51 protein-coding genes (2 of these 51 running past the window's edge) are annotated in these 57,671 nt (G+C 46.8%); 15 read left to right on the top strand and 36 right to left on the bottom strand.

The features are described 5' to 3' along the window. Positions 1 to 270, bottom strand: the beginning of a protein-coding gene (gene purD, locus INR79_RS16925) for a phosphoribosylamine--glycine ligase (RefSeq protein ID WP_022597897.1). Its footprint begins 1,020 nt before the window's first position; the window shows 270 of its 1,290 coding nt (coding positions 1-270); its start codon is at positions 268 to 270; the stop codon falls past the left edge of the window. Positions 271 to 325: 55 nt separating this feature from the next. Beyond that, entirely contained in the window at positions 326 to 1,918 is a 1,593-nt protein-coding gene (purH, locus tag INR79_RS16920) for a bifunctional phosphoribosylaminoimidazolecarboxamide formyltransferase/IMP cyclohydrolase (RefSeq protein ID WP_223095230.1), read from the bottom strand. 334 nt (positions 1,919 to 2,252) lie between these two features. On the opposite strand from purH, the gene zntR reads away from it, so the two are divergent. Beyond that, a complete protein-coding gene (gene zntR, locus INR79_RS16915) occupies positions 2,253 to 2,693 on the top strand; it encodes a Zn(2+)-responsive transcriptional regulator (protein ID WP_004402049.1) in 441 nt (146 codons plus the stop codon). Between the two features lie 72 nt (positions 2,694 to 2,765). On the opposite strand, the gene adhP is transcribed toward zntR, so the two are convergent. The 12 genes from adhP to INR79_RS16855 all read right to left on the bottom strand — a co-directional run bounded on the left by adhP (position 2,766) and on the right by INR79_RS16855 (position 16,955). Then, positions 2,766 to 3,779: an alcohol dehydrogenase AdhP gene (gene adhP, locus INR79_RS16910; RefSeq protein WP_022551800.1), complete on the bottom strand. Its 1,014-nt coding sequence runs from the start codon at positions 3,777 to 3,779 to the stop codon at positions 2,766 to 2,768. 166 nt (positions 3,780 to 3,945) lie between these two features. Next, entirely contained in the window at positions 3,946 to 5,589 is a 1,644-nt protein-coding gene (locus INR79_RS16905) for a methyl-accepting chemotaxis protein (RefSeq protein ID WP_223095228.1), read from the bottom strand. A gap of 333 nt (positions 5,590 to 5,922) precedes the next feature. Continuing rightward, entirely contained in the window at positions 5,923 to 6,219 is a 297-nt protein-coding gene (gene fis / locus INR79_RS16900) for a DNA-binding transcriptional regulator Fis (RefSeq protein WP_002542007.1), read from the bottom strand. 24 nt (positions 6,220 to 6,243) lie between these two features. Continuing rightward, a complete protein-coding gene (gene dusB / locus INR79_RS16895) occupies positions 6,244 to 7,212 on the bottom strand; it encodes a tRNA dihydrouridine synthase DusB (protein ID WP_200766516.1) in 969 nt (322 codons plus the stop codon). A 150-nt stretch (positions 7,213 to 7,362) separates the two neighbouring features. Next, complete coding sequence (prmA, locus tag INR79_RS16890; RefSeq protein WP_223095225.1) at positions 7,363 to 8,250, bottom strand: 50S ribosomal protein L11 methyltransferase; 888 nt, start codon at positions 8,248 to 8,250, stop codon at positions 7,363 to 7,365. Between the two features lie 124 nt (positions 8,251 to 8,374). Continuing rightward, the gene (gene accC, locus INR79_RS16885) at positions 8,375 to 9,718 is read right to left on the bottom strand and encodes an acetyl-CoA carboxylase biotin carboxylase subunit (protein ID WP_004402024.1); all 1,344 of its coding nucleotides are present in this window, start codon (positions 9,716 to 9,718) and stop codon (positions 8,375 to 8,377) included. Between the two features lie 14 nt (positions 9,719 to 9,732). After that, positions 9,733 to 10,200 (bottom strand): acetyl-CoA carboxylase biotin carboxyl carrier protein, encoded by a 468-nt coding sequence (gene accB, locus INR79_RS16880; protein ID WP_223095223.1) that lies wholly within the window; start codon positions 10,198 to 10,200, stop codon positions 9,733 to 9,735. A gap of 313 nt (positions 10,201 to 10,513) precedes the next feature. After that, positions 10,514 to 10,975 carry a type II 3-dehydroquinate dehydratase gene (gene aroQ, locus INR79_RS16875; protein ID WP_022608005.1) on the bottom strand — a complete coding sequence of 154 codons (462 nt, stop codon included), beginning with the start codon at positions 10,973 to 10,975 and terminating at the stop codon, positions 10,514 to 10,516. A 255-nt stretch (positions 10,976 to 11,230) separates the two neighbouring features. Then, complete coding sequence (locus INR79_RS16870; protein WP_223095221.1) at positions 11,231 to 12,136, bottom strand: DMT family transporter; 906 nt, start codon at positions 12,134 to 12,136, stop codon at positions 11,231 to 11,233. Positions 12,137 to 12,344: 208 nt separating this feature from the next. Beyond that, complete coding sequence (acs, locus tag INR79_RS16865; RefSeq protein WP_223095219.1) at positions 12,345 to 14,294, bottom strand: acetate--CoA ligase; 1,950 nt, start codon at positions 14,292 to 14,294, stop codon at positions 12,345 to 12,347. A 191-nt stretch (positions 14,295 to 14,485) separates the two neighbouring features. Further along, positions 14,486 to 15,121 carry a 3'-5' exonuclease gene (locus INR79_RS16860; RefSeq protein ID WP_200766520.1) on the bottom strand — a complete coding sequence of 212 codons (636 nt, stop codon included), beginning with the start codon at positions 15,119 to 15,121 and terminating at the stop codon, positions 14,486 to 14,488. Between the two features lie 7 nt (positions 15,122 to 15,128). Further along, positions 15,129 to 16,955, bottom strand: a complete 1,827-nt coding sequence (locus INR79_RS16855; protein WP_223095217.1) for a DUF294 nucleotidyltransferase-like domain-containing protein — start codon at positions 16,953 to 16,955, stop codon at positions 15,129 to 15,131. Between the two features lie 256 nt (positions 16,956 to 17,211). Here INR79_RS16855 and INR79_RS16850 point away from each other — a divergent pair, with 256 nt between their 5' ends. Then, positions 17,212 to 18,378 (top strand): 3-phenylpropionate MFS transporter, encoded by a 1,167-nt coding sequence (locus tag INR79_RS16850; RefSeq protein ID WP_223095215.1) that lies wholly within the window; start codon positions 17,212 to 17,214, stop codon positions 18,376 to 18,378. Positions 18,379 to 18,460: 82 nt separating this feature from the next. Next, positions 18,461 to 21,892 (top strand): PAS domain-containing hybrid sensor histidine kinase/response regulator, encoded by a 3,432-nt coding sequence (locus INR79_RS16845; RefSeq protein WP_022613903.1) that lies wholly within the window; start codon positions 18,461 to 18,463, stop codon positions 21,890 to 21,892. Between the two features lie 32 nt (positions 21,893 to 21,924). Here INR79_RS16845 and INR79_RS16840 read toward each other — a convergent pair whose 3' ends face one another. The 14 genes from INR79_RS16840 to aspA all read right to left on the bottom strand — a co-directional run bounded on the left by INR79_RS16840 (position 21,925) and on the right by aspA (position 40,611). Then, a complete protein-coding gene (locus INR79_RS16840) occupies positions 21,925 to 22,518 on the bottom strand; it encodes an outer membrane beta-barrel protein (RefSeq protein ID WP_223095213.1) in 594 nt (197 codons plus the stop codon). A 339-nt stretch (positions 22,519 to 22,857) separates the two neighbouring features. Continuing rightward, positions 22,858 to 23,343 carry a hypothetical protein gene (locus INR79_RS16835; protein ID WP_004402004.1) on the bottom strand — a complete coding sequence of 162 codons (486 nt, stop codon included), beginning with the start codon at positions 23,341 to 23,343 and terminating at the stop codon, positions 22,858 to 22,860. 92 nt (positions 23,344 to 23,435) lie between these two features. Continuing rightward, a complete protein-coding gene (locus INR79_RS16830) occupies positions 23,436 to 25,163 on the bottom strand; it encodes a sodium:solute symporter family protein (RefSeq protein ID WP_004402002.1) in 1,728 nt (575 codons plus the stop codon). Positions 25,164 to 25,175: 12 nt separating this feature from the next. After that, positions 25,176 to 25,439 carry a DUF4212 domain-containing protein gene (locus tag INR79_RS16825; protein ID WP_004402000.1) on the bottom strand — a complete coding sequence of 88 codons (264 nt, stop codon included), beginning with the start codon at positions 25,437 to 25,439 and terminating at the stop codon, positions 25,176 to 25,178. Positions 25,440 to 25,651: 212 nt separating this feature from the next. Further along, positions 25,652 to 26,287, bottom strand: coding sequence for a response regulator (locus INR79_RS16820; RefSeq protein ID WP_022551786.1), 636 nt, complete (start codon positions 26,285 to 26,287; stop codon positions 25,652 to 25,654). A 161-nt stretch (positions 26,288 to 26,448) separates the two neighbouring features. Then, on the bottom strand, positions 26,449 to 27,525 hold the full coding sequence (locus INR79_RS16815; RefSeq protein ID WP_223095211.1) for an ABC transporter ATP-binding protein: 1,077 nt from the start codon (positions 27,523 to 27,525) through the stop codon (positions 26,449 to 26,451). Between the two features lie 15 nt (positions 27,526 to 27,540). Further along, on the bottom strand, positions 27,541 to 29,289 hold the full coding sequence (locus INR79_RS16810; RefSeq protein WP_004401997.1) for an ABC transporter permease: 1,749 nt from the start codon (positions 29,287 to 29,289) through the stop codon (positions 27,541 to 27,543). 132 nt (positions 29,290 to 29,421) lie between these two features. After that, positions 29,422 to 30,762 carry an ABC transporter substrate-binding protein gene (locus INR79_RS16805; RefSeq protein ID WP_022596213.1) on the bottom strand — a complete coding sequence of 447 codons (1,341 nt, stop codon included), beginning with the start codon at positions 30,760 to 30,762 and terminating at the stop codon, positions 29,422 to 29,424. Positions 30,763 to 30,981: 219 nt separating this feature from the next. Further along, positions 30,982 to 32,334 carry a sigma-54-dependent transcriptional regulator gene (locus tag INR79_RS16800; RefSeq protein WP_223095209.1) on the bottom strand — a complete coding sequence of 451 codons (1,353 nt, stop codon included), beginning with the start codon at positions 32,332 to 32,334 and terminating at the stop codon, positions 30,982 to 30,984. Next, a complete protein-coding gene (locus INR79_RS16795) occupies positions 32,316 to 34,331 on the bottom strand; it encodes an ATP-binding protein (RefSeq protein WP_223095207.1) in 2,016 nt (671 codons plus the stop codon). Before INR79_RS16795 ends, INR79_RS16800 begins: the two co-directional genes overlap by 19 nt. Beyond that, complete coding sequence (locus INR79_RS16790; RefSeq protein WP_262415358.1) at positions 34,328 to 35,545, bottom strand: ABC transporter substrate-binding protein; 1,218 nt, start codon at positions 35,543 to 35,545, stop codon at positions 34,328 to 34,330. The genes INR79_RS16795 and INR79_RS16790 overlap by 4 nt, the downstream gene beginning before the upstream one ends. Positions 35,546 to 35,663: 118 nt before the next feature. Beyond that, positions 35,664 to 37,442, bottom strand: a complete 1,779-nt coding sequence (locus INR79_RS16785) for a protein-disulfide reductase DsbD (protein ID WP_410482903.1) — start codon at positions 37,440 to 37,442, stop codon at positions 35,664 to 35,666. Positions 37,443 to 37,646: 204 nt separating this feature from the next. Continuing rightward, positions 37,647 to 38,948, bottom strand: coding sequence for an anaerobic C4-dicarboxylate transporter (locus tag INR79_RS16780; RefSeq protein WP_223095201.1), 1,302 nt, complete (start codon positions 38,946 to 38,948; stop codon positions 37,647 to 37,649). Positions 38,949 to 39,156: 208 nt separating this feature from the next. Further along, a complete protein-coding gene (gene aspA / locus INR79_RS16775; protein ID WP_004401990.1) occupies positions 39,157 to 40,611 on the bottom strand; it encodes an aspartate ammonia-lyase in 1,455 nt (484 codons plus the stop codon). 332 nt (positions 40,612 to 40,943) lie between these two features. Between aspA and INR79_RS16770 the strand changes: the two genes are divergently transcribed. Next, positions 40,944 to 41,465, top strand: coding sequence for an FxsA family protein (locus INR79_RS16770; protein WP_223097048.1), 522 nt, complete (start codon positions 40,944 to 40,946; stop codon positions 41,463 to 41,465). 20 nt (positions 41,466 to 41,485) lie between these two features. Here the strand turns inward: INR79_RS16770 and INR79_RS16765 are convergent, their stop codons facing one another. Beyond that, positions 41,486 to 42,466, bottom strand: coding sequence for an integron integrase (locus tag INR79_RS16765; RefSeq protein WP_223095199.1), 981 nt, complete (start codon positions 42,464 to 42,466; stop codon positions 41,486 to 41,488). Between the two features lie 249 nt (positions 42,467 to 42,715). Between INR79_RS16765 and INR79_RS16760 the strand changes: the two genes are divergently transcribed. The 4 genes from INR79_RS16760 to INR79_RS16735 all read left to right on the top strand — a co-directional run bounded on the left by INR79_RS16760 (position 42,716) and on the right by INR79_RS16735 (position 45,601). Next, positions 42,716 to 43,141: a hypothetical protein gene (locus INR79_RS16760; protein ID WP_223095197.1), complete on the top strand. Its 426-nt coding sequence runs from the start codon at positions 42,716 to 42,718 to the stop codon at positions 43,139 to 43,141. A 2-nt stretch (positions 43,142 to 43,143) separates the two neighbouring features. Then, the gene (locus tag INR79_RS16755) at positions 43,144 to 43,716 is read left to right on the top strand and encodes a hypothetical protein (RefSeq protein ID WP_223095195.1); all 573 of its coding nucleotides are present in this window, start codon (positions 43,144 to 43,146) and stop codon (positions 43,714 to 43,716) included. A gap of 148 nt (positions 43,717 to 43,864) precedes the next feature. Further along, positions 43,865 to 44,587, top strand: a complete 723-nt coding sequence (locus tag INR79_RS16745; RefSeq protein WP_223095193.1) for a hypothetical protein — start codon at positions 43,865 to 43,867, stop codon at positions 44,585 to 44,587. Positions 44,588 to 44,731: 144 nt separating this feature from the next. After that, on the top strand, positions 44,732 to 45,601 hold the full coding sequence (locus INR79_RS16735; protein ID WP_223095191.1) for a type I restriction enzyme HsdR N-terminal domain-containing protein: 870 nt from the start codon (positions 44,732 to 44,734) through the stop codon (positions 45,599 to 45,601). Positions 45,602 to 45,835: 234 nt separating this feature from the next. Here INR79_RS16735 and INR79_RS28140 read toward each other — a convergent pair whose 3' ends face one another. Beyond that, complete coding sequence (locus tag INR79_RS28140) at positions 45,836 to 45,961, bottom strand: hypothetical protein (RefSeq protein WP_262415357.1); 126 nt, start codon at positions 45,959 to 45,961, stop codon at positions 45,836 to 45,838. 277 nt (positions 45,962 to 46,238) lie between these two features. Then, positions 46,239 to 47,195 carry an IS110 family transposase gene (locus INR79_RS16730; protein ID WP_223095189.1) on the bottom strand — a complete coding sequence of 319 codons (957 nt, stop codon included), beginning with the start codon at positions 47,193 to 47,195 and terminating at the stop codon, positions 46,239 to 46,241. A gap of 364 nt (positions 47,196 to 47,559) precedes the next feature. On the opposite strand from INR79_RS16730, the gene INR79_RS16725 reads away from it, so the two are divergent. The 3 genes from INR79_RS16725 (at position 47,560) to INR79_RS16715 (ending at position 49,772) form a co-directional block, all read left to right on the top strand. Continuing rightward, complete coding sequence (locus INR79_RS16725) at positions 47,560 to 48,111, top strand: hypothetical protein (RefSeq protein WP_223095187.1); 552 nt, start codon at positions 47,560 to 47,562, stop codon at positions 48,109 to 48,111. A gap of 125 nt (positions 48,112 to 48,236) precedes the next feature. Continuing rightward, positions 48,237 to 48,947, top strand: a complete 711-nt coding sequence (locus tag INR79_RS16720) for a hypothetical protein (RefSeq protein WP_223095184.1) — start codon at positions 48,237 to 48,239, stop codon at positions 48,945 to 48,947. A 117-nt stretch (positions 48,948 to 49,064) separates the two neighbouring features. Continuing rightward, positions 49,065 to 49,772, top strand: coding sequence for a hypothetical protein (locus INR79_RS16715; protein WP_223095182.1), 708 nt, complete (start codon positions 49,065 to 49,067; stop codon positions 49,770 to 49,772). Between the two features lie 359 nt (positions 49,773 to 50,131). Here the strand turns inward: INR79_RS16715 and INR79_RS16710 are convergent, their stop codons facing one another. The 4 genes from INR79_RS16710 to INR79_RS16695 all read right to left on the bottom strand — a co-directional run bounded on the left by INR79_RS16710 (position 50,132) and on the right by INR79_RS16695 (position 53,546). After that, a complete protein-coding gene (locus INR79_RS16710; RefSeq protein WP_223095180.1) occupies positions 50,132 to 50,608 on the bottom strand; it encodes a tRNA (cytidine(34)-2'-O)-methyltransferase in 477 nt (158 codons plus the stop codon). A gap of 112 nt (positions 50,609 to 50,720) precedes the next feature. Beyond that, positions 50,721 to 51,332, bottom strand: a complete 612-nt coding sequence (locus INR79_RS16705) for a superoxide dismutase (protein WP_223095178.1) — start codon at positions 51,330 to 51,332, stop codon at positions 50,721 to 50,723. Positions 51,333 to 51,486: 154 nt separating this feature from the next. Beyond that, on the bottom strand, positions 51,487 to 52,854 hold the full coding sequence (gene cpxA / locus INR79_RS16700) for an envelope stress sensor histidine kinase CpxA (protein WP_223095176.1): 1,368 nt from the start codon (positions 52,852 to 52,854) through the stop codon (positions 51,487 to 51,489). Next, positions 52,854 to 53,546, bottom strand: a complete 693-nt coding sequence (locus INR79_RS16695; protein WP_004399825.1) for a response regulator — start codon at positions 53,544 to 53,546, stop codon at positions 52,854 to 52,856. Before INR79_RS16695 ends, cpxA begins: the two co-directional genes overlap by 1 nt. 181 nt (positions 53,547 to 53,727) lie before the next feature. On the opposite strand from INR79_RS16695, the gene INR79_RS16690 reads away from it, so the two are divergent. After that, positions 53,728 to 54,228, top strand: a complete 501-nt coding sequence (locus INR79_RS16690; protein WP_004399826.1) for a CpxP family protein — start codon at positions 53,728 to 53,730, stop codon at positions 54,226 to 54,228. A 173-nt stretch (positions 54,229 to 54,401) separates the two neighbouring features. Continuing rightward, the gene (locus tag INR79_RS16685) at positions 54,402 to 55,184 is read left to right on the top strand and encodes a substrate-binding periplasmic protein (RefSeq protein ID WP_262415356.1); all 783 of its coding nucleotides are present in this window, start codon (positions 54,402 to 54,404) and stop codon (positions 55,182 to 55,184) included. Between the two features lie 40 nt (positions 55,185 to 55,224). Here the strand turns inward: INR79_RS16685 and INR79_RS16680 are convergent, their stop codons facing one another. Next, a complete protein-coding gene (locus INR79_RS16680; RefSeq protein ID WP_022551759.1) occupies positions 55,225 to 55,575 on the bottom strand; it encodes a hypothetical protein in 351 nt (116 codons plus the stop codon). Between the two features lie 307 nt (positions 55,576 to 55,882). Here INR79_RS16680 and fieF point away from each other — a divergent pair, with 307 nt between their 5' ends. After that, on the top strand, positions 55,883 to 56,767 hold the full coding sequence (fieF, locus tag INR79_RS16675) for a CDF family cation-efflux transporter FieF (protein ID WP_223097044.1): 885 nt from the start codon (positions 55,883 to 55,885) through the stop codon (positions 56,765 to 56,767). Positions 56,768 to 57,060: 293 nt separating this feature from the next. Then, positions 57,061 to 57,671, top strand: partial view of a 6-phosphofructokinase gene (gene pfkA / locus INR79_RS16670; RefSeq protein WP_004399830.1) — the 5' portion only. Its footprint extends 352 nt past the window's final position; 611 of the gene's 963 nt are visible here — the first part of the coding sequence; its start codon is at positions 57,061 to 57,063; its stop codon lies off the right edge, out of view.

Below are 57,671 nucleotides of genomic sequence, written 5' to 3'. Positions count from 1 at the left end.
AGGCAAGCCTGCTGCGCGGAATGCATCCACCACACCAATAACTAAAGGAGCTTCAGGACCAACAATCGTCAGCTCGATCGCTTTTTCTTTCGCGAAGGCAACCAGCGCTGCGATGTCTTCTACACCGATCGCTACGTTTTCTAGCTTAGGTTCAAGAGCTGTACCCGCATTACCAGGTGCAACGAAAACCGTCTCAACATTTGGGTTCTGAGCCGCTTTCCATGCCAACGCGTGTTCACGACCGCCAGCACCGATTACTAATACATTCATCTTATAATCCTTAAATCATGTAGAAAGAGGCACTCTGGAGTGCCTCTTAGCGAAATTAGTGACGGAAGTGACGCATGCCCGTAAAGATCATCGCCATGCCGTGTTCGTCAGCGGCGGCGATAACTTCGTCATCACGCATTGAGCCACCTGGTTGAATCACACACTTAATGCCCGCTTCTGCAGCCGCATCGATGCCATCGCGGAATGGGAAGAATGCGTCAGATGCCATAACACTGCCAGCGACTTCCAAACCTTCGTCTGCTGCTTTGATGCCCGCAATCTTCGCTGAGTAAACGCGGCTCATTTGACCTGCGCCCACACCAATCGTCATGTCGCCTTTTGCGTATACGATAGCGTTGGATTTAACGAACTTAGCCACTTTCCAGCAGAACAGTGCGTCTTTTAGTTCTTCATCGGTTGGCTGACGCTTGGAGACAACTTTCAAATCATCCAGCGTTACCATACCTTGGTCACGGTCTTGAACCAGAAGACCGCCATTGACGCGTTTCACGTCGAAGCCCGTTGTCTTAGCTGTCCACTCACCACACTCAAGAAGGCGAACGTTTTTCTTCGCTGCAACCACTTCAACTGCTGCTGCAGAAACTTTTGGAGCGATGATCACTTCAACAAACTGACGCTCAACAATGGCAGATGCCGTTTCTGCGTCCAGTTCTTTGTTGAATGCGATGATACCGCCGAATGCAGATGTTGGGTCAGTCTGGTATGCGCGGTTGTACGCTTCTAAGATGTTTTCGCCTAGCGCTACACCACACGGGTTAGCGTGCTTAACAATCACACATGCTGGCTCGTCGAACTCTTTCACACACTCAAGTGCTGCGTCAGTGTCTGCGATGTTGTTGTAAGAAAGCGCTTTACCTTGAATTTGGCGAGCAGTAGAAACAGACGCTTCTTCTGGGTTCGCTTCAACGTAGAAAGCTGCCGCTTGGTGGCTGTTCTCACCATAGCGCATGTCTTGTTTCTTCTCGAACTGCTGATTGAAAGTACGAGGGAATTTGCTCTCTTCGTCACCTTCTTTGTTCTCACCGTAAGATGGAACCATAGTGCCGAAGTAGTTAGCGATCATGCCGTCGTAAGAAGCTGTGTGTTCGAATGCTGCGATAGCGAGATCAAAACGCGTTTCCAGAGTCAGAGACTTGTCGTTCGCGTCCATTTCTGCAATTACGCGGTCATAATCGCCAGCGTTAACAACGATAGTGACGTCTTTGTGGTTTTTCGCCGCAGAACGCACCATAGTTGGACCACCGATATCGATGTTTTCTACTGCATCTTCCAGCGTACAACCTTCTTTTGCTACGGTTTCAGCAAATGGGTATAGGTTCACTACTACCATATCGATTGGGTTGATGCCGTGTGTTGCCATGATGTCGTCATCTTGACCGCGACGACCAAGCACACCACCGTGAACTTTTGGATGAAGAGTTTTTACGCGACCGTCCATCATCTCAGGGAAGCCAGTGTAGTCTGATACTTCAGTTACAGAGATGCCTTGTTCGGCAAGCAGGCGAGCAGTACCGCCAGTAGAAAGGATATCGACACCACGGTCGGCAAGGGATTTTGCAAACTCAACGATACCAGTTTTGTCTGATACGCTGATAAGAGCGCGGCGAATTGGACGAGCGTTATTCATTGCTTCCATCTTCCTCAAATTCACAGAGTTAATGTGTAAAAAATAAACTAAAGATATTTGCCAAAAATGAACAGGTTTGTACGCTCAATCCAGAAAAATAATCGTATCATCCAAGATGCTATCCCCTTACTATGAAAGGGAAGCAGAGCGACAAATTTGGCCAGTTTTGGTAAAGACCTTTGGCTGGTCAGTGCTTTAATTTCAACTCGAAATTTGATGGCGCGTATTCTAACTAAATTATTACAAAAAAGCTCGCGCAATCGTTTGGCGTCACAAAAATAATTGTGAAAATCGGATTTTGACGCCGATTTCGTAAAGATAAGGTTAAAAAAACATGTTTCAGATTGGTGAGTTAGCCAAAAGATGTGGCGTGAGTACGGATACACTTCGCTTTTATGAGAAGAACCAGCTGATTGCGCCTGCAGGACGAAGTGAATCGGGTTATCGGCTTTATGATGATAAGAACCAGCAACAGGTGCTCTTCATTCTGAAATCTAAGTCTCTGGGGTTAAGTCTTGATGAGATCAAAGAACTTCTGGAGATAAAGCTGGAAGCCACTGAACACAGTTGTGCGGAAGTCAAATCGATAACCACGGCGAAACTTGAACTCATCGACGAGAAAATCCATGAGCTTACCCGCATTCGAAGTGCACTAGAAAAAATCAACGATGCCTGTTGTGGTGAAGTGGATGACGATGCCAGTCATTGTTCCATTCTCGAAGCACTCGCTGGCGAAGAAGTGCACGGTGGCGAAAAGTGCTGTGAAGATAGATAACGAGTGATTTTTTAAATTGGAAAGAAAAGGGCAGTCATGGCTGCCCTTACAGTTTTTAATGCTTAACGCGAACTATGCCAGTTCCATTACGATTCGCCCATTAATTTCACCTTTCTCCATATCAGCAAAGATGTCGTTAATGTCTTCGAGGTGTTTCACTTCGGTAATGGCTTTGACTTTGCCTTCGGCAGCAAATTGCAGGCATTCCTGAAGGTCCTTACGAGTTCCAACAATAGAACCAATTACTTTGACGCCGTTCAGCACCGTATCAAAAATTGGGATGGGCATTTCTTCTGGTGGAAGACCGACGAGGACGCAAGCTCCTCCGCGGCGAATGGCTTTGTATGCTTCCTGGAACGCAGGTTTTGAAACAGCAGTACACACGACACCGTGTACGCCACCAACCAGTTCATGAATCACTTCTGAAGGCTTTTGCTGCATAAAGTCGATGCAGTGTGTTGCCCCGAGTTCTTTGGCTAATGCCAGCTTTTCCTCACCGGTGTCCACCGCTATGACGTTCATACCCATAGCTGCAGCGTATTGAATGGCTAAATGACCCAGCCCGCCAGCTCCGACAATCGCTACCCATTGACCTGGCTTAACGTCTGTGACTTTGAGAGCTTTGTATGTGGTTACGCCAGCACAGAAGAGAGGTGCGGCATCGACGTAGCTGATTCCGTCTGGGATTTTTACGGCATATTCGCCATGTGCCAGGCAGTATTCAGCGTAACCACCATCCACAGAGTAGCCAGCGTTGTGTTGATCTAAACAGAGGGTTTCTTGCCCTTCTAAGCAGTAGTCACAATGCCCACAGGCACTGTACAACCAAGGGATACCCACTCGGTCTCCCACTTTCAGGTGTTTGATTTCACTGCCGACTTCGACAATTTCCCCCACACCCTCATGACCGGGAACCAGCGGCATTTTAGGCTTCACTGGCCAGTCGCCATGACAGGCATGTAAATCGGTATGACACACGCCACACGCGTGTATTTTGACGAGAACATCACGCGCTTTTACATTTGGAAGCGGGATGTCTTTGATAACTAAAGGTCCTTTAAACTCATTCACCACAGCGGCTTTCATGGGATTCTCCATCAGTGACTAAATGTATTCGATAATCATTCTCATTAAATTGATATGAAATTAAATTGATACAAGTCACGAACAGTGTGAAAAACGAAAAGCAAGTTTCAGCTTGTGAGCAATAACAAAAAACGCCGCATTTCGCGGCGTTTGAGGGAAGTTAAAATCAGACTTTGAAATTCCTGATGATGTTTTGTAGTTCCTGTCCATTGCTTAGCAGGGCTTCGCTGGCTTGTGCTACCTGTGTTGCTTGCGCAGCCGACTGGTCACTGTTTTCAGAAATGAGGACCAGATTTTTGCTGATTTCTTCTGTTGCGAGTGTCTGTTGGGCACTCGAATCCGCAATCTGCTGGTTCAACTCCAGAATATGAGTAATTTGCTGACCAATATCGGCTAAGGTAGCTCGGGCATGCTGCGCTTGTTCATGCGTCGCGCTCGACTGGGTTTGAGTTTTCTCCATTGCTGAGGTGACGGTTTTTGCTCTTGCCTGAAGGTTTGACACAATTTGCTCAATCTCATCGGTGCTTGCCTGGGTGCGGGTTGCCAATGTACGCACCTCATCGGCTACGACAGCAAAGCCTCGTCCTTGTTCACCTGCTCGAGCCGCTTCGATTGCGGCATTCAATGCCAGTAAATTGGTTTGTTCGGCAATGCCGCGGATAACATCCAGAACGGTGCTGACGGTTTCTGAGTCTTGCGCTAGTTGCTGCGTACTTTGCTCTGTTTCTGTCAGAAGCTCAGTCAGTGACGTCATATGGTTGGTGGCACTATCGATGACTTGCACACCCTGCTGACCCAGCTTGGCTGCCTGCTCTGCTGCATCGGCAGCTGAAGATGCTGAGGTTGCAACTTCCTGATTGCTTACATGCAGTTCATCCATAGCAGAAGCAACGGTATCCACAGATTGGTGCTGTTCTCCTGCTTTGATCGATGCTTCAGACGCGACCTGATTCAGTTGGGTAGCGGCACTGGTGATGCCGTCTCCCACCGGAACCATATCGGTCACTATGGTGCGAATTTTCTGAGTGAAAAGGTTAAAAGCCGCGGCAATGTGGCTTAGCTCATCTTTGCCTTTAGCGGGTAAGGCTTTGGTGAGGTCACCGTCTCCCTCTGCAATATCATTAAGAGCGTATTCTGTCTCTTCACATGGCTTGGTGATGCTGAGTCCAAACCAAGTCGCTATAAATCCCATTCCAATGATGCACGCAATGATGATCAAAAGCGTCGATTTGGCTCGCTCCCAGAAAAGGGCATCTATGTCATCGATATACACACCACTGCCCACTATCCAACCCCAAGGCTGGTGAAGTTTCACGTAAGAGAGCTTTTCGATGTCGACATCTGATCCCGGTTTTGGCCACATGTAGTTTACGAAACCCCCTCCGTTGTTGCGTTTGACTTCGTTGACAAACTCAACAAATAAAACTTTGCCAGTCGGGTCTTTCACGCCGGATAAATCTTTACCGTTCAACTGTGGCTTTATGGGGTGATTCACCATATAAGGGCGAGTATCGTTAACCCAAAAGTAGTCGTTCTCTTCATATCGGAGTTTATTCAGTGCAGCCTTAGCTTGTTCCTGAGCCTCAGATCGGCTAAGAGCGCCGTCAGTTTCAAGTTGGTAGAAGTGGCTGATAAGGCTATGAGCGGATTCGACCAGATGTCGGGTTTTGACCTGTTTCGCTTCAATCAGATCGCCGTAATACGCGTATTTAATGTAGGAAAGTGGCGCCAACATTAACACCGCGATACTTAAGGTCATGATGTACAGCCGAGTTTTAATGGATACGTTGCGCAAGCTAAATCTATTCATAACGACAGTCCTTTCGTCGATGAGTGCGTCTTGGTGGTGTTGTTGTAGTTATTTGTTCAACAGCCTAAGTTCCGTCTGCTTAGATTGTTAAAAATACGTTAACGTTTAAATTCAGTATATTGAATGAGCTGCAGTTATAAATTCGACCAAAGGCGCATAAAACCACAATGATGGGAATTTCTGATGAGGTAGGTGTAAAAAGCAGGCTTGGTGTGAAATATATTGAGCTAATTGGGAATGTTTTTGTGCAAGTTCAGAGGATTCAAAAAGAAATAAAAAAGCCCTGACCAGAAGGTTAGGGCTTTAAAAATTCGATTTAAACCAATCGGTTGATTAGTTCATGCCGTATTTTTTCAGTTTCTTACGAAGCGTACCGCGGTTGATACCCATCATGGTTGCTGCGCGAGTTTGGTTACCGCGAGTGTACTGCATGATAGTGTCTAGTAGTGGCTGTTCAACTTCTGCCAATACTAATTCGTACAGGTCATTGACTTCCTGGCCATTAAGTTGAGCAAGGTAGTTTTTAAGAGACGCTTTTACAGAGTCACGTAATGGCTTTTGAGTGATCTGGTCTTGAGAGGTCACTGTAGTTACTGTCAATGCTTCGGAAGTCAGATTTTGTTCGAACATATTCGGTCTAGCTCTTTTCTGTAATTATGATGCAACGTTATCAAAATAACCTTCTAGCGCTTCAAGTTGCAGCTCGGCTACTTCTATCGCGTTGAAGGTACGGCGAAACTCACTCGCCTGCTCATGTTCTTTCAGATACCAGCCTACGTGTTTACGCGCAATGCGGGGACCCAAAAACTCGCCATAAAATTCATGAAGAGCGTTCACATGACCAAGCATGATGTCTTTCACTTCCTCGGTTGGAAGCGAAGGCATAGTGCTGCCGTTTTCCAAATAGTGGTGGATTTCCTGAAAAATCCACGGACGTCCCTGGGCAGGGCGTCCAATCATCAAAGCGTCTGCACCGGTGTACTCCAGTACGTATTTGGCTTTTTCTGGGCTATCGATATCACCGTTAGCGATAACCGGTATTGAAACAGCCGCCTTAGCCGCTTTGATGCTGTCGTATTCTGCCTCGCCTTTGTACATACAAGCTCGTGTACGCCCATGTAGGGCTAGTGCCTGAATGCCGCAGTCTTCGGCCATTTTAGCGATTTGGACACAGTTTTTATTGTCTGTGTTCCAGCCTGTACGGGTTTTTAGTGTCACAGGGACATCTACAGCGTTCACTACAGCGGTCAGAATCTTTTCGATTATGTCCGGGTGTTGCAGCAACGCCGATCCGGCAAGCTTCTTATTCACTTTCTTAGCAGGGCAGCCCATATTGATGTCGATGATCTGTGCACCGTTCTCGACATTATATTGTGCGGCTTCTGCCATCTGCTGGGGATCTGCCCCGGCAATCTGTACAGAGCGAATGCCCGATTCGCCCTCATGTACCATGCGCTGTTGGGATTTCGCTGTTTTCCAGACCTTTGGATTAGACGACATCATTTCACTGACGGCTAATCCAGCTCCGTATCGAAGACACAACTCTCTGAATGGTCTATCGGTAACACCTGCCATAGGCGCGACGATCAGATTGTTCTCAAGTTGATAGTTTCCGATTTTCAAAACAACGACACAGTTCTATACCAGCAAGGGCGCGCATTTTACGCATTTTTTCGCAAAGAGAAAAGCTTAATTTTTGAGCATTTACAATTTGTTTTTGAAAATGCCCAAATTTCAGTCAATTAGCGTTGAAGCGCTTACTTTCACTTGCTTTTATGCTTTTTTCTTACCCGAGATTCGGCACCATTCTGATTGTTCTACAATCGGATCGATGTTCAGTTCATCACGGTAATAGTTTGCGACGTCTTCTGCCTGTGTATCTAACACACCAGACATGGCGAGCATGCCTTCAGGTTTGATCAGTCCTTTAATGACACCCGAGAGCTCACGAAGTGGACCTGCGAGAATATTGGCGACGACAACATCGGCGACAAGGTTATCTGGCTGGTCTTGTGGCAGGAACAATTCTAGTTGTTCAGCAACGCCATTTCGTTCAGCGTTTGCTCTGGATGCCTGAATGGCTTGTGGATCGATGTCAATACCGATGACCTTGCTTGCTCCCAGCTTTATCGCAGCGATCGCTAAGATGCCGGAACCGCAGCCAAAGTCGATGACGGTTTTGCCTTCAAGATCCAATCCATCCAGCCATTCTAGGCACAGTGAAGTGGTAGGGTGCGTTCCCGTACCAAATGCCAGACCTGGATCCAACATCACGTTGACCGCAGTCGGGTCAGGAATGTCGCGCCAGCTCGGGCAAATCCACAGGCGTTTGCCAAACTGCATTGGGTGGAAGTTTTCCATCCACTCGCGTTCCCAGTCTTTGTCTTCCAACTGTTCCACTTTGTGGGCGAAGCCTTCTTCCAGTAAGCCACTAGCACTGATTTGCGCCAGAACCTGCTTAGCGTCGATTTCCGCATCGTAAAGGGCAACGATGTCCGTTTCTCCCCAAAGGCGCGTCTCGCCCGGTAGAGGCTCAAATATCGGGGTATCTTTAGCATCCAAAAAGGTTACAGACAGTGCGCCTGTTTCTTCCATCAGCATGTCGCTGATCCGTTCGGCGTTCTTGTCACTCGCATTGAGCTTGATTTGAATCCAAGGCATTGGAATGCACCTTTTTCGTCGTATTGATTTTGGTGGGGGAGTCTAGCCGATTTGCACAAAAAAAACACTCCCCGCGCCGATTAAGCGCGGGGAGTGGTTCTTAAACAGTTCAGCGATTCAGGGTTTACTGAAGACCGAGTTTCTTCTCTAGGTAGTGGATGTTAGCTCCACCGTGCTGGAAGTTCTCGTCATTCATGATCATTTCTTGTAGCGGCACGTTAGTTTTGATGCCTTCTACGATCATTTCGCCCAATGCGTTCTTCATACGAGCAATCGCCACATCGCGGTTTTCACCGAAGGTGATCAGCTTACCAATCATTGAATCGTAATGAGGTGGTACTGAGTAACCGGTGTAGATGTGCGATTCCCAACGTACGCCCATGCCGCCAGGTGCGTGGAAACGCTCGATCTTACCTGGTGATGGTAGGAAGCGCTCTGGGTCTTCTGCGTTGATACGACACTCAACCGCGTGACCGCTGATCTTGATGTCATCCTGCGTGTAAGACAGAGGCTGACCCGCAGCAACACGAAGCTGCTCTTTGATGAGGTCAACGCCAGTAACCATTTCAGTTACCGGATGCTCTACCTGAATACGGGTGTTCATTTCAATGAAGTAGAACTCGCCGTTTTCGTACAGGAATTCGAATGTACCTGCACCGCGGTAGCCGATTTCCAGACATGCACGTGTACAACGCTCACCAATGTACTTACGCATTTCAGCAGTAATACCCGGTGCTGGCGCTTCTTCCACCACTTTCTGGTGACGACGCTGCATTGAACAGTCACGCTCACCCAGGTGGATTGCACCGCCTTGACCGTCAGCAATAACCTGAACTTCAACGTGACGTGGGTTTTCCAGGAATTTCTCCATGTAAACCATGTCGTTGTTGAATGCTGCTTTTGCTTCCGCACGGGTCATGGCAATCGCTTCAATAAGCTCGCCTTCGTTGCGAACCACGCGCATACCACGACCACCGCCGCCGCCAGACGCTTTGATGATTACTGGGTAACCAATGCGTTTTGCGTGTGCTTTGTTCTTAGACTCGTCGTCGTCCAGTGGACCGTCAGATCCCGGTACACAAGGTACGCCCGCTTTTTTCATCGCGGTGATAGCCGATACTTTGTCGCCCATCATGCGAATAGTGTCTGCTTTAGGACCAACAAAAATGAAACCGCTGCGTTCTACTTGTTCAGCAAAATCCGCGTTTTCAGACAGGAAACCGTAGCCAGGGTGAATGGCGATAGCCCCTGTTACTTCCGCCGCAGAAATGATGCGGGGAATGTTCAGGTAGCTGTCGATACCGCGAGCAGGACCGATACAGATGGATTCGTCGGCCAACAAGACGTGTTTTAAATCGCGGTCAGCTGTAGAGTGAACCGCAACCGTTTTAATACCTAGCTCTTTACATGCGCGAAGGATACGAAGTGCAATTTCACCTCGGTTCGCGATGACTAATTTATCTAGCATAAAGTCAGCCTCTGTTATTCGATAACAACTAGCGGTTGGTCAAATTCAACAGGTTGACCGTCTTCCACTAGGATTGCTGTAACTACGCCAGATTTATCTGCTTCGATTTGGTTCATCATTTTCATCGCTTCAACAATGCAAAGCGTGTCGCCAGCGTTTACGCTCTGACCGACTTCAACGAATGATTTAGCGTCTGGGCTTGGGGAACGGTAGAAAGTGCCTACCATTGGAGAAAGAACTTGGTGACCTGCTGGTACGCTGGCTTCTGGTGCTTCTGCCGCTGCTGCTGGAGCAGGCGCTGCTGCCGGAGCCGCCGTTGCAACTGGAGCTGGCGCCGCTGCGTATTGAACTGGAGCCGCAGCAACTGGTGCCGGACCTGAGCGACTGATGCGTACTGACTCTTCACCTTCAGAGATTTCAAGCTCTGCGATGCCAGATTCTTCCACTAACTCAATCAGCTTCTTAATTTTACGAATATCCATCTTATCTTCTCTTTCTCAAATTAGGTGACTCTCACTGGAGAGAGTTTTCTGTGTCATTAATATACCCAAGTAACCTCAAGATGCTCGGTTCAGCGAGATTTAATTGGCTTTTAGGCAAGACACCGATTTGAAGATCTAGTGGGTCTAAATCAAGAATCGGTAACGAAGCATAAAAGCCAATTAAACTCGCCCTTGGGAGCTCATATTCTGCTCCACTTCATCGTCAAAGAACTTGGAAATGACTTGTCATTCCGCTGCGTTCTTTTCCTTGAATTGAAACAGAATATGTTGCTCTGAATCCTGCCTCTTGGGGTTACTTGGGTATAGCGCTTGACTGCAGATGATTCACCGCAGCAGCCAATGCGAATTGGTAACCCTGAGCGCCCAGTCCACAAATCACCCCTACTGCTTTGTCGGCAAGATAAGAATGATGACGGAAAGGTTCACGAGCGTGAACGTTGGACAGGTGCACTTCAATGAATGGAATGTCGACTCCCAGTAATGCGTCGCGCAATGCCACACTGGTGTGGGTAAAGGCGGCTGGATTGATCACGATAAAATCCACATTTCCCATGGCTGCGTGGATGGCTTCAATCAGTTCGTATTCACGATTGGATTGCAGGTGAGTTAGCTCGACATCGAGTGACTTCGCCTGAGATTCAAGATCCTGAATGATCTGCGCCAGAGTTTTGGAGCCATAATGTGCCGGTTCACGTAGACCTAACAAATTAATATTAGGACCGTTCAGAACCAGAATGCGTGATTTTGTTGCCATCGTGAGGTTATCTTCCTTTAACTGGGGCTTAAAATTCGCCATTCCAAATTTTGTGAGCCAGTGATGAAATTTAGAGGCTAAATTTGTCACCTTGCTCAAATTAACTGTCGATTATAGACAATTCAGCGCAATTCGCAGCAAAATACTGGTCAAACCTCGCCAAATTTGTGCCAAGGATAAGAAAATTTGTGAGGAAGATAAAGAAACCGGGCTCGTCTAGAGAGGAGACAATTTGAATGACCAGCCCGGGAAAGGTTATTTGCTGGTACGAGACATAAGCCATTCAGGAAGTTGCGGCATTTTTGCGATCACAATTCCAACTAAAAGTGGCAACAGAAGTTGCTGAGAAAGTTCAGACAGATGGTTATCGTTTACCCACGCATCCAGCAAAAGCGCAACAACGGGAAATATCAGGAAACAAAGAGAAGCCGTAAATGGCGAGGTCATCTGGTTCAGTGAAAAGTAGGCAACAATGCCAATCACGCTTGCCACCAGCCCAAGATATACAACGGCGTAAACCGATTCATCCGAGATGTGGTGCAAGTCAGGCTGTTCCAGAAATGAACCTGTCACCAGCAGCAGAACCGAAGCTATGCCGGAAGGCAACGCATTGTAGGTCAGTACATGGATACCCTGTGCGTGTTTTTGAGTTAATACGTAAATTACGGCATGAATCAAAACCGCGACGATCAAAGCGACAATACCAGCATTGTCATTACCCGTCCCCATATCCAGTTCACCCGACAGAATCAGGCATAACGCAATTACCGCCATTCCCAGCCCAAATAGCTGGTGTGCCGCCAGCCGAAGCGACAAACTGATCATAGAAACAACCAGAACGGCAATGGGCATATTGGCGAAAATAATCGAAGCAAGCCCGGATGAGATGTATTGCTCACCCACAATCATCAGGGTGAACGGAATAGCAAAGTAGAATACCGCGACCGCCAGCATAAACTTACGTTTCCCTTTTGGGAAAAGCAGAGGTTGCTTCATCATGCACGTGATGACCATCAGTAATGGTGCCGAAATGAGAAAACGGATTCCCGTAGCGGTAATGGGCGGAATGGATTCTACGGCAACTTCCATTGCCATCCATGTGGTTCCCCAGATCAAACATACGGTTGCAAAAGTAATAGAGCTCAATAACTGCTTAGACATGATTTCTGATGACTGCGAAAAATTGAAGGCTATTTTATGCAAGCAGTTGGAGTGAAGGTTTCTCTATGTAGCACGAATTGTTTGCGTGAGTGGCAAATAATTTTCTAATCTAATTCTTTGATGGAAAATCTTTTTCTTGCGTGTGGAAAATAAAAAAAGCCAGACCGGAAACCGGTCTGGCAAGTGATAAAGAGATGGAATTAAATTATTAAGATAGGTTTTGGTTTTCTTCTATCAGTTTGTTCACCACACTTGGGTCTGCCAGCGTAGAGGTATCACCCAGATTGCCTGTGTCACCTGTGGCAATTTTACGAAGAATACGACGCATAATCTTACCAGAGCGCGTTTTAGGCAGAGAGTCCGTCCAGTGCAATACGTCTGGCGTGGCAATTGGACCAATTTCTTTACGTACCCAGTTCTTCACTTCTTTATGAAGTTCAGCACTTGGAATTTCACCGTCGTTCAGAGTGATGTAGGCGTATATCGCCTGACCTTTGATGTCATGCGGAACACCGACAATCGCCGCTTCTGCAATCTTGTCGAAGGCAACCAGCGCAGATTCAATCTCTGCCGTACCCATACGGTGACCAGATACGTTCAGTACGTCATCCACACGACCTGTGATCCAGTAGTAGCCGTCTTCGTCGCGACGTGCGCCGTCACCAGTGAAGTACATGCCTTTAAAGGTTGAGAAGTAAGTCTGCTCAAAGCGCTCATGATCGCCATAGACCGTACGCATCTGACCTGGCCAGGAATCCAGAATAACCAGGTTACCTTCGGTAGCGCCGTCCACAATCTCGCCCATGTTGTCTACAAGAGCTGGCTGAACGCCGAAGAATGGACGCGTTGCCGAGCCTGGTTTCAGTTCCGTTGCGCCTGGCAGAGGCGTGATTAAGATGCCGCCTGTCTCCGTTTGCCACCAAGTATCGACAATTGGAGATTTCTCGTCGCCGATCGTCTTGTAGTACCACTCCCATGCTTCTGGGTTAATGGGTTCACCCACAGATCCCATAATGCGAAGGCTGTTTCGGTGAGTGCCTGCAACTGCTTCATTGCCTTTTGCCATCAATGCGCGAATGGCAGTTGGTGCGGTGTAAAGAATGTTAACGTTGTGCTTGTCGACTACTTCACTCATGCGAGCCGTACTTGGGTAGTTAGGTACACCTTCAAACAGAATGGTTTTGGCACCGTTGGAAAGCGGTCCGTAAATCAGGTAAGTGTGACCAGTAATCCAGCCCACATCAGCGGTACACCAGAATGTTTCGCCTTGCTGGTAATCGAATACGTACTTAAATGTCATTGTCGCGTAAACCAAGTAGCCACCTGTGGTGTGCAATACGCCTTTTGGTTTACCTGTTGAACCGGAAGTGTACAGGATGAACAGCGGGTCTTCGGCGCTCATCTCTTCTGGTGGGCAGTCGTCAGATACTGAAGCAGTTGCTTCGTGCCACCAGACATCGCGTTTCTCATGCCATTCAACATCGCCACCCGTACGTTTCAGTACCAGAACTTTGGAGATGGTTTTCACATCAGGGTTAGTCAGTGCTTCATCAACATTTTTCTTCAGAGGTACGGCGCGACCACCACGAACACCTTCGTCTGCGGTTACCACCACTTTTGCGTCGGAGTCGATAATACGTCCGGCTAGTGCTTCTGGAGAGAAGCCGCCAAATACCACAGTGTGAACGGCACCAATACGGGTACACGCCAACATAGCAACGGCTGCTTCAGGCACCATCGGCATATACAGGCAGACCACATCGCCCTTGCGTACGCCCTGTTCTTTCAGCGCGTTAGAGAAACGGCACACTTCTTTGTGCAGTTCATTGAAAGTGAGTGTCTTGTCGTCGGCTGGGTCGTCGCCTTCCCAGATAATGGCAACTTCGTCACCGCGATCAGCAAGGTGGCGGTCAATACAGTTGGCTGAAACGTTGAGAGTCCCGTCTTCGAACCAGCGGATATCGACATGACCTGTATCGAAAGAGGTTTGTTTTACTTTGGTGAATGGTTTGATCCAATCTACGATTTTTCCATGCTCGCCCCAAAAGCCCTCTGGGTCGGTCACAGACTGTTGGTACATTGCCAGATAAGTGTCGTTATCGGCATGGGTCTTAGCTTTAATATTTTCTTTGACCGGATAAACGTGGGCTTCACTCATTGCTCTCTCCTTGTGAATTCAGCAAGTTCCATTATTTCCGAAATGATATGGAAATCGGTTGGTATTAACTCTCAGCTACCCCCAGTTTTTCTACAATTAGACTTTAGGATGAGAAATGTGGTTTTGCCTTTATAAGCAGCCGGTTACTTAGAGAACTGAGAGGTGGATCTAGGCTTTAATTGCAGAGCAAATTAACGCACATAAGCAGAGGTAAGGGCGGGTAAATCGCCGTACCTGAGCCGTACATAAACTAATGCAGCGGAAATGGCATCTTGCAGGGCGTCGTGCTTATTGTCCTGTAATGGCAAGCCTAAGTGCTTACAAATGGCATCCAGACTTAAGTCGAAGTAGGCGTTTGGAAGATGTCTCTCAAGCTTTTCATGATAGATCTGGCTCACTTCAATAAGCGGGTTGGGTAAAGGGAACCCCAAATGCTTTCGACACGCGAGATCGAGAATCGTCTTGTCGTATCGAATGTGATACCCCACAACCGGGCGATTGCCGATGAACTCAATAAGTGCCTCTATTGCCTGTTTTTCGCTTATGCCACCTTCCAGATCAGAATGGCGAATCTTGTGCACACACACGGAATTGGCGTCTAACGATTGGGGGGCTCTTAATCGAACGTAAAACGGCTGGCTGGTGATAATCCGGTTTTCGATGATTTTGGTCGCCGCAATGGTCACCAGTTCGGCGCGGTTGGGATCCAGGCTGGTGGTCTCGCAATCCAGCGACACGTATTCAGTTTTGTTAGGCGCTTCGAAGAGTTGTTGATATGGGTTTCCCTTCAGTTTTCGATGCCACCACCAGCGTATTAGTCTGTTCATTAAGCTCCTAATCTCTGATTTGGTAGTGGTAGCCTAACCACTGTTTAAACTTCTTCACCACGTGCAGGCTGTGCCGTAGCAAATCCCGCTCTGAGCGGTCTAACAATTGTAGTTCTATATTGTTGCCACTGTGATGCTCCGACAACTGCTGGCTCAGGCGTAATTTGAAAAAGAGCTTGAGAGCTTCACTTAGGTTGTCTGCAGTATCCGGTTCCAGAATCTTTTTATGCTGCAGCGCTTCAATTCGGTCAAAGGTGTTTTTCTCTTCCAGTGCGTATTCCAGCGTCAAAGCTCGTATCCCATGCACTATGGGGAAAATACCGCCCCGTTTTATATCCAGACCGTCTTTGCTCTTCTTCACGTTGCCAAACAAAGTCAAAGGTAGGGAAAACTGCAAAGCAGGTCTCGTAAAGTCGAGCAGAACCAGCATGTTGTTTTTCATGGTTTGAGAAATGTGCGTAGCAATGGGGGTAAGCAGATCCCGGTTACCGGCAACGGCATGGGCATCTGCCATGATCGCCAGTTTCATCACATGCTCTGCAGTGCCTTTTTTAATCCACTGAGAAATCACCTGTTGCCACCCGCTTTGGCTGTTCACCCATTCTGGGTTGTTGACCATCACGTTCCCCGGACAGAGCGGGTAACCAAGCTGCTGTAAGGTGTGAGTGAGCTTATCCATGGTGCGCTGACTGTCTGACCATTCGACATCATCTTTGATGATCAGCGCGTTATCCTGATCGGTTTTCAGAACCTGTTCTCCTCGTCCTTCGGAGCCGAGAACAATCAGGCAGCACTGCTCGTGTCTTTCTTCCGGTACCACGAGGTGAAACGCTTTTTCGATGATCTGTTCATTGACGGCTGAGATTAGCTCCATAACGAACCTCGTGCGTATGCCGTTACTGATCAAGCTTTCCACCAGATTTCGCTGGCGGTTTGCGGCTATGGCCAGTTCATCAATACTCTGAGCCCGTGCGATGCTGAGGGACAACACATGAGAGTGAGTAGAAAAACTCGACAGAATCTGAGTCATGTCCAGCATGCCGACGGGCTGTTCGCCGTTACATACCATCACGCGTTTCATACGGTTACGCGTCATAGTGATCATGGCATTGAACAGGAAGTCATCTTCTTCAACGTAAAAAACCGGATAGGTAGCAATGTCGCCAACGGGGGTATCCAGAGCGCAGTCATCAAGCATGACAGCATGCAGCATATTGGTTCGTGTGATAATGCCGTAGGGGTAAGGCGAAGGGGGGGCATCAAGCCTAGGGTCTTCTTGGTTAAGCTGAACGAGCGCACTATCAATGGACTGCTCTTTCATCAGGCGCGTCACCGCATTAAGAGGTTCGTCTGGTGAAAGCACAAGCACCGGATGATAAATGCTGTCATCGACTTTGGTCAGAATGAATTCACCCAGATTTTGCTGCTTTTGTGCCGCTTCCAGCAGGGCTTGTCTTTTGGATAGATTGGAGTCGAAATACGCGGCAAACTGGTCGTTACTTTGATAAAGCTGGGTGAATACAGACTTGGGCAGCAAATAACTTAAGGTGTCTTCCAGCGCGACGTATTTGTGTTTGACGTTTCCTTCTAGCTGGGAGCGAACGTCGAACAAATCGTCATTCGCATAGTGAGCGAAAATCTCTTCATCGTCGCCCGAACGTTCTTCCACCGCGCCTTTGATCAAAATATGCAAAGACGTGTTCTGCTGACCGGGTTTGAGGATCACCTCATTCTTCCGGTAGTAAGCAACATCCAGTGATGATCTCAGGGACTCTTGTTCCTGTGAAGACAGCCGATCAAAAGGGGCTGCGTGCATATTGAATTTATCGGGCATGGCGGGCAGCTCTAACACAATGACGTACACTTAGTGTTGGTAAAAAGCGTGCTTAGCTCCAGACGACTTTGGTCTAATGAGTGTTCGGAAATTGGGTTTGGTTCCAATTTTATTCCGGTAAGTGATTGATTCTGTGACGCTCAAAATTGAGGAAACGAACGTTAAACAGGGAAGAAAAATCTCCTAAACTTTTCTCTTTTAGTTTGAGGTGAAACTGCGATAATAGCCCGCCTTTTCCGACTCTTTTAGGTTTTTCATGCTCCACAGTTCCCCTTATGGCTGGATCTCTCAGTATTTTGTTGGCTTTTTCTTTTCCTATGGTGTGCATTTGCCTTTCTGGGCAATCTGGTTTGCATCGCAGGATATTTCAGCCTCGGACATTGGAGTATTGATAGGTCTGGGCTTGGCTAGCCGTTGTTTTTCAAACCTTGTGGTGACGCCTCGCATACACAAAGTGGAATATCTGATTCCGGCATTGCGCTGGCTCACTTTCGCTTCCATGCTAGCCATTATTGCTCACCTGTTTGTCGGCGGTAATTTCTGGCTTCTTGCTGGCGCGACCGTGCTTTTTAATGTGTGTTGTGGTCCTGTCATTCCGCTTACTGATGCGATGGCAAACTATTATTCAAGATTAAATCTTTTAGATTACGGAAGAACCCGTCTGTGGGGGTCGATTGCCTTTGTTGCCGGTTCCACCGTTGTAGGGTATCTGGTGGCAATTTATGGTCCAAGCGCCATTCTTTATACCGCATTAGCGGGGATTGCGGTTTCTATGTTGCTCGTCATGAGAAACCCAAACGTACTGCCTGTTTCGGATACCGAAGAGAGCAAAGTTCGCCCTAAGTTAACGTTATTGCTTAAAGATGCCACTGTTGTTCGTTTCCTGATTCTGGCTTCACTGATTCAGGGCAGCCATGCCGCGTATTACGCGTTTAGCTCGCTGCATTGGAAATCTTCCGGCATTTCGGCTGACATCATCGGCTACCTCTGGAGTTTGGGTGTTATCGCTGAAATTACCGTGTTTGCATTCAGTAAACGCATGTTCATTGGCTGGACACTGAGAATGCTGTTTGTCGCAGCGTCGATAGGGGTCTTTGCCCGCTGGGGTCTGACGGCTTCCACTACGGAAATCTGGGCACTGATCATGGTGCAGTTGCTGCACGGCGTGACATTTGCGATGGCGCATATCGCCGCCATCCAGTTTATTCAGAAGCAGGACCAAAACAAAATGGTGCCACTTCAGGCGCTTTATAACGCGATTCCTCTGGGGGCTTTCATTGCTTTAATGACCACATTCAGTGGTTGGGGATACGAGAATTGGGGAGCCAACGTATTCTGGGTTATGGCGTCGATGGGTGTGTTGGCGTTTTTCATTCGGGTGGATGCTAAGAAATCGGTGCCTGTAGCACAAATTCAAAGCTAACCGTTTGAGATTAAAAATGAGACAACGTTAAATGAAAACCAGAGCATAGCTCTGGTTTTTTGCGTTACAAGGAAAGTAATTGATGCAAGGCTGGATTGTCATCCCCGTTTCTCTGACCTACTTGGGTCTGTTGTTTTTTATCGCCTGGTATGGCGATCGCCGCTTGCAGTGGCTTTCTCGCTGGCGTCCATGGATCTATAGCCTGTCTATTGCCGTGTATTGTACGTCCTGGACGTTTTATGGAACGGTGGGTCAAGCCAGCAGCAACCCTTGGTCGTTTATCCCCATTTATGTCGCGCCCATACTGGTGTTTACGGTTGGCTGGCGCTTGCTGGCACGGCTGATTCTGATTGCCAAGCGTGAGCACATTACCTCTATCGCCGACTTTATTGCCGCGCGGTATGGAAAGTCTCAGGGGCTGGCTGTCACCATTACTATTATCGCGGTGATCGGGATTCTACCGTATATCGCGTTGCAGCTTCGTGGCATTACCATGGGGCTGGAACTGGTCGCCCCGAGTCTGACGGAAGATCTGGGCTATCAGGATGCCAACATATCCTGGTTTGTGGTACTGGCACTCGCCATGTTCACCATGCTATTCGGCACCCGACACATTGATAATACCGAGCATCACCGTGGCATGATGATGGCGGTGGCTTTCGAGTCCATTGTTAAGCTGGTGGCGTTTCTTACGGTTGGCTGCTTTATTGTGTATGTCGCCATGCACACACCTGACTTAGATTTAACGGCAATCGCCAGCGAAACTTACGAATCTCCTAACGTTCCGACGCTTATCATTCACACCATTTTGACTATGGCAGCGATCATCTGTCTGCCCCGTCAGTTTCATACCATGGTGGTCGAAAACGAAAAGCCGAAAGACTTGTACACCGCACGCTGGTTGTTCCCGTTATACCTGACTTTGATGGGGCTGTTTGTCTTGCCAATTGCGTGGGCAGGTCAGGGTTTACTGACAGGTGTTCCCGCTGATTCTTACGTGATCAGCCTGCCACTTTCTATGGGAGCGGAGAACATCGCTTTGTTAGCGTTCTTAGGTGGTACGTCAGCGGCATCGGGGATGGTGATTGTATCCACCATTGCGCTTGCCATTATGGTTTCTAACGACTTGGTTCTTCCGTTACTGCTTCGTCGTATGCGTCTGGCTGATCGCACCCATACCCATTTCTCAGGCATGCTTCTGAACATTCGTCGCGGGCTGATTTTACTGCTGCTTGCTGGCGCATGGGCGTTCTATCAGGTACTGGGCAGCATCAGTTCTCTCTCTGTTATAGGGCTGCTCTCTTTCGCGGCGATAGCGCAGTTTGCGCCTTCCTTGGTTGGTGGAATGTACTGGCGAGAAGGCAACCGAAAGGGTGTGTACGTTGGCCTGTTCGCTGGCTTTACCGTTTGGCTGATTACGCTAATGAGCCAGACCGATATGCTGGCTGGGTCGGCAGACAGCAACTTCCTACTATGGGTTGTGACGCCACCTGAACTGTTGTCAGACCTATCGCTGTCGATGTCTGACTGGGGAATGATTTTAAGCGTACTGCTCAACACCTTCTTCTATATCGCCGTCTCGCTAATTACCCGCTCTAGCTTAAGTGAACGCTTACAATCAGCGGCTTTTGTTGGTACGCCATTGCCAGAAAGTGAAAACGTCAGCTTGTATCAAAGCCGGGTAACGGTTTCTGAACTTGAAATGCTGGCATCCCGATTTGTGGGAAGAAGCCGAGCGAGGGCTGCGTTTCGAAACTTCTGGAACCAGCATGGCGGCGAACTGATGCCTAACCAGCAAGCCACATCCGCGCTGATTCGTCACACGGAAAGAGTTCTGGCAGGGGTGTTTGGAGCGTCTTCTGCCAAGTTAGTACTTACTTCTGCCTTGCAGGGCAGAAATATGCAGTTAGAAGAAGTAGCGACCATTGTTGATGAAGCCTCTGAACTGTATGACTTTAGCCGAGGGTTACTTCAGGGAGCGATTGAGCACATCAGTCAGGGCATCACGGTAGTCGATAAACAACTCAGGCTGGTGGCATGGAATCAGAGGTATCTGGAGCTGTTCGACTTTCCTCCGGGGCTGATACAGGTGGGCAGACCGATTGCGGATGTGATTCGCCACAATGCCCAGCAAGGGTTGTGTGGACCGGGTGACCCAGAAGATCATGTAAGAAGACGGGTAGAGCACTTAGAAAGAGGAACGCGCCACACCTCCTCGCGCATTCGCCCGGACGGTCGTTTTATTGAAGTGCAGGGTAACCCTATGCCCGGTGGCGGCTTTGTCATGAGTTTTACTGATATCACCGTATTCCATGAAGCCGAAAAAGCGCTAAAAGAAGCGAACGAAAATCTGGAGAGCCGGGTTCATGAGCGAACCAAAGAGCTGGAATTGCTAAACAAACGGCTGGTCGCAGCAACGCAAAGTGCAGAATCTGAATCGCACTCAAAAAGCCGTTTTCTGGCTGCGGTCAGCCATGATTTAATGCAGCCACTTAACGCGGCAAGGTTGTTTGCGTCATCACTTTCCGAAACCGCCAAAGACGGTGAGACTCGTAAGTTTTCTCATCATATAGAAAGTGCTTTGGGAGCGGCGGAAGAGCTTATCGGCGATCTTCTTGATATCTCGCGTCTGGAATCTGGCAAATTAGAAACCAATGTCCATGCGTTTTCGCTTAACGATGTACTCGACAACTTAAACGCCGAATTCAGCGCCCTTGCTAAGCAGCAAGGTATTGATTTCACCATGGTGCCTTCAAACCTGTTGGCGCAGTCTGACCCCAAATTGCTTCGCCGCGTTCTGCAAAACTTCCTGACCAATGCATTTCGCTACAACCCGAAAGGCAAAGTGCTTCTGGGGGCCAGACGTGTGGGGAATCAGGTACGCATCGAAGTTTGGGATAACGGAATCGGGATCCCAGAAGACAAACAGGCTGCCATTTTTGAAGAGTTCACGCGAGTCGAAGTGGGGCACAGTGATCAAGGATTAGGGCTAGGGCTGGCGATTGCTAAAGGTATTGCCCGTGTGCTCGGGCACGAAATTTCCCTTCGCTCATGGCCGGATAAAGGCACAGTGTTCTCCGTTGCCTTAGATCGCAGTGCAGCGATTCAACCACAAGCAGTAGCGCCTGCGCCGACCAATGGCAGTGACGTAGCAGGAATGAAAGTGCTGTGCGTGGATAACGAAGCCGATATTCTGGTTGGTATGCAAGGTTTACTGGAACGCTGGGGCTGTGAGGTCAAAGTGGCAGAAGACCTGGTACAAAGCCTAAAAGCGTTGGAAAACGACTGGGCACCGGAAGTGATTTTCTCCGACTACCGACTTAACCACGGTAGAACAGGGTTGGAAGTGCTTCAGCAGTGCCGACTCCGGTTAGGCGATAGCTTTGAAGGTGTGATCATCAGTGCGGACAGAACAGACGATATGCTCGAAGCAATACAGTCCAATGGGTTCAGCTTTATCGCGAAGCCAGTGAAGCCATTGAAGTTAAGGGCGGTTTTGAACAGAATCAGTTAAAAGAAAGAGCGCCATCTGGCGCTCTTTCGTTTTTAGAATTTGTAGCCGATACCAGCGTAAAAGGAGTTGAGATCAGCTGTATCTTTTTTATCAAAATCAACAGAGCTTGTTTTGTAGCCAGCACGCAGATTAAACCCATTTGAGTGCTGATACCCAGTTTCAACACCAAAAACCATACCTGAGCCGTTATCTAGCTCTAGTGACTCGTAACCAGTAGCTGTTGCATCAAAGCTGTAAGAACCGAACCCAACTACACCACCAACAAAAAAGCTGTCAGTAACATAGTATCTAGGCTTTGCAGAGATAGCGTAGCTGCTTAGCGAGGTATCAACATCAGTATAATTGCGTATGCTTAGAATTGCAGCTTCTACAGAGTCAAACTCTCCCCAGTTGTAATAGTCAACTTCAATTGCAGTTGTGATTTTATCAGCCAGCTTAAATTCATAACCTGCGAATAAGCCATATCCTGTAGTCAGAGCAATATCATTAACTTGGTTCGAAATACCTAAGTCCAAACCTGCGTAAAAGCCTTCAGTTTTTACTGACGTTGGCGCTTTTTCTTCGTGAGCTTGTGCTGGAAGAGCGATAGCCAGAGAAAGCGCGCTTAATAGAATTGTTTTTTTCACTTCATTTTTCCTGTAATCGGATACATCTAATAATTCCGCGGGCATTGATATGAAAAAATTATCCTTTTATCAATTTGTAAAATGTAATAAATGTTTTCGTTATTTAAGCACTGAGTTCTGTATATTTTGGGTGGGGTGTTCAATGAGAAAGTTTTGCTTGTTTAAATCGAATCTTCAGTAATAAAACCTCCGTTATTCAAATGAATAAAGGAGGTTTTATGGTGATTAGTTCGATATAAATAAATGTGAAGTTGATTTGAAAATTAGAATTTTTATTCTAAGTCATATGCACGGGCTAATATCGGGTATTTTGCCCCGTCACTTATAGTCTGCTGTACTTTAATTATCTTTATCAGTAAACAGTGTCTCGTAAACAACAAACTGTGTATTGGCTTCGCCGTAATACAGAGTGCTGTTTGCCTGAAAAACCATTAATAACTGGCTTTCATCATTTTGTGGGGCGTTCAGCGTTAAATGCCAGTTTTGTGTGTCCACTTGGCGCATCTGCTTGGGGGCCTTTTTCTCATCTGGACTGTCTATAATGGCTATCTTTGCGCCTTCCAAAGGAAGATCAGATTTGAGTGAAAGTGTTAGCTGCCCATCCTTTATCCCTTCAGAGCGAAACTGAACTTTAAAGTCACCGTTTTCCATGTTGCAAAGCCCGCTGGTGTAACGGCAATTCGATTTGCTGGCAAGCTTATAAGACTCCCCTTCTTTCGCCGCATGCGGCTTTTCACTAACCGCTGCATCTGTACCAAAGTAAGCAATGATAGCAAGTACTGGAGCAATCAATAGAGCGACAATAAAGTGTTTGTTTTTAAACATATTTGAGCATCTTCCTTGAACTTTCTCTTAAAATGCCTCAGGCAAGAGGATAAAAAAAGCCCCAAGCGGGGCTTTTGTGGCGTGTGTTTTAATTAGTGTGACTGTGCTTCGCCTGCACCTGCTGGTACACGTACGTGTTCGACCAGCTCTTTCACTTCTTCTGGTGTTTCGTCCGTCACTTTCGATACTAGGAAGGCAACGGCGAAGTTGAAGACTGCACCAATAGCACCAAAGGCGTTAGGCTCAATACCTAGGAACCAGTTGCTGCCCCAGCTTTCCAGGTATTTCCAGTCAGCAATGAACAGAATGCCCTTGTGCTGGAATACGTAGAATAGGGTAATACTGATACCTGCAATCATACCGGCGATTGCCCCTTCTTTATTGATGCCCTTGCTGAAGATACCCATCATCAGTGCCGGGAATATCGACGATGCGGCCAAGCCAAAGGCGAGCGCTACAGTACCGGCAGCAAATCCTGGTGGGTTGAGACCTAGATAGCCTGCCACCGCAATTGCCACCGCCATCGATATCCGACTGGCGAGCAGTTCCTTCTTCTCGGAAATATTTGGATTTATCACCCCTTTTATCAAGTCATGCGATATGGCGGAGGATATGGCCAATAGTAAGCCTGCTGCTGTCGACAGTGCCGCTGCCAAGCCACCTGCTGCAACCAGCGCGATTACCCAGTTAGGCAACTTCGCGATTTCAGGGTTAGCCAGTACCATGATGTCACGGTCTACTTTAAGCTCGTTAGTGGTTTTGTCAGACGTGTACTGAATTTTGCCGTCGCCATTCTTGTCATCAAACCCTAGCAAACCTGTAGTTTCCCAGTTCTTGAACCAAGCAGGGCGTTCGTCGTATTTCAGGTATTGACCCGGAGCAGGGTTAACCGTATCCATTAGGTTCAGACGAGCCATTGCTGCAACCGCTGGCGCTGTGGTGTACAGGATAGCGATGAACAGAAGTGCCCAACCTGCAGAAGTACGTGCATCACGCACTTTCGGCACGGTAAAGAATCGAATGATTACGTGAGGCAGACCCGCCGTACCAATCATCAGAGACATGGTGTACACAAACATATTCAGTGTATCGCCACGCACCGCAGTGGTGTATTCGGTGAACCCGAGTTCCGTTACGACCTGATCAAGCCGGTCGAGCAGATAGACATCGGTGCCAGCCATGGTCCCACCCAGACCAAGTTGAGGCAGAGGGTTACCTGTTAGCTGAAGTGAAATGAAGATTGCGGGAATAGTGTAAGCTAAAATGAGTACGCAATACTGAGCGATCTGTGTGTAGGTGATCCCTTTCATTCCGCCCATAACCGCGTAAATGAATACGATACACATACCAATCACTAGACCAGTTGAGTAATCCACTTCAAGGAAACGACCAAATGCAACGCCTACGCCTTTCATCTGACCGATAACGTAAGTTACGGATGCAATGATAAGACACACAACAGCAACAATACGTGCTGTGTTGGAGTAGAAGCGCTCACCAACGAACTCAGGCACTGTGAACTTACCGAACTTACGTAGGTAAGGAGCCAGTAGCAATGCAAGCAGTACGTAACCACCTGTCCAGCCCATCAGGAATACGGAACCGCCGTAACCCATGAAGGCAATAAGACCTGCCATAGAGATGAAAGACGCAGCGGACATCCAGTCAGCAGCGGTTGCCATACCATTCGCGATTGGGTTAACCCCTCCGCCAGCAACATAGAACTCTTTGGTAGACCCAGCGCGAGCCCAAATAGCGATACCGATATAAAGAATAAAGGTAGCGCCAACGACTAAATAAGTAATAGTTTTTAGATCCATCTTACCGACTCCTTACTCGTCCACGTCAAATTCGCGGTCTATCTGACGCATCTTCCACGCATAGTAAAAAATAATGCCGAGGAAGCAGTAAATTGAACCTTGTTGTGCAAACCAGAAACCAAGCTTATATCCGCCCAGTTGGAACTGATTCAACGCATCTACAAACAAAATGCCACAGCCGAATGACACGACAAACCAGATCGCCATCAGGGTGATCATCAGTTTTACGTTTTTATCCCAGTAGGCCTTTGCCCGTTCTTTGTTTTCGAACGCCATTGCCGTCTCCTTACGATATATGATTGCTCTTCATTACATGAACAGCTCGTTGTTAACGATTTGTATCAGGATTTACAATAGCAAGATGGTTTCAAGAACTCTTTTCTACTTTAGTCTGTGCGGGAAAATACAAAAGCCCCCTAGAAACGGGGGCTTAGAAGAAGGCATTCCAAAAAATGAGATGTTAACACATTGTTAACTTAGCCAAAGGTCTAAGACTCAGGCTCCATTTGTTGAAGAAGAATGACGGCTTGAGTTCGGTTTTTTACCCCAAGCTTTCGGAAGATGGCGGTCATGTGCGCTTTGATCGTGGCTTCAGAGACATTGAGCTCGTAAGCAATCTGCTTGTTCAGCAAACCATCGGAGAGCATGCCTAATACGCGGTATTGCTGTGGTGTCAGAGTAGCGATTTTTTCGCTGAGTTCGTTACAAGCTGCGTTGTTAGTGATCATGCCTTCAGGAAAGAAAGGTTCGCCGTTAAGGACCTGATTAAGCGCAGAAACCAGTTCGCGCATGTCGCTGGATTTCGGGATAAAACCAAATGCACCATGGCTTTTCACCTGCGTAACCACGCTAGGTTCTTCACTGGCAGAAATCACCACAATAGGAAGATCGGGGTGTTCTGCACGTAGCTGGATCAACCCCGACATACCGTTGGCTCCGGGCATTTTCAGATCGAGCAACAAGAGATCGGGTTCCTGCTCTTTTTCGAGCAGAGAGAGAAGGGCATCCAGTGAGTCCGCTTCGAGCAGATTTGCGCCACTGATCGCCATATGCACCGATTGAAATAAGGCATTTCGAAATAGAGGATGATCGTCAGCGATCAGGATGGTGTAGGTCGAGTCCATGACGTTAAGTACTCTTTAACAGACAGTTAATTTAATTATTATCACTTGCTTGATGATTCAACAACAAATAAGCCCTTATTCTCTGATTTTTCTTCTGAAAATGTGAAAGAGCCAGACTGAAAAAGCCCGACTCTTTGTTAATTGATAGTAATGTCAAATAGTTAGCTCAAAGCCACGATTTCATCCGGGTTCAACTGAAGTAGGATCGGCGCCCCATTTTTCAGGTGTGTCGTTCCTCTTAGGTGCGGGTCATCCACCATTAACATTTGTCCGCCGACATCAATGCCGTAGCGTACTAAATGACCCAAAAATTCCCGATGTTTTACCTTGCCTTCGAGCTTGATGGCGTTTGAATCCGGTGCAGAGTGGCAGATCTCCAGGCTTTGTGGGCGAAAAACAAGAGACAACTCTCCTTTGGCGTCAGACTGATAAGGGAACTGAATGCCCCCGTCCGACTGGAACACGCTGCCATCATTGGATGACATGACTTTGCCGTTGAGCACATTGGCTGTGCCCAAGAAGTCGGCGACGAACTTATTCGCTGGGTTGTCATACAATTCAATGGGCTCTCCAACTTGCTGGATCACGCCCTGATCGAGCACCGCGATGCGATCGGAAATCGTATTAGCTTCTTCCTGATCGTGAGTCACGAAGATCGTGGTTAATCCCAATTGCCTTTGTAGATCAAGAAGATCACGTCGCATCTGCTCACGTAAATTGGCATCCAGGTTGGAAAGTGGCTCATCCAAAAGCAACACTCTTGGCTCTACCACCACAGTGCGGGCAATGGCAACACGCTGTTGCTGACCACCCGAGAGCTGAGACGGGCGTCGCTCTGCAAGGTGAAGCAGACCAACCAAATTTAACGCTTCGTCCACCCGGTTTTTGATTTGGTTTTTCGGTACTTTTCGCTCTTCCAGCCCGTAAGCTACATTTTGGCGTACTGTCATATGTGGCCAGAGCGCGTAGCTTTGAAACACCATGCCGACGTTACGCTTCCATGGCGGCAGTTCAATCACGTTTTCATCACCCAATAAAATCTCTCCATTGGGAACGGGACCAAACCCCGCAATGGCGCGTAATAAAGTCGATTTACCTGACCCGGATGGTCCGAGAAAAGCGAAAAACTCGCCGGGTTGAATGTCTAAATTCACGCCTTTCAGCACTTCGGTTTCGCCAAATGCCAAGGTTAAGTCTTTGATGGTAATGCCAACTTGCTGGCTGTTTTCTAAACTCATGGGAAATTCCTTTTCTTAATGACTCTTTTCGCCGTGAGCCTGGCGAGTGCGTTCAACAATGGTGTGGGACAGGTAAGTCGCGAGACCGACAATTAATACGGCAATCACACCCAGTGCGGCTCCAGGACCACGCCCGGCGGCGCTTTGCATAAAGATGTACAAGCCGTAAGCCAGTGGTGCATCGGACTCCTGTGCCACCAGCATAATCGTGGCAGAAAGTTCGACCGCTGCCGTGGCGAATGCGGTGACAAAGCCCGCCAGAATACCGGCTGCCATTAATGGCACCACAATGCGACGAATGGTGGTGGAGCGAGTGGCTCCAAGGTTTTCTGAGGCTTCTTCCAGAGATGGGCTGACTTGCTGTAGAGCGGCAACACAAGATCGCAGTGCATACGGAAGACGTCGTACCGACAACGCGATCACGATGATGCCCCACCAGGTTGCCATTGAGGTGCCGACAATCGGCAAGTCGACATCGTAGAAGGTACGCAAATAGCCAATGCCGAGAACCACGCCGGGAACGGCCAGTGCTGCCATTGCGCCGAAGTCGAGCCACTTTCGCCCCACCATTTTGGTGCGCCATACGAGGTAGGCGATCGCGGTACCTAAAATCACATCAATGATGCCTGCCAGACCCGCATACAACAGCGTGTTGGTGATGAAGTCGGAAGCTTGGGTAACTGCTGTCGCGTAGTGGTCAATGGTGAAGCCATCCGGTAGCGGGCTAAAGCTCCAGATGGTGCCGAAAGAGAGCAACAACAGGGCAAAGTGTGGCGCAAGCACCAGCATCAGAATCAGCGCAATCACGGCATAACAACCCACCATTTCCATTGGGCGAAGCTCGCGTTTCGACAAACCGCCACCGCCTTTCTGAGTGGTGGAGTAATCTTTGCCTTTTAGTGCCTGGAAAGAAACCCAAAGCGCGAATACAGAGAAGGCCACCAGAATCACGGAAATCACGTAACCCATTGGGTCAGAAATACCCACAGAGGAAATACGAAGGTAAGCCTGCGGAGCCAGCATGTCGTTGACGTTGAGCAGAAGCGGGGTACCCAAATCATCGAACACTTTAACAAACACCAGAGATGCCCCAGCGACATAACCGGGCATGGCCAGTGGGAAGACGATTTTTCTGAACAGCTTTAAACCGGAAGAACCCAGAGACTGTGCAGACTCTTCCATCGAGCGGTCGATGTTCTGCAACGCGGCAGACAGGTTGATCAGAATGAAGGGAAAGTAATGGACACTCTGTACGAAGATGACGCCATTCAAGCCTTCCATCACTGGAATGGTGAATCCGAAATACTCATCCAGCAGCAAGTTCATGGTGCCGTTTTCACCAAACAACAATTGCATCGCTACCGCGCCGATAAACGGCGGCATGATAAGTGGAACAATGCCCAGTGTCTGAATCAACACTGTGCCTTTAAACTGGAAACGGCTGGTGAAATACGCCAGTGGCATGGCAATCACTGATGCCACGATTACCGACATAAAGGCGACGTAAAAAGAGTTAAAAAACGACTCCTGAAACAGGGTAGAGCTAAAGAAGTCCTGAAAATTCACCAAAGAAAAACTGCCTTCCTGATCCTGAAAGGCGACAAAAATGACCTTAAGGACAGGAACGAACAGAAACGTGATGATAAAAAGCGCGATGATGGCGGCTGCGAGATACAAGCCCCAGTCTTCCCGAATTTTTTTCAATACACCGCGACTGCCGGGCTTAGTGCCGTTTTTTGTCTGCGAGAGAGAAACACTACTCATAAGAAACTCCGTGTTCTTGAGATTAGGTCAACAGATCCTAGGCTCGAAAAATAAGAATCCCCCCGGCACCGCGTAATTACGCGGCGCCGACCTACAAGTTGGGGGAATCAGATAAAGAGAAGTAAGGTTTGTTTACAGCATATCGAGCGCTTGTTCGGCAAGTTCTTCGGCTTTCTCGTAGTTGGCAACCACCTGGTTATCCCAGGATTGTTCGATTTCTGCCTGACGAGCGCCGACCTTGTCAGTTTTCTTCTTACGCTTTTTAGTGAAAATGCCAGAGAAGTCCGGATCGCTGGCTTGCTCTGCGGTAATTGGCATTTTGTTGATTAACGCTTTTGCCTGAGCAACCAGTTCCAATGCTTTCGTATTGTTCTTAGCTTTGGCCTCAGATTCGGCTTCCTGAATCGCTTTGGTGGCGCTTCGAAGTTCATCCATGCGGTAGGTGATCATCACATCGAACAGGCTGTTCACCACGTTGTAGCGTGATTTTGATAGGTTTAGGTCGAAGTCGACGGTACCCAGTTTTTCGCCCGTGAATGGGTTAGGGAAGCCAGCCGGTGTGCTCGCGTAAACCGCTGGATTGACGGGTAAACGCTGAATCTTTTTATCCAGTAACAATGCCTGACCTTCGTCAGAAAGCAGGAAGTCGATAAAGGCGCTTGCTGCTTCTCCGTTAGGGGCATTTTTGACTTTACCCACGTTGGCAGGCACCAATGCCGTTACCGTTGGGTAGTGGAAATCCACCGGGAACCCCGTTGCTTTGGAAGATAAACCAAAGAAGTCAATCACAATGCCAACACCAAATGAGCCGCTGTTTACGCCATCTGGTACCCCGAAACTGCGCTCAGTGACCACGCGGAAGTTACCAGAAATGGCTTTCATGGTTGCCCAGCCGTCTTCCCAGCCTTTGCCCTGCAAAATGGCTTCAACCGTTAAGTGTGTTGTGCCTGAGCGGGACGGAGCTGACATACCAACGTGCTTGTGATAAATCGGATCCGCAAGATCTTCCCACTCTTTCGGAACGGGTAACTTTTTGGCTTTCATGTAACGTTCGTTCCACATCATGCCATAGCCAGAAAGGGCGAAACCTTTGTAGTAGCCATCTGGATCATTGATGGGGAAAGAGCCCACTTTTTCAGGAATGCCCGTGACCGAGGATTGGTACTGCGCCAACAAATCGTTGTCTTTCAGCACTTCAAATGCGTCGGGGGCAGATGCCCAGAAAATGTCAGAGCTGTTGCGAGATGAGGTTTCCTGAAGGTATTTAATGCCGGATGTGGTTTTCTTTTTCAGGATTTCGACCTTCACATTCGGGTATTTTTTCTCGAAGGCTTTTTTGTATACGTCCGTTACGTCGTTGGAAAACGAGGTGACGATGACCAGATTCTTATCCGACATTGCGAAAGCAGAGGTACTGCCCATTGCGAACATCATTGCGCTGGTTAGCGTCAGCAGTTTGATTCCATGTTTCATTGTGCACTCCATATTTATTCACGTCATTGTTATGTACGTAGGGTTATCCGTGTGCCAGTTACCGATAAATAACCGGGTAACTGGGTATAGATATTCCAAATGTTGTGCCAATGTTAAATTTTGGTTAAGTGTCTAATTTAAAATGACTTTGGCTTTCACCAAAACTTGTGGATGTGTCATTGAGAAGAGAATGTGATCCGTGAGTAGGTCATTTTTGACCTACTCTTCTAGGGTGGAATCTGTGGTGTAGTCTTCCTTCTTTAAACCGAACTTTTTCATTCTGAGGTAAAGGTTTTTACGGGGAATGTCCAAATGCTCGGCGGTATCGCCAATATGACCTGAAAACTGGGTCAATGTATGGTGAAGAACGGAGAACTCAAACTGGGTCAGCTGATGCGCCAGACTGTGGCATTCCTGCTGGTTGTTGGTGAAAATCAGATCGGATATTCCCAGCACAATTCGGTCGGCTTCGTTCATCAGTTCACGCACATTGCCCGGCCAGTCATGGTTCATCAAATGTTGAAAATGCAGCGGGGTCAGAGCGGGGGCTTTCTGATTTAACCGCTTTTCCGCTTCATGAATAAAATGCCCAAGAAGGACTGGAATGTCCGACTTTCGCTCTCGCAACGGTGGAATATCCAGTGTTGCGACATTCAGTCGATAGTATAAATCCTGTCGAAATTCGCCCTTCTGAGAGAGTTCGAACAGGTCACCTTTGGAAGCAGACAACACCTTAAGGTCGACGCTTACTGTCTGGTTGCTGCCCACGCGTTCCAGTTCGCCTTCCTGAATTACCCTCAACAGCCGTATCTGAGCAGACAACGGCATGCTTTCGATCTCATCCAGAAACAGAGTACCGCCCGAGGCGTATTCAATTTTTCCGATGCGCTTTTTGCTTGCGCCAGTAAAGCTTCCGGCTTCATGACCAAAGAGTTCGGATTCAATCAGGTTTTCCGGCATCGCGCCGCAGTTGATGGCGACAAAGGGTTTATTGTTGCGTTCCGACTGGCTGTGCAGCGTGCGCGCAATTTTCTCTTTTCCGGTGCCAGTTTCCCCATTAATCACAATATTGACGTCGGCGTTTGCCAGCGTGATCAGCCTCGTTTTGAGCTTTTTCATTGAGTCAGATTCGCCAATCAACAGCTCATCTAGAGTAATAGTGCGCGGGTGGTTTTGCTTAAGGCGGCGGTTTTCCAGCGTCAGCTCTCGGTGTTGAATCGCTTTGGTGACCAGGCCAACCAGATGCTCCGGTCTGAGAGGTTTTTCGACAAAATCAAACGCCCCAAGTTTAATGCATTGCAGCGCAGTTTCGATGTCTGCGTGACCAGAAATCAGAACCACAGGCAGATCGTTATCCAACTGCTGTAAATGCTGGAGAAAGGTCATGCCATCCATATTGGGCATACGAATGTCAGACACCACCACACTGTTACTGTTGTACTGAATACAGGGCAGCGCTTTGTCTGCCGAGGCAAAAGCAGTCACCGACATGCCATTGAGCTCCAGAATTTCGCTCAGGCTTTCTCTGAGCTCTTTGTCGTCCTCCACCAGTACTACATGGGTTTGAGACATAGGGTGACCTCCGTGCCTTGATTGGGTTGGGATTCAATGGAAATGGTGCCGCCAAAATCCTGAATGATATTGTGAGTGATGGACATGCCCAGCCCCAGTCCGCTGCCCACATCCTTAGTGGTGTAAAAGGGTTCGAATATCTGATTCAGTTGTTCTGGGTGCATACCGCAGCCATTGTCATAAACATGAATCACTACATTGTCTTGGTTTTGGGTGGCAGAAATACGTATCTGAGGGGCAAACTTTTGATTTTCGGGCTTTTGGTCTTTGATTCGGGTTTGAATGGCGTCCAGACTGTTGCTGATTAGGTTAACAAAAACCTGCTCCAGCCGAATGTCATTGGCGCTGACCGTTAAGGTTTCTTCGACATCGATAGTTATCCAATCAGCGGGGAGGCTTTCAGTAAACAGCTCCATGGCGTTAAGTGCGATCTTCTTAACGGGCGTGCGCTGGGTTATGTCATCGGTTTTTCGGGCAAAGGACTTCAGGTGCTGACATAGCTTGGTGGCGCGGTCAGTAATCTTATCGATACGAGTCAGCTTGTCTTTTGCCTGTCCAGGCTGGTTTTTCTCCAGATACTGCACTGCTAGGTAGCTATTCGAGCGAATGGCAGCAAGGGGTTGGCTGAATTCGTGAACTATTCCAGAAGTGAGTTGCCCGAGTACTGCCAGTTTCGCCGCCTGAACCAACTCTTCCTGAGTGGCTTTGAGATCTTGTTCTGCCAGCAATCGCTGCTCGATTTCATCCACTAGTTGTTGGTTTTTCTCTTCCAGTGCTCCGGTTCTTTGACGAAGCTGCATGGCAGTTTGGTTAAACACATTGGTGGCGTGCGCTAGTGAGGCGACTTCATCTTGCCCAGAAATCGCCAGAGGCGTTTGCAGTTCACCCTGTGCCAGGTGTCTCATGCTGCGCAGCACGTTGGCAAGGCGGTTAAGAAGCTGATTTTTCAGATAAAGGGCAACAAAAACCGTCAGCACCGCGATGACCAGAATGGTGAAATTGAGCTGGCTGCGACTGGTATTAACGATGTGCGTGATTTGCTCGGCGGTTTCGGTTGCCTGCTTTTCCGCTTCGCTAACGGTTTGCGAAACGATAAGCCGAATGTCTTGCAGCAGCAGTTGGTTTTCTTCGAGTAGCTCCTGATTACCTTCATCCAGCGACAGAACCCGCAGTGCTCTTTGGATGGGGGTATCGCTGCCACTGATATATTTATCAAGGGCAGAGGCGATCTGGCGAATGGTGACCGTACTGGGCATGCTTTGCAGCGTGCTGGTTTGCTCTGAAATTGTCACCATGGTTTCATCAATCATGCTTTGCGCCGCAAGGATGTCGGTGCGATTGGAAAACAGAGACACCCGCTGAAGTAAGTCCAGCACAAGGTTCACGTCTGCTTCCAGTTTGAGAAGCTGGCTTTGATTATGAGTTTCGGATTTGAGGGTGCTGAATTCGCCGGACGACAAGCCATTTTTCTTTTGCAGCTTATCGAGCAACAAATCCAGATTGAACTGGCTCTCTTCGGTCAGTGGTATCACCTCATCGACAAAATCGATCTGTGTCCAGTACAACTGTTTCCTTCGTCTTTGCTGCTGTTCCTGAATCAGCAGTTTTTGTTCGGTGTTGGTGTAGATCTGGCGAACGTTTTCTTTTAATTCTGCCGCCAGCTTGAGCATCTTTTTATGGTGCTCTGGCGAGAGTTTCTCCGGATTAAACTGGCTGAGCTTAGGGAGGGCTGTGTCCAAGCGCGCATTGGCCGTTTGCAGAGCCTGAGTCGATTTCGCCAGTGCCAAATTGGTGGCGTCGGTGGTGATTTGCCCGCCTAATTCGGCAAACCTGGCTGCGGCAACCATCACTGGCAACTGCTTTTTCCCCCAGGTTTCAGAGGATGTCGCGAGATTTTGCAAGGTGATGGAATTCGATACCACCATGGCGATGGCAAGCCCACCAAGGACCATAAACAGAGCAAAGATTCGCAATGCAATACTGTGGCGTTTTTTCATGGGGAAACCTCCGCGAGAATACGCTCTAGCGTGGTGATGCCTTTCGCCATCTGTTTACTCATTTGGTCTTGCCATAGCCCAGTAATGCGTTGGTAAAAGTCTTCATAGCGATTGGTCGTACTTAGCTTCTCGTTTAGCGTCGGGTCGGCAGCAACGTCTTCTTCAACGGGGATTTGACTGATATCTGCCAGCACCTGAGCGAGCTGTTTCTGCTGAACACTAGACAGCGGATGCTGGTGGACCTGATACCACAGCCGCCAGAAACGATGGAGATCATCCAGCCGGTGGGTGATCCACTGGTCAAACAAGGCATTCACCGTGTGGTAGCGGCTGGCAGACAGCTGGCTATTGAACGCGGAAGTGCGACTTTTGGCTGCCATTTCAAGCCCGGTCTGGTTGGGAATGCGATTTACGCTGGGCAGGGAAAGCAAAGCTTGTCCGTTTTCTGACAGCAGAAATTCAACAAACACGTTTCTTGAACTCGGTTTTTCCTGCTTTGTGAGCCCAATTTGCGCTGGAATCAAAGGCGTATCAGGAAACGGGTGAAAGCCGACAGGAGCCTGACTAGCAAGAGCGCTGCGATAGAAGAAATCGACCACTGGAGCAACGGTAAAACGCTGTTTAATGATGCCTTCGCGCACACCAAAGCTGCGCGCTGTAATGGTGGATAAATTCCCTCCGAGTTTGAGCAAAAGCCGCCAGCCTTCATCCCAACCATATTGCTGGAGGACGAGTTCAATCACTAAGTGGTTGGTGCCCGAACGCGACGGGGCGCTCATGGCAACCTGGTTTTCAAATAGCGGGGTGGTCAGGGTTTCCCAGGAATCGGGTTCAGGAAGGTCGAGCGCTGCCAGCCTGTCGGTATTCCAGAAAAAGCCAAACTGCGACCAAGCAAAGGTGTGACTTTGCTGAATGAAGCCCTGCTGCTCTAGCTGCGCCATGGCATCGGAGGAACTCAGCCAGATAAGATCGGGTTGTGGTGATCGCTGCTGCACCAGATGCGCCATGAGTGCAGGCGTTTTTTTGTTGATAAAGCGAATCGGGTGCTCGGGATATTGAGTGGAAAAAGCTTGCTTAATGGGTGAGTAAAAGCTTTCAGGAAATGACGTCAGTACAACGATGTTTTGCGGAGAAGGCTCTGGGTTTTGTGCAATAGAAGGCGATGAGAACAAGGTCCCCAAGTGAACGAGTAGCGCAAGAACAATCCATTTCATGACAATAAACTCAATGTATCCATTGAATTCATTATGTTGAAAATTTGAGCTTTTAACAGAATCGAAACAAAAAAATGTGAGCCTGAAAATCAGGCTCACATCGGAATTCAGCTAGGGTTTAAAGCGCGTTTAGGTGGGCTAAAAACGGCTCTGCGGGCATAAAACCAGTTAATCGGGCATTCGGGATGTATTCGCCGTTTGCATCCCAAAATTCGATGGTAGGTAAGCCCAGTACTTCCAGTTTTTGCAGCAGCTCGATGTCTTCTGGCATGCTACGAGTCACGTCTGCCTGAAGCAACACGTAACCTTGCAGTTTGGCTTCCACTTCTGGTGCGTGGAAGGTGTATTTTTCAAACTCTTTGCACGCCACACACCAGTCTGCGTAGAAGTCCAGCATCACTGGTTTACCCGCTTGCTTAGCCGCGGCTAATTCTGATTCTAAATCGGCAAGGTTTTTAATGCGTTTGAAGGCAACCGTTGGCTCGGCTTGTGCGACGGCTGATGGGTTCCACCATTGTGAAATGATAGGCTGTGCAGAAGCGACCAGACCCAACACCGCAACAATACCGACCACGCTTTGTTTCCAGCCACCAAACGGCAGGCTGTTCTTAGCATGGTAAAGCCAGCCAAATGCGGAAAGCCCAAGTACGGACCACATAATTTGTGTCCAAAGTTCAGGCAGGATTCGCTCCAGCAGGAAGATAGGTGCCGCAAGCAGAATAAAGCCGAACATCACTTTCACGCGATCCATCCAGCCACCAGCTTTAGGCAGAAGCTTGTTACCAAATACGGCAACCGCAATCAGCGGTATACCCATACCCAGCGCCAGTGCGTAAAGTGCAACGCCACCCGTAAGCAGATCGCCACTTTGCGCCACGTAAAGCAGTGCGCCAGAGAGTGGGGCAGTGGTGCATGGAGAACACACCAGACCAGAGATAGCACCCATGGCAAACACACCTGCGTTGCTGCCGCCCTGTTGTTTGTTGCTGAGGTTGTTAAGCCAGGTTTGCACGCCACTTGGTAGCTGCAAGGTATACACCCCAAACATCGACGCCGCGAGCGCGATGAACAGCACGCTCAAACCAATCAGTACGTAGTGATGTTGCATGGCTGCCTGAAATTGCAGACCGGCTGACGCAACCACTAAGCCCAGTAGCGTGTAAGTGAGCGCCATTCCCTGCACGTAAACAAACGATAAGCCCAATGCGCGTTTTTGACTGATCTGACCACCGCCCAGCACAATACTGGTCAGGATGGGGTACATCGGCAATACACATGGCGTAAAGGCTAAGCCTACACCCAGTGCGAAAAACAGCAGTGGCGTCCACCAGCTGTTAGCCAGTTTGTCGGCAAAACCGGACTCTTGAGACTGAGTGATAGTGGAACGTTCTTGAGCTTTTGGCGCAGAAGCAGTTGGGGTGTCAGACCCGCCAGTAGAGGTAAACGCAGAAATCGGCACCGTGCGAATTTCAGGTGGGTAACAGAACCCTGCCTTGGCACAGCCTTGGTACCGCACTTCCAAAAGTGCGTCTTTAGTAGCGGAAATCAGCGGTACAGTAACCGTTAGTGGTGTGGTGTATATGCGAACATCACCAAAAAACTCATCCTTATAAGGCTGACCGTCGCGCATTTCAATCGCGCCGATTTCAGCACCGTTGGCGGTGACTGAAATGCGCTCCTGATACAGGTAGTATTCGTCTTTAACCTGCCATTCTAGGCGAACGCGATCATTGTCCTGAAAAAAGTTGAACGGAAACGCTTCGTCAACCGGGACAAACTGATTCGGAGAAGTATCAAAGCTTGGCGTAAATCCCTGAGCATTATTGGAAAACAGCTCAGCTGAAACGGGAGTCGTTATCGACAGGCTGACCATCAGCCACAACAAAAATGATCGCAGAGTTTTCATCACGTTACTTGTAAGAAAAGGAATACCCTATCAGACCCGATAGCGGCGTAATAAGTTTCATCATATCAGCGATTGGCAGAAGAAAACATTAGGCAGATAAGGTGAGGATTCATAAGTTGAGAACAGTTGCTCAAATTGAAAATGAAATATGAAAAAGGGAAGCATTGCTTCCCTTTTCTTAATCTTCACAGCTTGTTAGATGAGTATTCCACCAAATGCGAAGCCGAGAGCAACCGCCGTGACGATAGTGACCACACCCGGAATGAAGAACGGATGGTTAAACACCCACTGACCGATTCGAGTTGAACCCGTATCGTCCATTTCTACCGCCGCCAGAAGCGTTGGGTAGGTGGGCAATACAAACAATGCGCTGACCGCAGCGAAAGACGCCACTGCCGTTAGCGGAGCAACACCAATGGCAAGCGCCGCTGGCATCAGAGCCGTTGTGGTTGCGCCTTGTGAGTAAAGCAGCATAGAAGCGAAGAACAACGTAATCGCCAGCATCCACGGGTACTGTTCCAGAATGTGTGCAGACAAGTCTTTGATCTGATCAATATGGCTGGATACAAACGTATCACCCAGCCAGGCGACACCCAGAACACAGACACAAGCACTCATACCAGACTTAAACGTCGCAGCATTGGCAATCTTAGAGGCATCGATTTTGGTGATCATCACAATCGCTGTAGCAGCGGTCAGCATCAGAGCCATAATGGCCTGGTTACGACCGATCGCCGGATCTTCAATCAAACCCACAGCGTTAGAAATCATGGTCGCATACGCCACAACGGCGATGATTGCGGCGAAGAAGATGTACACCGATACTTTGGCTGTTGGCAGAATTTCACGCTTTTGCGTACCCTGCATCTTGATTAAACCTTTCGCCAAACGATCCTGATAGATTGGGTCGTCTTTCAGTTCGCTGCCTAAGAAATTAGAAACGAACGCACCCACCATACAGGCTACGAAAGTGGTTGGGATACAAACCGCGAGCAGAGTGAGATAGCCCACCCCGAGTGGTTCAAGAATGCCTGAAAAGAACACCACTGCCGCAGAAATAGGTGAAGCCGTGATGGCGATTTGAGAAGCCACAACCGCAATCGAAAGTGGGCGTGAAGGACGAACCCCCTGTTCTTTGGCGACTTCTGCAATAACTGGAAGCGTCGAGAACGCAGTGTGACCCGTACCTGCCAGCAAAGTCATCAGGTAAGTGACCACTGGTGCGTAAAACGTAATGTGTTTTGGATTCTTTCGAAGAAACTGCTCAGCCAGATCGACCAGCCAGTCCATCCCCCCTGCGACTTGCATTGCTGCAATCGCTGTAATCACCGAAGCGATGATTAAGATAACGTCTACTGGGATGCTACCAGCAGGCACACCCAGAACCATGGTTAACGCCACTACACCCGCACCGCCAGCAAAGCCGATACCGATGCCCCCAATCCTCGCACCTAAATAGATAAAGAGCAGGACTACTAACAACTCGACCATAATCATACGTCGTACCTTATCTTAAAATCCCAAATGGTAACGTCTTCTTTTCTCAGGAAAAGAAGACCAAAACTCAGCATAAAAATTTATGGGATGCTGAAAACGGCGCAGACTATAGCAGATTAACAAAGCGAATAGGACTGATATAAAACAAACTTATGCTATTTGGCGCTATTATCAACAAGTAATAATGGGACCTAATGGTCCCATTCTATTAATTAAATCGTTTGGCTTTGTACTTTGGATGCATCAGATTGTCTACTGAGAAGATATCGTCTAACTCTTCCTCGGTGAGTAATCCTCTTTCCAGCACCACATCTCGGACACTTTTGCCCGTTTCGGCACAAATTTTACCGACGATGTCGCCTTCATGGTGCCCGATATAAGGGTTGAGGTAAGTAACAATACCGATGGAGTTATACACGTAGCTTTCGCAAACGTCTTTATTGACAGTAATACCGTCGATGCATTTGTCACGCAGGTTTACGCAAGCGTTGGTCAGAATCTCCAAAGACTCGAACATGCTCTGAGCGATAACAGGCTCCATCACGTTTAGCTGCAACTGACCGCCTTCTGCCGCAAAGGAGATGGTGTTGTCGTTACCAAGAACTTTGAAACAAACTTGGTTCACAACTTCAGGAACAACCGGGTTCACTTTGGCTGGCATAATGGAAGAGCCCGCCTGAAGTTCTGGCAGGTTCAGTTCGTTCAAACCAGCACGAGGGCCAGAAGATAGCAGTCGCAGGTCATTACAGATCTTAGACAGCTTCACCGCCAGTCGCTTAAGCGCACCGTGAGTCATCACATAAGCACCGCAATCGGATGTCGCTTCAATCAAATCCTCGGCAGGGACACACTCTAGCCCGGTAACCTCGGCAAGATGTTTAACCGCTGCGGCTTGGTAGCCTTCCGCCGCGTTCAGACCCGTACCAATTGCCGTTGCACCAATGTTCACTTCCAGAAGAAGCTTTGACGTGTATTCGAGGTTACGAATTTCTTCGTTCAGCGTGACAGCCCAGGCGTGGAATTCCTGTCCAACCGTCATTGGCACGGCGTCCTGAAGCTGGGTGCGTCCCATTTTCAACACGCTGCTGAACTCCTGACTTTTCAGCTCGAATGCCCCTTTCAGGTATTCAATCGCATCCACCAGCTTGCTTACGCTGTTATAAACGGCAATGCGGAACCCAGTCGGGTAGGCGCAGTTGGTGGACTGGCTTTTATTCACATGATCATTCGGGTTAATGAATTCGTACTGACCTTTCTCTTTGCCCATCAGCTCAAGTGCCAGATTCGCCACCACTTCATTGGTGTTCATGTTGACGGACGTGCCAGCGCCACCCTGAAAGACATCCGACGGGAACTGATCCATGCATTTACCCGTTTCCAGAATCACATCACAAGCCTGAATAATAGGGTTAGCAATGTCGGACGGGATTACGCCCAGCTCTTTGTTGGCAAGCGCTGCTGCTTTCTTGGTCATGACCATTCCACGCACAAATTCAGGGACGTCAGAAATGGTTACGCTGGAAATGTTAAAGTTTTCAATTGCTCTCAGTGTATGGATGCCGTAGTAAGCATCGGCAGGAACGTGACGTTGACCGAGCAGATCTTCTTCAATGCGAGTCGCAGACAGAGGGGAAGTGTGATTAAGATCGATAGTCTTAGCCATAACAGGATCCTTAGTTTTTTATTGTAAGTATTGAAGCTGAGTTAGCCACATCTGTGTTTTAAGAATCCATTCGTCAGAATAAACGGCTACAAAATCGGTCCTGACTTATGCGCTCATCTTATCGAATTGGCGGCATAAAAATAGTAGCCTGATCACCTTTTGAGTCATTGAGTTGTCAACAATTCTTACAGAATTGTGATTTCCCAAGTCAGGTCAAGTTTCTTGTGTCGAAGGGCACTTTTGAGTGCCGATTCAGAGCGCAACTTTTAAAGGAAGAATTGTTGTTTGTCAGTCAAAGCAATACACTGGCGGTAGTTGCAACAGGAGGACCCGTGTTTCCGATACTTTTACTGCTATTTATTGCTGTACCCATCATTGAAATTGCGCTTTTTATTCAGGTGGGCGGCTTTTTAGGTTTCTGGACAACCATAGGCTTGGTCTTACTGACTGCCTTTGTGGGCGCTTCTTTAGTGCGAAGCCAGGGCTTGCAAACTCTGATGTCGGTACAAAGCCGATTACAGCAAGGCGAACTGCCCGCTCAGCAAATTGTTGAGGGTGTTATGCTGGCGGTAGCTGGCGTGTTGCTTCTGACCCCCGGATTTATGACCGATGCATTAGGGATGCTGGTTCTGCTTCCGGCACCAAGAGCCGTGATCGCCAAGCAATTGATGAGCAAAGTGAAAGTGCAAAATTTTGGTAACGGCGGCGGGTTTCACGCCCAAGGTGGTTTTGGTCAGCAAAACCCATTCGAGCACGACCCGTTTCAACGCGGTGGAGACAATTCCAAAGGGAACACCTTTGAAGGCGAGTTTGAACGTAAAGAAGACGAAGATGACCGCAACCGCTTAAATTAAGCGAGCACCATTCAAACGTTTTATGACCGCATTTCTTTGAACAACCCAGAAAAGGGGCTGGTGACACCACTAGCCCCTCTATCCAAAACATGAGTGTAGATCTGAGTTGTTTTTACATCTTTGTGACCAAGCTGCTCCTGCACAGTACGAATATCGGCACCAGATTCTAATAGGTGAGTAGCAAAGCTGTGCCGCAGAGTATGGCAAGTGACAGGCTTTGCTATATTTGCCAGCTTAGCCGCCCGTTTTACTTCTCTTTGTACACTTTTCTCATTGATATGATGGCGACGTAATTCGTTAGATTCTGGATCAAAGCTCAGGTTTTTAGTCGGAAACAGATAGTGCCAGCCAGTATCCATCGATGCTTTGGGGTATTTTCTTCGCCATGAAGGTTTGAGCCATACTCCCGCATAGTTAGGGTGATGGAGGTCGACGTTATAAATAGCTTGGACACACTCGGTTTGCTGTTTGAGTTCTTTTACTAGCTCCGGTGCTAAGGTTACCAATCGATTCTTGTTTCCTTTCCCTTGCCATACGCGGACAGCTAAGTAGTTATAATCAATATCATGTACTCTTAGCCGAACACACTCCATCACACGTAAACCAGAACCGTACATAAGTTTGATTGGCAAAGAATAGCTTGGAGTAATATGCTTAAGTAATTGACTCACTTCGCTTTTAGTTAGCACTATTGGTATCTTGCGATCTCTTTTTGAATAGCGGTAATCCAAATTGAAATCATCGCCTCGCTTAAAATATTCGACATATAAATATCGAAGTGAGTTAAGCGCGACTGCTTGGGTGCCAGCCGCCACGTTTTTTTCCAGCACAAGTGAATTCAAAAACGCTTCTACGTGTGATTTATCGAGATCTTTAGGATGTTTCATTTGGTGAAAACGAATGAACTGGGCTATCCATAGAAGATAGGTTTTGATGGTTCGTTTAGCATAATGCCTGATCATCATGTGTTCTTGAACGCTTAGCAAAAAGAGACTTTTCATGTGGCGCGCCATTACTGTTTTTACATACAGTCTGATTGAATAGTGCGCAATGTCCACTTTGTTTTAAAGTGAGTCATATTCTTGTGACCAGCTTCTTGTGCTAGCGAATAATAATTTTATGTATTACATAACCTTATGTGCTAGCCTGAAGAAAATATCCACAAGGAAAAATAGGTGCTTGTGGATGAATTATTCGGACATCTTGTCCCATAATAATTGTTAGGTTTAAATTTAGTTTAGGAGTAAAAGTTGAATAGTGGGTTAGTTATTAATTTTATTTTAGTTCCGGCAATGATTGCGTATTTGCTTATCGCGCTGGGTTTTGCTGATATGAAAAAGAAAGGAACAAGTAATATTGTGTTTCCCCTAAGGGATGCAATTGTTGCGACTTTGGCATTGGATTTGGTTGTTGTAGTTCCAAGTATATTTGAAGTTCAGAATGTAGGGCTTGGTTTTGATGGGGTTAGTTTTTCAGCCGCATCATTAGTTCTCCTTTGTGTTCATTTATCAGTCCTTTTTGGGGCGAGCAAAATTAATGCGGTACTCTTGCAAACAGAAGCAAAAACAAAAGCTAAGAGGTTAATGAATTTAGTTGTTGTAACATACATCGGTCTACTCTGCCTTATGACGAATGCTTACTCTATGCAGTTTGTATTTCAAGGTATTGGAGGCTAACTATGCGTGCTGTAAATGGTTTTCTGGAGAAAGCAGTCTGGGCATTTATTCCTGGTTTAGTCTTCTTGTTCTGTCCATGGTTTGCTGGAGTAATGACAACAGGAATTACTGAAGTCTCGTATGATGTTAATAAAACAAGCATTAATGGATTGACCTCAATTCATTTAAAGTTAACAAATATTGATAATACATCGGCGGTTGATATTCTTGAGCTATACGTCCCGAATAAAGACCGCTTGTTTTCAGCCTTGTCATTAAAAAAATCAGATACGAAAGTCGATAATTGGAAAGGTAGTTTAGGTATAGGCGAAAGTATAGATTTATTGTTAGTTTTAAGTTCAGACATAAACGTCGACCAGAAGTACGTCAGTAGCATTTTTAAAGGAAAGTATCAAGTTCGAGATGAAAATACAGGCAAGCAAAAGTGGGTTGATATCAAGTTAGCTGAAAAGGGAATGATTGCAATTAACAAAAGTACATTGTTTGCTATTTGGTATGTGGTTCCTATTATAGTTTCTATAATTCTTATTGCGTTTGCAATACGACTCATGAACCGTAACGATAGTGAACAATAAAAACCTAACAAACTGTTTAAGAGTGATTCGCAACGCGTGGCATTTTCACTATGCGTTGCGTGTAGTGTTTAAGATGGTATGCGGCGGCATCGGTATTGCGTTGCTCACACCTTAACAGGGCGTTAGGCGACAAGTAAAATGAGATATTATGATCGATAAAAATAAAATAAAGCTAATTGTGCAAAGAGCCAGCCAGTTAGTCGGTGGTTTTTTGTCAGTTTTAGGGCTTATAAACGTACTCGATGATTTGAATTCGTGGAAACAATTTGGTGTTTATTTAGTCGAAAAAGCTAGTGTCATTGGCTTAGACCATGTGCTTTCTTACATATTGTTGTTTGTTCATACTATATCAACGTACTGGCACTTATGGTTACATCCTGTGTTTGACTTCTTCACATCATGGCTCCCATTTGAAGTTCCATTTTTGGTTAAAGATATCGTCATAATAGGGCTCTTCGTATTATTGGGTAAAAGAAGAGCCTTTCGTGTTTTCACAAAGAGTTTAAGAAAAGAAAAGCAAGCTATATCTAAGATTGTACACAAGTACGTAAAAGATTCTAATGAACGCTTTTTAAGCTTTTCAATGCGCGATGCTAAGTCATACATACTTATGAAAAATGCTGATAAAGGTATCCTTGAGTCATATGAGATAAAAATGGTAGAAAAGTTCGACCGTTGTTTTGGTGAAAATGCAGAAGAGTTTTCCTATGACGTCTTGACAAGTCCAGAATTGTTACAACTTCGAGAGGAACATATGTCCGCACTAAAGCTCTCAGACAGACTGGAAATGCTAGTGTACGGCTTAGCTCTAACTGTTCTGGGCTTTTTATTTTTTGATTACATTTATTTATTAAAGTTGAGTTTACAGTGAAATCGCCTAACAAACTGTTTAAGAGTGATTCGCAACGCGTGGCATTTTTACTATGCGTTGCGTTTAGTGTTTAAGGTGGTATGCGGCGGCATCGGAATAGCGTTGCTCACACCTTAACAGGGCGTTAGAATTTTGGAGATAATTGTGTTCGATGAATTTGAATTAGATATATTGAATGATCCTGAATATAAAGAGGATGCAGTTAGGGAAGATATTGTTGCGCCCTTATTGAGACGTCTGGGCTATAAAGTCGTCGGCAGCCATAAAATGGTTAGAAGTCGTGCTTTAACTCATCCATATGTTTACATTGGCACTAAAGCACACAAAGTATCAATTATTCCTGACTACCTACTTGAGGTTGATGATAACGATCATCGATGGATTTTGGATGCTAAAGCCCCAAACCAAAATATTCTTAGTGGTAAAAATGTCGAGCAAGCTTTCAGTTATGCGATTCACCCAGATATAAGGGCTCATAAATATGCATTATGTAACGGAAAAGAGATAGCAGTTTTTGATGTAAACAAACTTTCTCCAGTGCTTCATTTGAACATTTCTGATTGGGAAAACAAGTGGCATGATATAGAAAAGGAACTGAGTCCAATATCATTCACCAAACCTCATTTATTGAACTTTAAACCTGACTTCGGGTTATACATGAAAAAAATAGGGGCGCCTGTAGGTATGCCACATTCCTTCATACCTATTGGGCTACCAATGATCATGAAGGTTCAAGATGGTCTTTATACCGCATGTGTGAATATCGCATGGGGTGACGATTACTTAGCAACCTCATTTGATTTTGATACAAATAAATATCATCAGTTACTTTCCATTCTTCCTGAAAACTTGGCACTGAAAGTTGCTGAAGCCCTAACACGACAACCTTATTCAATAGCATTGAGCATGGAAGAAACACCTTTAATTAACGTAAGTGCAGTTATCGGCGAAGATGTTCATTCAAATGAAAATGAAGAATATAGCCCATTATGGGTGATAGAGTTTTCGAAATAAAATTCTAACAAATTGCTTAAGAGTGACGGCTAACCTTTGGCATTTTTGGTTTGGTTGAATTTAGTGATTACGGTAGCTTTGCTTAGGTTTCGTGGTTTGGCCGCACCTTAGCAAGGCGTTAGATTTGTACGGTGACCGTTGGAGAGGATTGAAAGCACTCCTACGGATAACCGCAGGAGTGGGAAGGTAGATTTTTGGTACTTAGCTTTTCCTATGCTAAATACACCAAGTACGTTACACAAAGACCGATGCTAGTGTTACTGCAATTCCAGCAAGAGCCACCAGAGTTGAAATAACCATGATCTTAGTGTTGCGTTCTATGGTATCTAGTAGTTTTAAATAAGCTTCGTCTTTTAACATGCATTTTCTCCCAAATCTAGGAGGCATGTGAGAGTCAAAAACTACGCAAACTTGTCAGCCTCTTGCCCCCAAAGCCAAAAAAGTAGGTTACTCGCAGGTGCTCTATATCATCCCGACGATGCCTCAATTAATAAAATCACCAAAAGAGACAGGGCAACTCGATTATTGTACCGATATCGCTGGACGAATCACAGCCGTTTCGATGTATCAGGCGTGTTAAGTCACAAGAAGAGTGGCTGTAGGTGATAAATCTAACAAACGACTATGGCGTCAATAGTTAGTTCCTAGCTATTTTTTCATCCCACATGACGCCATCTCTCAGCATTGAGTTTAAGATGACAACCATCTTACGAACACAGGCGATGATAGCGACTTTCTTCGGTTTTCCTGATTGAACGAGGCGGGTATAAGTCGCTTTGAAAACGGGGTTACACTGCATAGCAGACATCATCGCCATATATAGAACGGTTCGAACTTGCGCCCTTCCTCCTTGAATAACTCGTTTGCCTTTGTAACGCCCACTTTCTCGGGTAATTGGTGCAACACCAATGAGGGAAGCGGCTTGTTTATTGGTGATGTAACCCAGCTCGGGAACGTTGCTGATTATTGATGCAACTGCGATATTTCCAATGCCAGGAACACTTTGCAGGATGTCGTTTTTGGTCTGATAGTCTGGACATGATTCGATGAGTTTAACCAGCTTATCCTCGATGTTTGAAATCTGGTTTTTCATGGCAGTCAGCATTGACTTGATGGTCGAATGGAGAGATTTTGGTAATACCTGAATACGGTTCTTCTCCATTGTTTGCATAGAGAGTAGCTGATTGCGACGTATGACTAAGTCGCTCATCAGTCGTATGTTTTCTGCTTTTATGATGGAGATGTCGGGCTTGATTGCTTCTGCGTAATGAACGATAAGCTGTGCATCTAATCGGTCGTTTTTAGCTCTTCGTCCAATGGCTCCAGCGAAGCGTTTAATGTGGATGGGGTTAGCGCGAACAATAGGTAATTTGGCTTCTGCACATGCGAGAACAAAAGGCATTTCTAGGCGTCCGGTTGCTTCAATGACGATTCGCTCAGGTGAGTGCTTCTTTATCGTCTTGATGGCGTCTTTGATACCTTTGTCGTTGTTTGACACAGTGAAAAAGAGATTAAGTGGTCGTATAAAAATATCGAGTTGCGCCTTGCCAGTATCAACGCCGATATTAATGCTTTGAAGTGTGTTGGTATTCATAATAAGCTAACTCTTGCTTGCGAAATGCGGGTTCGAGACCCAGTCGACTATTCGAGGTTTGTGCTTGGAGTCCTATGGGGTGTTCATGTTTGTTATCGGTCTCTCAACAGAGGAGCCAGCATTCAATCGAACTACCCTATAGAAAGCTTTAGTTGCAGCTAAAGCCTGGGTCTCACATTACCCGAATTCAGGAAAGATTATCCATACAAACAATTTAAGAGTGATTCAGCACGCTTGGCATTTTCGGTTTGGGTCAGGCTTAGTGATTAAGGTGTCCAAATTTAGCGAAGTGTCAGCGTGCTTCACATCTTAATTGGGCGTTAGCTGTCTCCGAAAATTGCAATCATTAGGGTTGATTTAGAATATGATGTTTGAACATAAAAAAAGAAGCCATCATGAACTTATTGCGCTCGCGGAGTTTGGATTTAAAATCGATTTCCACTCTGAGTTTTTGTCAAATGATGATCTGAATGAGATAGCCGATCTGATATACGCTAATAAGCTTTTCGAAATTGAAAGGGAAGTAAATAAACAGTTTAAAGAGAAGATTGAGATATCAGGATTAGAGGTTAAAAATGGCTCTCTTGAGGTAACTGCTCAAATTGTTTTGCCGTTAATTGTCAGTACTGGCGCAACGGTGATTGGTGGCCTTATATTGAATCTTCTAGCTAAAAAGAACAAAACAGAGAAAGAGTGTAAAAGGTACTATGTGCTTATGAAAAAACTAAGTTTCATAAGCAAAAAATATAGTATTCAATCAAGTCAGCAGCTTTCAAAAATCCAAAGATTCCGAACCGTAGTCAACAAACCAAACTCTACAGAGTTCAAATTTAGAGATTTTTATTTCGCAGAGACTGACTTTGATGAAGCAAGTAGGTTAGTTCAACAAGCAATAAATGAGTACAATAGTCATTAAACTACAGCTAACAAGCTGTTAAACAAGGACTAAATACAGTTTGCTTTTGCTCCTTCGTCGCTCAGTTTAGGCAACTACATTTAGCCTGTTAACAAGACGTTAGCTGTACTAGGAGGTCGTGTACATTGAAAAAAGCATTTTGGGTAGGGGTCATTGTCATAGTTAGTATGTCATTTGGCTTAGTATTTTTTGCTCCAATTACTGATGTTTATAAAGGTATGGCTTCTATTCCAGGTGTGGGAGGTTTAGTAGCTGCCCTATTTCAGCTTGTTCGAGATAATGCGCAACATCAGAGAAATCTTGAGATACAACAAGGACAGCAATTATTCAATCTAGGTGCCACCTCCCATATGGCAAACACGGTTTTTGATAAACACGTTGAGTTCTGTGAGAAGTACCTGGCGGAAGTCCATCAGTTAGTAATTACTCTAACTAGAGAAGGTCCAACAAGAGAGGCTTTAGAACACGCAGGGAACCTCTATACTCTGCGCATTGAATATACCGCATGGATAACACCTCAAATTGAGGAAAAGCTCATGCCTTTTGAGAAAGCAGTAAGAAATATTGGTGCAAATTCAGGTTTGGTTGAAGCATTATCTGGTTCTGAAAACCGCGACGAAACGCGGTCAAAAGCAATTGAACAAATGTTTGATGAGTTCAGTAACCTTATGAATATTGGGGAACCGAACATAAAAAATGCAGAATCGACAGTGGTTGAGGTCAAAAAAAGGGTTAGGGAAATACTTCAAATTAACCAACTCATAGACGTTCGAGAATTTTTGGTTAGTAATGCCGCAAACGTAGCAGCTAACAAGTTGCTCAACAGGGACTCCTAACGCTTGGCGGCTTCAACTCAGAGTTTGAGTTTCGTGTTTAAGACACACTTTTCAAGTTCGGTGGCAAGCGTTGTCGCCCGTTAGCAAGGCGTTAACTGGTTTTAGCAAAGGTAGAAAATGTCAGATTGTTGGATTTGTGGTGCTCACGCTGATAGTGGTGAGCACATGATAAAAAAGACGGATTTACAGCGTGCTGTTGCTGGTACGGTAAATCAAAAGACCCCAATATATCATCGGGTTAGTGGTATTAAAAAGAGACCTATTGGTAGCTTAAAAGCCGAAGCATTGAAGTTTGAGAAAAGTATCTGTGCTACTTGTAACGGGGCGTTAACACAGCCTCATGATTACTCTTGGGATATTTTATCTTCATTCCTTGCTGGTAATGTAGTTGAAGTTGGTGAAGAGATAGACTTAACCACAGTTTATGGTGAAAAAATCGAAGAGCATGTGCTTAACGTGCATCTGTTTTTCTGTAAAATTTTTGGGTGCGCAGTCCAAGATGCACAACTGAAGTTGGATTTATCTAATCTTGCAAACAGTATTCTTACTCAATCCTACTGTCCTGACTTGTATATAAAAATTCGTCGTAGTGATAATGGAAAGTCTACTAGCTATTGCGCCTTGTCTGATATTCAAGTATTCACGCTAAAAGATGGCACCATGAAATATGCCCATCTTTTCTATACCGTAGGCAATTATAGCGTAGATGTCGTATATTCAACTGATACTACAGAATTGGACTTAACGGACTACTTTAAACCAAACGGTGCTATCTCTAAGTTGACGATGGGTTCTGTTGAGTACAATCAAGAATATTCCGCATAAACAACCAGTTAACAAACGATTCAAGATTCAACAGACAACCAACGCATGTCATTTTGGGCATACGTTTTTAATAATAACTTTGGATGTACTTGGCATTGTTCCTAGTGAAGTAAAAGTGATCACAAAGACACCGGAATACTTTGAAGTAACAGAAGTGGATCTCAAGATTACGTCAACCGATAACGGCAGTAAAAGCTAAGAAGTTTTTCCTCCAGTATGACGCCATCTTTCGGCGATAAATTTAGCATCACAGCTATCTTTATTGCACAGGCGATTATCGCAATTCTTATGGATTCGCCTGCGGCTAAAAGTCTTTGGTAAGTTACTTTGAAATCGAGTATCGCTATAGCTTCACCAGTTTACACTGCGCCTTCAAAGCCCAGTTGACGCCAGGCTTCAAATGCGATGATGGCAACAGCATTGGAGAGGTTTAAGCTGCGGCTGTCTGGCATCATTGGAATGCGAATGCGTTGCTCCATTGGCAAGCTTTCAATGAATTCTGCGGGTAAACCACGCGATTCAGGTCCGAATATTAATACATCGCCTTCCTGAAATTTGGCATCGACGTGACGCCCTGTGGTTTTAGTGGTGCACGCAAACAGGCGGTAGTCTTTGCCTTGCGCATCCATGTATTCAATAAAGGCGTCCATGTTGGCGTGGCGCTTCACACGCGCCAGATCGTGATAATCCAAGCCGGCACGTCTGACTTTCTTTTCTTCGAAATCAAATCCTAACGGTTCAATCAAATGAAGGTTGGAACCACAGTTGGCGGATAAGCGGATGATGTTGCCCGTATTCGGCGCGATCTCTGGCTCAAATAAAACGATATCCAGCATGACAAATCTTATGAATAAATTGAGTGAAAGGCATTATGGGGGAAGAAAAAAGAGCAAGCAAGGTGCTTACTCTTTCAATACTGTAAGGCGGTATGTCGCCTTACGTGCAATATTACTTAGCTAGTGCTGCTGCGTAGTTTTGTGCAACTGCATCCCAGTTAACCACGTTCCACCAAGCATCGATGTACTCAGGGCGACGGTTTTGGTAGCTGATGTAGTAAGCGTGTTCCCACACGTCTAGTGCCAGTACTGGTTCACCACGGTCTGCTGCAACGTCCATTAGTGGGTTGTCTTGGTTGCTTGTTGACGTGATCACTAGTTTGCCATCTTTAACGATCAGCCACGCAAAGCCTGAACCGAAGGTGTTGATAGCGGCTTGAGCAAATGCTTCTTTGAATGCTTCGAAGCTGCCAAATGTTTCAGTGATAGCCGCACCTAGATCGCCTTGTGGTTCACCGCCAGCGTTTGGAGCCATGCAGTTCCAGTAAACAACGTGGTTGTAGTAACCGCCGCCGTTGTTGCGAACTGCTGGAGTCTGGCTAGAGATTGAATCAAAGATAGTTTCCAGAGATTGGTTTTCTAGATCAGAACCTTTGATGGCTGCCGTGAACTTGTCAAAGTACGTACGGTGGTGCTTGCTGTAGTGCACTTCCATGGTTTTAGCATCGATGTACGGCTCCAGTGCGTCGTATGCGTACGGCAGTTCTGGGAATGTGTGTGACATTATTACTCTCCTTATTATTCATCCAGCTAACCGAGCAAGGGAATCTTGGGGTTCCTAGATAATGTACAACAATGTTAGTGATAATTGTTTTCGTTATCAACTTGTGAATAGTAAGGACTTAGACGCTGCTGGAATAAGTAGCGCCTAAGTCTAATTAGCTGATAGGTAAGGTAATGCACACTTGCAAGCCGCCTAAAGGGCTGACATTGGCTTTTATGGTGCCGTTGTGTTGTCGAATGGCACTTTCCGTAATGGCTAAGCCAAGACCCGCTCCGCCTGAATGGCGGTCTCGGGCGGTGGATACTCGATAGAAGGGGCGGAATATGTCCTGCAGTTCTTCTTCAGGTACGCCGCTGCCGTTGTCGTCCACCGTAATTTGTAAGGTCGATTGCTCAACGGCAAATGATACAGAGACGGTGCTTTCACCATAGTGAATGGCGTTACGCACAATGTTTTCCACCGCACTCATCAAAAGGTTAGGATTGCCGTGCACACTGACGTTTGGCAGTGAAGTATAGGTCAGCGTTTTTTCTTTCTGTTCCGCTTCAAACTGCGCGTCTTTAAGAATTTCTTCCCACAAATCTGCCACGTCTAAATGCTGGCGATCCTCATGGCTATTGATTTGCATGCGTGAAAGTTCCAGCAATTCGCCGATCATTTTTTCCAGCCGCTCAGCTTCGGTATCGATGCGTTTGAGTTCGTCACTTTCTCCCTGTTTGCGAGTCGCCAGCGCATTGGCCATTCTCAGTCGCGTTAACGGGGAACGAAGTTCATGTGAGATGTCGGAAAGAAGCCGTTGCTGACCGGTGATCATTTGGTCAACGGCTAATACCATTTGATTGAAGCTGGTGCCGGCTTGCTGGAATTCCCTTGTGCCTTTTTCCAAATCTGGGTCGGCAACGAATTCTCCTTTAGCGACTCGTTTGGCGGCTTTTTCTAATCTGCGTGCAGGCTGGCTTAGTGCCCATGCAAGCCAAAGCAGGAGTGGGGTGCTGGCGAGCATGACGACAAACAACAACTGCAACGGGCGGTCAAACAGTTGTAGCAAGAAAGGGGGAGGCTGATTCCACTTTGCAGTGCTGAATAGCAATAGATTCTGCCCAGAAAGCGTCACTGGAAACGGACCCGCTACCATCAGTCGACCGTACAGTTTTTGCTGGGGCGTGATATCGGTCAGATTCGATTGAGTGATGAAGTTTTGTAATGCTTTGCGGATTGGACCTCGTTCTCTGGTCAGCAAGTTGCCTTCTAAATCCGTTAAGTAAATTAACGGGCGCTTACCGTGATGGTCTCGATTAGCCAGTTTTCTGGCAAGCTGCTCAATGTCTGGGTAATTGCGAAGGCGGTTTTCGAGCTTGGTGACCGACTCTTGAATACGATCCAGATGATCCGGTGGAATATCGTGTGGCTGTCGCGGGTCGAAGTTCGGAGCAATCAACACAGCAATCAGAACCAACAGCATGGTTAGCCAGAAAATCGCGAATATTCGTCCGTACAGGCTTGATAACAAAGGAATACGCATTAGCCAGCCTCGACCAGCATATAACCACGTCCGCGCAGGGTTTTGATTCTGGGTTTATTGTCGCTTCTCAACGGGAGCTTTTTGCGCAGATTAGAAACGTGCATATCGACGGCGCGGTCAAACGGAGCAAGACGTTTCCCCAGTACATCCAGGCTGAGTGTCTCCTTAGTTAAGGTTTCTCCGGGGTTAGCGACAAAATGGCTGAGCAGAGCAAATTCTGTGGTGGTTAAGTCGAGTAAGGCATCGCCGCAGTAGGCTTCCTGTTTCCCCGGGTAGACTTTGAGATCCTGATAAGCGGTACAATCCGGTTCTTTATTGCCATTGGAATCGTTGTTTTGTGTGCGTCTGAGAATCGCGCGTATACGAGCCATCAGCTCTCTGTCTGAGAAGGGTTTGGGTAGGTAGTCGTCTGCGCCCAGTTCAAGACCAATCACGCGGTCTATCTCTTCCCCTTTTGCGGTCAGCATTAAAACAGGAGTTTGCCAGTTTTCACGCAGCTTCTTCAGCATTTCCATGCCGTTGAGTTTAGGCATCATGATATCCAGCAAAATCAGATCAACACTTTCATCTACGGCGTCTAACCCCGCTTGTCCGTCGTTTGCCTGGCTGATTTCAAAGCCTTCAAACGTCAGAATGTCACTCAATAAGCTGGTCAATTCAGTGTCGTCATCTACTAATAAGATATGTGCCATGGTCACCTCAGTTACGCGTCTTCTATTCTCATGATACTCACAAATTATCTGCAACCAGAACTCTTTACGTTGATTTACGCTTTCTAAACGTCACTTTACAACCCGCGTCTTATTCTATCCTCAAGCGCTGCAAACGCAGCTCGAAAGCAACAGTTTTCCAATGACGATCGAGGACAGAATTATGAAACTAGCAAAGAAAATGGTACTGATGGCAGCCGCTCTTCCTTTGGTTTTAGGCAGTGCAAGCGTAATGGCTTTTGGTGGTAAAGGTCACCATAAAGGTGGACACGAATTTGGTGGAAAATGCGGTGTTGGTCTGGACAAGCGAGTCATGCGTAAGCTCGACCTGACAGATGAGCAGAAAGCACAACTGAAGCAGATGCGTGAAGACGCAAGAAGCAATATGAAAGGTAAGTCTTCGGAAATGTTTGCTCAGAAGCAGGCACACCAGCAGCAGGTTCAGCAACTTTTGCTAGCCGATACCTTTGACGAAAATGCAGCTCAGGCTCTGGCGACTCAAATGGTAGAAGCACAGACTGAAAAACGCGTAAAAATGCTTGAGCAGCAACACAAAGCTATGAGCATTTTAACTGCAGAGCAGAAGACTAAACTGCAGGAGCTACAGCAGGAACGTGCTGAAAAATGCGCCGAGAAATTTGCAGAGCGTCAGCAAGACAGCTAATTCGTATCTGTTTACATGAGCACAGAAAAGCAGCCATCAGGCTGCTTTTCTGCATTCTGTCTTGTGTGTTTGGTATATAAAAACTTTGTTGTCTATGATTTTGGTATCGGTTCTGAATAGGGGTTAACCAAACGATGTGGAGAGTGGTATTTCCAATATTGATGATGGGGTTGATGTCTTTATCTCTTCCTGCCACGGCTGGCGATTCAACCTGTGTTCTGAAAATGGGGTATCGCACTAACGAGCGCCCACCAAATATTGCCCGAGCTCCTGACAACTCAGGCTTGTATCTGGACCTTTACCAAAAAGCGGCGGAAATGGTGGGGTGTGAATTACAGGTCGTCCGGCTTCCCAAAAACAAAGTCATTAACCTGCTTGAACGGGGTGAGATCGATTTCTACCCCGGATTTAACCTGACTGAAAAACGTGCCTCGTTTGCTTACTTTATCGAAAACGGATTGCCCGGCGGCGATATTGGCGTGTCTCGTGAAGATTTTCCAAACATCACGGATTTAAAACAATTAAAAGGCAAAGTACTGCTTCGGGCGAGAGGCTCTCCAGATATCACCGGAGGAGTGAAGGGCATTCATGTAAAAGAACCACCGGAGATGACTTCAATGCAGGCGGTCGACTTTCTGCTGCGCAACCGAGGGGATTTTTACATCTACAACAAATCAACACTTGAGTATCAACTCAAACAGAACAAGGTGTCAGGAGTAAAATTGCATCCGGAATGCTGTGGTGGAGTCGTGCCGCTGTATCTTGGTTTTTCTCAAAAGTCCCAGTGGTTTTCGGGCAAACCCAATAAGAAGTTCAAAGAAAACAATCCTGTTACTAAAGAGAATTTTCCTATTCTCATGCAGGAAGACAGTAAGGCTTACCAGTTCGCTCAAGCTTTGTTGGAATTAAAAAGCAACGGTCAGACAGAAAGTCTGTATAACCATTACTACAAATAAAAAGGTCAGCTATTACAGCTGACCTTGAGGCAATTCTGATTTAAGCGGAACACTTAAATTGTGTGGTCACTTCATAGGTTGCTTTGTAGTTTGGATCTTCTAAGGTTTGACCCAGTTTCACCAATGAATCCATGACCTGGTTACCCGTTTTGATTTCTTCAGGAAGAATGGTTTTAACATCCTGATTGATAACCAGTGGGTGAGAGTTTTCACCGAAGCGTTTTTCGCAGGTTGCTTTGGTATCGCTGCTAGCCACTCTCATTGCGTTGCTTTTGTCATCGTCTGAGAAGAAGGAGTTGAACGTACCGTCCTGGTTTTCGGTTACTGTGCCCTGAACCGTTGCACAGCCTACTAGCGTTGTTGATAGGCCCACTAACAAAAGAGAAGCCATTGTTTTTTTATTAAGCATATATGTACATATCGTTTGTGAGTTTCGTTGAGACTTTATAATTCGTTCACTGAATTTCAATTCAATTTTCAATGCAGTAGTGAAATTTGTGACCGGCTTTAAAACTACTTATAAAACAAACGGATTTTGTTGAGTTAACGGTTTGCTGTTCCTTATTTTTCATTGGTTTACCGAAATTAGAGGGCGATTGGCGATCTGTGACGAATTACATCACCTCTTTTTTGTGCCACAGCAAAAATTAAAGTAATTTGAACACATAAAAATAAAATAACAGCAGCAATTTGGCATGATGAAATCTGAATACTCAAAATACGTCTCCATGGCAGCATGGCTGGCGACAGTGGTAGCAAGCCTGCTTCTTATCGTTAAAGTTGCCGCATGGTGGGTAACGGGATCGGTGAGCTTACTGGCTTCATTGATTGACTCACTATTGGATATCGCAGCCTCGGTAGTGAATCTGATTGTGATTCGTTACTCTCTTCAGCCAGCAGATAAAGAGCATTCGTTCGGACACGGCAAAGCCGAATCACTGGCGGCATTGGCACAGGCGATGTTTATCTCGGGATCGGCGTGTTTCCTGATATTAAATGGTGTCGACCGCTTTTTCCGACCGCATGAACTGCAATCTCCAGAACTGGGCGTATACGTCAGCTTATTTGCCATTTTTGTAACAGGCGGGCTGGTGGCTTTCCAAAAACACGTCGTCAGAAAAACAGGCAGCCAGGCCATTGCGGCAGATTCTCTGCATTACCAATCCGACTTGTATATGAATGCCGCCATCATACTGGCACTTGGGCTAAGCTGGTATGGCATGGGACAGGCGGATGCCATCTTTGCCATTGGTATTGGCGTGTTCATTCTGTCGAGCGCGATTCGCATGGTCTATGAGGCGGTTCAGTCTCTGCTGGACAGGCAGCTTCCTGATGAAGAAATTGAAGATATTCGTACCATTACCTGTTCGGTAGAAGGCGTGGAGGGGGTTCACCAGATTCGCACCCGAATGTCGGGCCCTGTTCGCTTTATTCAGCTCCATCTGGAGTTAGCCGATCACATGCCGCTCATTGAAGCGCATCGCATTTCTTTAGCCGTTGAACATAAATTGCTCGAAAGATTCCCCGAAGGTGACATTCTGATTCACCAAGATCCACTTTCTGTTGTTCCTGAAGCTGAATAATCTGAGGATCGTACGTTATTAAGTTAATTATTACGAACCGCGAAAGAAAGAAGACAAATGGAAGAGAATTAGCTATCTTTTGTGCAAACCACACAAACCGCTATTGAACGTGATGTGAATCAACAAAGTTTAATAGCATAATTGTAATACTCTTTCATAAGTAGAAAAGTTTCATTATTTCGTTGTGTATTCCTTTGTGGAGCGGAAGTGTAACATAACGTGAATAAGATAAGATTTCGCCGATAATGGCATTTAGAATTAGAGATTAAATTCCCAGATATCAGAGGGTGAGCATGATTAAGAAGATCGGTGTTTTGACAAGTGGCGGCGACGCACCAGGCATGAACGCAGCAGTTCGCGGCGTGGTACGTACAGCACTGTCTGAAGGGCTAGAAGTATACGGTATTTATGACGGCTACTTGGGTCTATACGAAAACCGTATCGAGAAATTGGATCGCTGCAGCGTATCTGACGTGATCAACAAGGGTGGTACTTTCCTTGGCTCTGCACGTTTCCCAGAGTTTAAAGAAGTAGAAGTTCGCGAAAAAGCGATCGAAAACCTGAAAGAACACGGCATCGACGCTCTGGTTGTTGTTGGTGGTGACGGTTCTTACATGGGCGCGAAAAAGCTGACAGAAATGGGCTACCCATGTATCGGTCTGCCAGGCACGATCGATAACGACATCGCAGGCACAGACTACACCATCGGTTACCTGACTGCTCTGAATACGGTTATTGATGCCATCGACCGTCTGCGTGATACCTCTTCTTCTCACCAGCGTATTTCTATCGTAGAAATCATGGGTCGTCACTGTGGTGACCTGACTCTGATGTCTGCTATTGCTGGTGGCTGTGAGTACATCATTACACCTGAAACAGGTTTGGATCGCGCTCAGCTTATTGA

The organism is Vibrio sp. SCSIO 43132 (assembly GCF_019904195.1).
Taxonomy (GTDB): Bacteria; Pseudomonadota; Gammaproteobacteria; order Enterobacterales; family Vibrionaceae; genus Vibrio; species Vibrio nigripulchritudo.
This window is presented reverse-complemented; position numbering and strand designations above follow the sequence as displayed.

What these genes read in the sequence shown, in the direction of transcription:
- purH (WP_223095230.1), bottom strand. Translation starts at nt 1,918, where the DNA reads ATGAATAACGCTCGTCCAATTCGCCGCGCTCTTATCAGCGTATCAGAC.
- zntR (WP_004402049.1), top strand. Translation starts at nt 2,253, where the DNA reads ATGTTTCAGATTGGTGAGTTAGCCAAAAGATGTGGCGTGAGTACGGAT.
- adhP (WP_022551800.1), bottom strand. Translation starts at nt 3,779, where the DNA reads ATGAAAGCCGCTGTGGTGAATGAGTTTAAAGGACCTTTAGTTATCAAA.
- INR79_RS16905 (WP_223095228.1), bottom strand. Translation starts at nt 5,589, where the DNA reads ATGAATAGATTTAGCTTGCGCAACGTATCCATTAAAACTCGGCTGTAC.
- fis (WP_002542007.1), bottom strand. Translation starts at nt 6,219, where the DNA reads ATGTTCGAACAAAATCTGACTTCCGAAGCATTGACAGTAACTACAGTG.
- prmA (WP_223095225.1), bottom strand. Translation starts at nt 8,250, where the DNA reads ATGCCTTGGATTCAAATCAAGCTCAATGCGAGTGACAAGAACGCCGAA.
- accC (WP_004402024.1), bottom strand. Translation starts at nt 9,718, where the DNA reads ATGCTAGATAAATTAGTCATCGCGAACCGAGGTGAAATTGCACTTCGT.
- accB (WP_223095223.1), bottom strand. Translation starts at nt 10,200, where the DNA reads ATGGATATTCGTAAAATTAAGAAGCTGATTGAGTTAGTGGAAGAATCT.
- aroQ (WP_022608005.1), bottom strand. Translation starts at nt 10,975, where the DNA reads ATGGCAACAAAATCACGCATTCTGGTTCTGAACGGTCCTAATATTAAT.
- INR79_RS16870 (WP_223095221.1), bottom strand. Translation starts at nt 12,136, where the DNA reads ATGTCTAAGCAGTTATTGAGCTCTATTACTTTTGCAACCGTATGTTTG.
- acs (WP_223095219.1), bottom strand. Translation starts at nt 14,294, where the DNA reads ATGAGTGAAGCCCACGTTTATCCGGTCAAAGAAAATATTAAAGCTAAG.
- INR79_RS16860 (WP_200766520.1), bottom strand. Translation starts at nt 15,121, where the DNA reads ATGAACAGACTAATACGCTGGTGGTGGCATCGAAAACTGAAGGGAAAC.
- INR79_RS16855 (WP_223095217.1), bottom strand. Translation starts at nt 16,955, where the DNA reads ATGCCCGATAAATTCAATATGCACGCAGCCCCTTTTGATCGGCTGTCT.
- INR79_RS16850 (WP_223095215.1), top strand. Translation starts at nt 17,212, where the DNA reads ATGCTCCACAGTTCCCCTTATGGCTGGATCTCTCAGTATTTTGTTGGC.
- INR79_RS16845 (WP_022613903.1), top strand. Translation starts at nt 18,461, where the DNA reads ATGCAAGGCTGGATTGTCATCCCCGTTTCTCTGACCTACTTGGGTCTG.
- INR79_RS16835 (WP_004402004.1), bottom strand. Translation starts at nt 23,343, where the DNA reads ATGTTTAAAAACAAACACTTTATTGTCGCTCTATTGATTGCTCCAGTA.
- INR79_RS16830 (WP_004402002.1), bottom strand. Translation starts at nt 25,163, where the DNA reads ATGGATCTAAAAACTATTACTTATTTAGTCGTTGGCGCTACCTTTATT.
- INR79_RS16825 (WP_004402000.1), bottom strand. Translation starts at nt 25,439, where the DNA reads ATGGCGTTCGAAAACAAAGAACGGGCAAAGGCCTACTGGGATAAAAAC.
- INR79_RS16820 (WP_022551786.1), bottom strand. Translation starts at nt 26,287, where the DNA reads ATGGACTCGACCTACACCATCCTGATCGCTGACGATCATCCTCTATTT.
- INR79_RS16815 (WP_223095211.1), bottom strand. Translation starts at nt 27,525, where the DNA reads ATGAGTTTAGAAAACAGCCAGCAAGTTGGCATTACCATCAAAGACTTA.
- INR79_RS16810 (WP_004401997.1), bottom strand. Translation starts at nt 29,289, where the DNA reads ATGAGTAGTGTTTCTCTCTCGCAGACAAAAAACGGCACTAAGCCCGGC.
- INR79_RS16805 (WP_022596213.1), bottom strand. Translation starts at nt 30,762, where the DNA reads ATGAAACATGGAATCAAACTGCTGACGCTAACCAGCGCAATGATGTTC.
- INR79_RS16800 (WP_223095209.1), bottom strand. Translation starts at nt 32,334, where the DNA reads ATGTCTCAAACCCATGTAGTACTGGTGGAGGACGACAAAGAGCTCAGA.
- INR79_RS16795 (WP_223095207.1), bottom strand. Translation starts at nt 34,331, where the DNA reads ATGAAAAAACGCCACAGTATTGCATTGCGAATCTTTGCTCTGTTTATG.
- INR79_RS16790 (WP_262415358.1), bottom strand. Translation starts at nt 35,545, where the DNA reads ATGAAATGGATTGTTCTTGCGCTACTCGTTCACTTGGGGACCTTGTTC.
- INR79_RS16780 (WP_223095201.1), bottom strand. Translation starts at nt 38,948, where the DNA reads ATGATTATGGTCGAGTTGTTAGTAGTCCTGCTCTTTATCTATTTAGGT.
- aspA (WP_004401990.1), bottom strand. Translation starts at nt 40,611, where the DNA reads ATGGCTAAGACTATCGATCTTAATCACACTTCCCCTCTGTCTGCGACT.
- INR79_RS16765 (WP_223095199.1), bottom strand. Translation starts at nt 42,466, where the DNA reads ATGAAAAGTCTCTTTTTGCTAAGCGTTCAAGAACACATGATGATCAGG.
- INR79_RS16755 (WP_223095195.1), top strand. Translation starts at nt 43,144, where the DNA reads ATGCGTGCTGTAAATGGTTTTCTGGAGAAAGCAGTCTGGGCATTTATT.
- INR79_RS16745 (WP_223095193.1), top strand. Translation starts at nt 43,865, where the DNA reads ATGATCGATAAAAATAAAATAAAGCTAATTGTGCAAAGAGCCAGCCAG.
- INR79_RS28140 (WP_262415357.1), bottom strand. Translation starts at nt 45,961, where the DNA reads ATGTTAAAAGACGAAGCTTATTTAAAACTACTAGATACCATAGAACGC.
- INR79_RS16730 (WP_223095189.1), bottom strand. Translation starts at nt 47,195, where the DNA reads ATGAATACCAACACACTTCAAAGCATTAATATCGGCGTTGATACTGGC.
- INR79_RS16725 (WP_223095187.1), top strand. Translation starts at nt 47,560, where the DNA reads ATGATGTTTGAACATAAAAAAAGAAGCCATCATGAACTTATTGCGCTC.
- INR79_RS16715 (WP_223095182.1), top strand. Translation starts at nt 49,065, where the DNA reads ATGTCAGATTGTTGGATTTGTGGTGCTCACGCTGATAGTGGTGAGCAC.
- INR79_RS16710 (WP_223095180.1), bottom strand. Translation starts at nt 50,608, where the DNA reads ATGCTGGATATCGTTTTATTTGAGCCAGAGATCGCGCCGAATACGGGC.
- INR79_RS16705 (WP_223095178.1), bottom strand. Translation starts at nt 51,332, where the DNA reads ATGTCACACACATTCCCAGAACTGCCGTACGCATACGACGCACTGGAG.
- cpxA (WP_223095176.1), bottom strand. Translation starts at nt 52,854, where the DNA reads ATGCGTATTCCTTTGTTATCAAGCCTGTACGGACGAATATTCGCGATT.
- INR79_RS16695 (WP_004399825.1), bottom strand. Translation starts at nt 53,546, where the DNA reads ATGGCACATATCTTATTAGTAGATGACGACACTGAATTGACCAGCTTA.
- INR79_RS16690 (WP_004399826.1), top strand. Translation starts at nt 53,728, where the DNA reads ATGAAACTAGCAAAGAAAATGGTACTGATGGCAGCCGCTCTTCCTTTG.
- INR79_RS16685 (WP_262415356.1), top strand. Translation starts at nt 54,402, where the DNA reads ATGTCTTTATCTCTTCCTGCCACGGCTGGCGATTCAACCTGTGTTCTG.
- INR79_RS16680 (WP_022551759.1), bottom strand. Translation starts at nt 55,575, where the DNA reads ATGGCTTCTCTTTTGTTAGTGGGCCTATCAACAACGCTAGTAGGCTGT.
- fieF (WP_223097044.1), top strand. Translation starts at nt 55,883, where the DNA reads ATGAAATCTGAATACTCAAAATACGTCTCCATGGCAGCATGGCTGGCG.